At 40.0% G+C, this 57,671-nt stretch carries 47 protein-coding genes and 2 pseudogenes (1 of these 49 running past the window's edge); 35 read left to right on the top strand and 14 right to left on the bottom strand.

The annotated features are described in order from the left end of the window. Positions 1-110 precede the first annotated feature (110 nt). Positions 111-623, bottom strand: a complete 513-nt coding sequence (locus GNE10_RS00005; RefSeq protein WP_099066440.1) for a DUF2808 domain-containing protein — start codon at positions 621-623, stop codon at positions 111-113. A 762-nt stretch (positions 624-1,385) separates the two neighbouring features. Between GNE10_RS00005 and GNE10_RS00010 the strand changes: the two genes are divergently transcribed. From GNE10_RS00010 to GNE10_RS00025, 4 genes are all read left to right on the top strand, one after another. Beyond that, a complete protein-coding gene (locus tag GNE10_RS00010) occupies positions 1,386-2,561 on the top strand; it encodes a Re/Si-specific NAD(P)(+) transhydrogenase subunit alpha (protein ID WP_185563095.1) in 1,176 nt (391 codons plus the stop codon). 132 nt (positions 2,562-2,693) lie between these two features. Next, the gene (locus GNE10_RS00015) at positions 2,694-2,987 is read left to right on the top strand and encodes an NAD(P) transhydrogenase subunit alpha (RefSeq protein WP_096643021.1); all 294 of its coding nucleotides are present in this window, start codon (positions 2,694-2,696) and stop codon (positions 2,985-2,987) included. Beyond that, positions 2,984-4,387, top strand: coding sequence for an NAD(P)(+) transhydrogenase (Re/Si-specific) subunit beta (locus GNE10_RS00020; protein ID WP_185563096.1), 1,404 nt, complete (start codon positions 2,984-2,986; stop codon positions 4,385-4,387). Before GNE10_RS00015 ends, GNE10_RS00020 begins: the two co-directional genes overlap by 4 nt. 236 nt (positions 4,388-4,623) lie before the next feature. Then, complete coding sequence (locus tag GNE10_RS00025; RefSeq protein WP_185563097.1) at positions 4,624-5,373, top strand: hypothetical protein; 750 nt, start codon at positions 4,624-4,626, stop codon at positions 5,371-5,373. An 86-nt stretch (positions 5,374-5,459) separates the two neighbouring features. Here the strand turns inward: GNE10_RS00025 and GNE10_RS00030 are convergent, their stop codons facing one another. The 5 genes from GNE10_RS00030 to GNE10_RS00050 all read right to left on the bottom strand — a co-directional run bounded on the left by GNE10_RS00030 (position 5,460) and on the right by GNE10_RS00050 (position 7,786). After that, positions 5,460-5,813 (bottom strand): type II toxin-antitoxin system PemK/MazF family toxin, encoded by a 354-nt coding sequence (locus tag GNE10_RS00030; protein ID WP_185563098.1) that lies wholly within the window; start codon positions 5,811-5,813, stop codon positions 5,460-5,462. A 13-nt stretch (positions 5,814-5,826) separates the two neighbouring features. Beyond that, entirely contained in the window at positions 5,827-6,072 is a 246-nt protein-coding gene (locus tag GNE10_RS00035) for a hypothetical protein (RefSeq protein WP_099066434.1), read from the bottom strand. A gap of 178 nt (positions 6,073-6,250) precedes the next feature. Next, positions 6,251-6,700: a type II toxin-antitoxin system VapC family toxin gene (locus GNE10_RS00040; protein ID WP_185563099.1), complete on the bottom strand. Its 450-nt coding sequence runs from the start codon at positions 6,698-6,700 to the stop codon at positions 6,251-6,253. A 6-nt stretch (positions 6,701-6,706) separates the two neighbouring features. Continuing rightward, positions 6,707-7,033 carry a hypothetical protein gene (locus GNE10_RS00045; protein WP_199341925.1) on the bottom strand — a complete coding sequence of 109 codons (327 nt, stop codon included), beginning with the start codon at positions 7,031-7,033 and terminating at the stop codon, positions 6,707-6,709. A 201-nt stretch (positions 7,034-7,234) separates the two neighbouring features. Beyond that, on the bottom strand, positions 7,235-7,786 hold the full coding sequence (locus GNE10_RS00050; RefSeq protein WP_185563100.1) for a ferritin-like domain-containing protein: 552 nt from the start codon (positions 7,784-7,786) through the stop codon (positions 7,235-7,237). A gap of 270 nt (positions 7,787-8,056) precedes the next feature. Here GNE10_RS00050 and GNE10_RS00055 point away from each other — a divergent pair, with 270 nt between their 5' ends. After that, a complete protein-coding gene (locus GNE10_RS00055) occupies positions 8,057-8,737 on the top strand; it encodes a HEAT repeat domain-containing protein (protein ID WP_185563101.1) in 681 nt (226 codons plus the stop codon). Between the two features lie 75 nt (positions 8,738-8,812). Further along, positions 8,813-9,379 carry a phycobiliprotein lyase gene (locus tag GNE10_RS00060; protein ID WP_185563102.1) on the top strand — a complete coding sequence of 189 codons (567 nt, stop codon included), beginning with the start codon at positions 8,813-8,815 and terminating at the stop codon, positions 9,377-9,379. Between the two features lie 43 nt (positions 9,380-9,422). Here the strand turns inward: GNE10_RS00060 and GNE10_RS00065 are convergent, their stop codons facing one another. Next, positions 9,423-10,946, bottom strand: coding sequence for a site-2 protease family protein (locus GNE10_RS00065; protein ID WP_185563199.1), 1,524 nt, complete (start codon positions 10,944-10,946; stop codon positions 9,423-9,425). 193 nt (positions 10,947-11,139) lie between these two features. Here GNE10_RS00065 and GNE10_RS00070 point away from each other — a divergent pair, with 193 nt between their 5' ends. Both GNE10_RS00070 and GNE10_RS00075 read left to right on the top strand, forming a co-directional pair. Beyond that, positions 11,140-11,874 carry an MBL fold metallo-hydrolase gene (locus GNE10_RS00070; RefSeq protein WP_185563103.1) on the top strand — a complete coding sequence of 245 codons (735 nt, stop codon included), beginning with the start codon at positions 11,140-11,142 and terminating at the stop codon, positions 11,872-11,874. 254 nt (positions 11,875-12,128) lie between these two features. Continuing rightward, complete coding sequence (locus tag GNE10_RS00075) at positions 12,129-18,392, top strand: AAA family ATPase (RefSeq protein ID WP_185563104.1); 6,264 nt, start codon at positions 12,129-12,131, stop codon at positions 18,390-18,392. A gap of 232 nt (positions 18,393-18,624) precedes the next feature. Here the strand turns inward: GNE10_RS00075 and ctpA are convergent, their stop codons facing one another. Then, entirely contained in the window at positions 18,625-19,869 is a 1,245-nt protein-coding gene (gene ctpA, locus GNE10_RS00080) for a carboxyl-terminal processing protease CtpA (RefSeq protein WP_099066428.1), read from the bottom strand. A gap of 515 nt (positions 19,870-20,384) precedes the next feature. Between ctpA and petB the strand changes: the two genes are divergently transcribed. The 6 genes from petB (at position 20,385) to GNE10_RS00110 (ending at position 26,044) form a co-directional block, all read left to right on the top strand. Next, positions 20,385-21,032, top strand: coding sequence for a cytochrome b6 (gene petB / locus GNE10_RS00085; protein ID WP_096534690.1), 648 nt, complete (start codon positions 20,385-20,387; stop codon positions 21,030-21,032). 258 nt (positions 21,033-21,290) lie between these two features. Further along, positions 21,291-21,773 (top strand): cytochrome b6-f complex subunit IV, encoded by a 483-nt coding sequence (gene petD / locus GNE10_RS00090; protein WP_099066427.1) that lies wholly within the window; start codon positions 21,291-21,293, stop codon positions 21,771-21,773. Between the two features lie 714 nt (positions 21,774-22,487). Further along, the gene (locus tag GNE10_RS00095) at positions 22,488-22,937 is read left to right on the top strand and encodes an anti-sigma regulatory factor (protein ID WP_099066478.1); all 450 of its coding nucleotides are present in this window, start codon (positions 22,488-22,490) and stop codon (positions 22,935-22,937) included. Positions 22,938-23,426: 489 nt separating this feature from the next. Then, the gene (locus GNE10_RS00100) at positions 23,427-24,416 is read left to right on the top strand and encodes a GDP-mannose 4,6-dehydratase (protein ID WP_185563105.1); all 990 of its coding nucleotides are present in this window, start codon (positions 23,427-23,429) and stop codon (positions 24,414-24,416) included. A 10-nt stretch (positions 24,417-24,426) separates the two neighbouring features. Next, positions 24,427-25,683 (top strand): glycosyltransferase, encoded by a 1,257-nt coding sequence (locus GNE10_RS00105; RefSeq protein WP_185563106.1) that lies wholly within the window; start codon positions 24,427-24,429, stop codon positions 25,681-25,683. Next, the gene (locus GNE10_RS00110) at positions 25,673-26,044 is read left to right on the top strand and encodes a hypothetical protein (RefSeq protein ID WP_099066424.1); all 372 of its coding nucleotides are present in this window, start codon (positions 25,673-25,675) and stop codon (positions 26,042-26,044) included. The genes GNE10_RS00105 and GNE10_RS00110 overlap by 11 nt, the downstream gene beginning before the upstream one ends. A gap of 49 nt (positions 26,045-26,093) precedes the next feature. On the opposite strand, the gene GNE10_RS00115 is transcribed toward GNE10_RS00110, so the two are convergent. Further along, positions 26,094-26,525 (bottom strand): hypothetical protein, encoded by a 432-nt coding sequence (locus GNE10_RS00115; protein ID WP_185563107.1) that lies wholly within the window; start codon positions 26,523-26,525, stop codon positions 26,094-26,096. Positions 26,526-26,966: 441 nt separating this feature from the next. Here GNE10_RS00115 and GNE10_RS00120 point away from each other — a divergent pair, with 441 nt between their 5' ends. From GNE10_RS00120 to proB, 13 genes are all read left to right on the top strand, one after another. Beyond that, the gene (locus tag GNE10_RS00120) at positions 26,967-27,314 is read left to right on the top strand and encodes a hypothetical protein (protein ID WP_185563108.1); all 348 of its coding nucleotides are present in this window, start codon (positions 26,967-26,969) and stop codon (positions 27,312-27,314) included. Positions 27,315-27,369: 55 nt separating this feature from the next. Next, positions 27,370-29,526, top strand: a complete 2,157-nt coding sequence (locus GNE10_RS00125; RefSeq protein ID WP_185563109.1) for a pentapeptide repeat-containing protein — start codon at positions 27,370-27,372, stop codon at positions 29,524-29,526. Between the two features lie 166 nt (positions 29,527-29,692). Next, positions 29,693-30,181: a hypothetical protein gene (locus tag GNE10_RS00130; RefSeq protein ID WP_099066477.1), complete on the top strand. Its 489-nt coding sequence runs from the start codon at positions 29,693-29,695 to the stop codon at positions 30,179-30,181. A gap of 241 nt (positions 30,182-30,422) precedes the next feature. Next, on the top strand, positions 30,423-30,629 hold the full coding sequence (locus tag GNE10_RS00135) for a hypothetical protein (RefSeq protein ID WP_099066420.1): 207 nt from the start codon (positions 30,423-30,425) through the stop codon (positions 30,627-30,629). A gap of 204 nt (positions 30,630-30,833) precedes the next feature. Beyond that, the gene (locus GNE10_RS00140; RefSeq protein ID WP_099066419.1) at positions 30,834-32,090 is read left to right on the top strand and encodes a GNAT family N-acetyltransferase; all 1,257 of its coding nucleotides are present in this window, start codon (positions 30,834-30,836) and stop codon (positions 32,088-32,090) included. Continuing rightward, complete coding sequence (gene ruvX / locus GNE10_RS00145) at positions 32,071-32,568, top strand: Holliday junction resolvase RuvX (protein ID WP_221642680.1); 498 nt, start codon at positions 32,071-32,073, stop codon at positions 32,566-32,568. The genes GNE10_RS00140 and ruvX overlap by 20 nt, the downstream gene beginning before the upstream one ends. Positions 32,569-32,688: 120 nt before the next feature. Beyond that, positions 32,689-33,261 (top strand): DUF3727 domain-containing protein, encoded by a 573-nt coding sequence (locus tag GNE10_RS00150; RefSeq protein ID WP_099066417.1) that lies wholly within the window; start codon positions 32,689-32,691, stop codon positions 33,259-33,261. 169 nt (positions 33,262-33,430) lie between these two features. Next, on the top strand, positions 33,431-34,057 hold the full coding sequence (locus GNE10_RS00155; RefSeq protein ID WP_185563111.1) for a hypothetical protein: 627 nt from the start codon (positions 33,431-33,433) through the stop codon (positions 34,055-34,057). A 55-nt stretch (positions 34,058-34,112) separates the two neighbouring features. Then, the gene (locus tag GNE10_RS00160) at positions 34,113-34,652 is read left to right on the top strand and encodes a YqeG family HAD IIIA-type phosphatase (RefSeq protein WP_099066415.1); all 540 of its coding nucleotides are present in this window, start codon (positions 34,113-34,115) and stop codon (positions 34,650-34,652) included. Positions 34,653-35,097: 445 nt separating this feature from the next. Then, a complete protein-coding gene (locus tag GNE10_RS00165; RefSeq protein ID WP_185563112.1) occupies positions 35,098-36,393 on the top strand; it encodes an ATP-binding protein in 1,296 nt (431 codons plus the stop codon). Positions 36,394-36,407: 14 nt separating this feature from the next. Next, entirely contained in the window at positions 36,408-39,422 is a 3,015-nt protein-coding gene (locus GNE10_RS00170) for an ABC transporter substrate-binding protein (RefSeq protein WP_185563113.1), read from the top strand. A gap of 79 nt (positions 39,423-39,501) precedes the next feature. Beyond that, the gene (locus GNE10_RS00175) at positions 39,502-42,270 is read left to right on the top strand and encodes an ABC transporter substrate-binding protein (RefSeq protein ID WP_185563114.1); all 2,769 of its coding nucleotides are present in this window, start codon (positions 39,502-39,504) and stop codon (positions 42,268-42,270) included. An 86-nt stretch (positions 42,271-42,356) separates the two neighbouring features. Next, positions 42,357-43,466, top strand: coding sequence for a glutamate 5-kinase (proB, locus tag GNE10_RS00180; RefSeq protein WP_185563115.1), 1,110 nt, complete (start codon positions 42,357-42,359; stop codon positions 43,464-43,466). A 235-nt stretch (positions 43,467-43,701) separates the two neighbouring features. Here proB and GNE10_RS00185 read toward each other — a convergent pair. Further along, positions 43,702-44,802: pseudogene (locus GNE10_RS00185) on the bottom strand (nickel-dependent hydrogenase large subunit); the annotation flags it as partial. Positions 44,803-44,918: 116 nt separating this feature from the next. Between GNE10_RS00185 and GNE10_RS00190 the strand changes: the two are divergent. From GNE10_RS00190 to GNE10_RS00200, 3 genes are all read left to right on the top strand, one after another. Next, entirely contained in the window at positions 44,919-46,403 is a 1,485-nt protein-coding gene (locus GNE10_RS00190; protein ID WP_185563116.1) for a site-specific integrase, read from the top strand. A gap of 218 nt (positions 46,404-46,621) precedes the next feature. Further along, the gene (locus tag GNE10_RS00195) at positions 46,622-48,007 is read left to right on the top strand and encodes a hypothetical protein (RefSeq protein ID WP_185563117.1); all 1,386 of its coding nucleotides are present in this window, start codon (positions 46,622-46,624) and stop codon (positions 48,005-48,007) included. A 190-nt stretch (positions 48,008-48,197) separates the two neighbouring features. Beyond that, positions 48,198-48,503, top strand: a complete 306-nt coding sequence (locus GNE10_RS00200; protein WP_185563118.1) for a hypothetical protein — start codon at positions 48,198-48,200, stop codon at positions 48,501-48,503. 50 nt (positions 48,504-48,553) lie between these two features. On the opposite strand, the gene GNE10_RS00205 is transcribed toward GNE10_RS00200, so the two are convergent. From GNE10_RS00205 to GNE10_RS00220, 4 genes and pseudogenes are all read right to left on the bottom strand, one after another. Then, on the bottom strand, positions 48,554-50,113 hold the full coding sequence (locus tag GNE10_RS00205; RefSeq protein ID WP_185563119.1) for an ATP-binding protein: 1,560 nt from the start codon (positions 50,111-50,113) through the stop codon (positions 48,554-48,556). Between the two features lie 545 nt (positions 50,114-50,658). Next, positions 50,659-51,168: pseudogene (locus tag GNE10_RS00210) on the bottom strand (nickel-dependent hydrogenase large subunit); the annotation flags it as partial. A 124-nt stretch (positions 51,169-51,292) separates the two neighbouring features. After that, positions 51,293-52,255 carry a hydrogenase small subunit gene (locus tag GNE10_RS00215; RefSeq protein WP_185563121.1) on the bottom strand — a complete coding sequence of 321 codons (963 nt, stop codon included), beginning with the start codon at positions 52,253-52,255 and terminating at the stop codon, positions 51,293-51,295. Between the two features lie 609 nt (positions 52,256-52,864). Beyond that, the gene (locus GNE10_RS00220) at positions 52,865-53,251 is read right to left on the bottom strand and encodes an Rpn family recombination-promoting nuclease/putative transposase (protein WP_260446698.1); all 387 of its coding nucleotides are present in this window, start codon (positions 53,249-53,251) and stop codon (positions 52,865-52,867) included. Between the two features lie 527 nt (positions 53,252-53,778). Between GNE10_RS00220 and GNE10_RS00225 the strand changes: the two genes are divergently transcribed. The 5 genes from GNE10_RS00225 to GNE10_RS00245 all read left to right on the top strand — a co-directional run. After that, entirely contained in the window at positions 53,779-54,753 is a 975-nt protein-coding gene (locus tag GNE10_RS00225) for a hypothetical protein (protein ID WP_185563122.1), read from the top strand. 85 nt (positions 54,754-54,838) lie between these two features. Then, the gene (locus GNE10_RS00230; protein WP_185563123.1) at positions 54,839-55,105 is read left to right on the top strand and encodes a hypothetical protein; all 267 of its coding nucleotides are present in this window, start codon (positions 54,839-54,841) and stop codon (positions 55,103-55,105) included. Positions 55,106-55,113: 8 nt separating this feature from the next. Next, positions 55,114-55,338, top strand: coding sequence for a hypothetical protein (locus tag GNE10_RS00235; RefSeq protein ID WP_185563124.1), 225 nt, complete (start codon positions 55,114-55,116; stop codon positions 55,336-55,338). 62 nt (positions 55,339-55,400) lie between these two features. Next, positions 55,401-56,252, top strand: a complete 852-nt coding sequence (locus GNE10_RS00240) for a NifU family protein (protein ID WP_185563125.1) — start codon at positions 55,401-55,403, stop codon at positions 56,250-56,252. 367 nt (positions 56,253-56,619) lie between these two features. Further along, positions 56,620-57,671, top strand: the 5' portion of a protein-coding gene (locus GNE10_RS00245) for a hypothetical protein (protein ID WP_185563126.1). 160 nt of this gene lie beyond the right edge of the window; 1,052 of the gene's 1,212 nt are visible here — the first part of the coding sequence; it begins with the start codon at positions 56,620-56,622; its stop codon lies off the right edge, out of view.

The raw sequence follows: 57,671 nt of genomic DNA on the forward strand, positions 1-57,671 counted from the left end.
GGGAAAGGGAAAGGGGCAAGGGGAAAAGGGGAAAGATTAAATTTATTCCTTTTCCCTTTAACCTTTAACCTTTTCCCCTGCTCACCCTTACCAATCACCACTGCCCAAAATTAACTAATACTCAAAATCCATGTACCCATGTAACGCAGTAGGGGCACGTCGCCAGGGGAGAGAACTTGGCAGTTAAAATAATACATCCCTCCAAAGGAGGGGTTTTTAACATTAGAGAAAACTAACTCAACTCCACTACCTGCTGGTACAGGTTCTTCAGGAAAAATACTAATAAGCTTACCTTCTTTGTCCCACTTCACCTCAGACAGCTTAACTGATTTACCTTTGACTCTTACCTCAATTTTTTTTGGGTCAAAGATTCCTTCGTAATAATTAGGGTAGGTAATGGCAAATTGAGCAACTGCCAGTTTCATTCTTTGGCCTGGAATTCTCAATCTATAGCGATCCCAACCATTGGTTTGTCCACCAAAATCTAACCGGAAGGGCAATTGATTTTCGCCTTTAACACCGCTAAAGAGCGTAAATCCAGGTAAGCTTTGTGCTGAAGTCATGACTGGAAGTCCAGCCAGCAAAAAGCTAGTTACGGCTAAAGCAGAAAATAAACGTCGCATAGTTAGGCTCCCTCCACCAAAATATCAACTCTCTTATCTAAATAACTGTATGTTAGTATTCTTTACTAAACTTTACTACGGACTTCCTAACAATAGACGTTGATTAGCAAAAAAAGTGCCATTTTTGGTGACTTTTGGCTAAAAGTAATTTTGCTGAGTCAGATAATTAACTTGAAATCAATTCACTTCATTATCCTTACATAGTCTTGGTTTAATTGCTAGATTGGTCAAATTTGGAACTAAATGAAAACACAGTTGAGATGAGATTGTGTTTCTGAATATGTATAAGTGTATCTAAATTTAAGATTTTTGTTATAAAAATTGAGCCGTATGATTAGCGATCGCCAGTTAAATTGAGATAAATTGATTAAAATAAGCTTGATTGGAACTTGGAATTATTAAAATTTGATTTGAATAGTTATCAAGCTGGAAAAATTTGGTCAATATTACTCTATAAGAATGGATATAGACAATTTCTCAATCCCGAAAATAAGCTGAAGATAAAGATGCAAAATTTGGGAATTAACATAGCATGTGCAATACGTAACCCTTATTTGCAAATATCTGAAAATGTAACATCTGCAAGTCACAAAGTCAGGCTTTGTGCGGAGAACGAAAGAGTGGAGAGGAAAAATTCAAGGTTCAATCTACTAGTAAAAGTCATGACTGATGTTCCTGCCTCAGTATTAAAAGTGCGAAATATCTCTCATCTGAGCGATCGCCTACTTGGCAGAGATTAAGTATTTATCTTCAGGAGATTTCATGAGAATAGCAGTTGCTAAAGAAATTGAAGTTTGCGAACGTCGTGTGGCATTAATTCCTGACGTTGTTGCCCGATTAGTAAAGCAAGGTTTAGAAGTTTGGGTGGAATCGGGAGCAGGAGAGCGATCCTTTTTTAGCGATCCTGCTTATGAAGCAGCAGGAGCCACAATTATTAGTGATTCTGTCAAATTATGGAGCGAAGCAGACATTCTGCTGAAAGTTAGCCCACCCCAAGAACGAGAAGATGGACGTTCAGAAGTTGATTTATTAAAGGAAGGAGCTGTATTAATTAGCTTCCTAAATCCTTTAGGAAATCCGGTGGTGGCACAGCAATTAGCAAATCGCAAAGTCACGTCCTTGAGTATGGAATTGATTCCCCGTACCACCAGGGCGCAAAGTATGGATGCTTTGTCCTCGCAAGCTTCATTGGCAGGTTACAAGGCAGTATTGATTGCCGCAGCTGCATTACCAAAATATTTCCCGATGCTGACAACAGCCGCAGGCACAATCGCTCCAGCGAAAGTATTTATTATGGGTGCTGGGGTGGCTGGATTGCAAGCGATCGCCACCGCCAGACGCTTGGGAGCAGTGGTAGAAGCCTTTGATATTCGTCCGGCTGTGAAAGAAGAAGTGCAAAGCTTAGGGGCAAAATTCGTCGAAGTAAAACTCGAAGAAGAAACAACCGCAGCTGGTGGCTATGCTAAAGAAATTTCTGAAGCTAGCAAACAACGAACCCAAGAAGTTGTCACCGAACACGTGAAAAATGCTGATGTGGTGATTACCACCGCCCAAGTACCAGGTAAAAAAGCCCCACGACTGGTGACAGAAGAAATGGTGGCACAAATGAAACCCGGTTCAGTGATTGTAGATTTAGCCGCCGAACAAGGTGGTAACTGCGCCTGCACCGAACCCGGCAAAGATATTGTCTGGAATGGCGTCACAATTATCGGCCCCATCAATTTACCATCCTCGATGCCAGTCCACGCCAGCCAATTGTATTCCAAGAATTTGACATCGTTAATCCAATTATTGATTAACAAAGAAAAAGCTTTGCAAGTTGACTTTGGCGACGACATCGTTGATGCAGCTTGTGTTACCCACGCAGGTGAAATTCGCAATCAACGAGTGCGTGAGGCGCTACAGGCTTTGAATACTCAAGAACCGGCGGTTAGTTAGGGAATAGGGAATGGGGAGTAGGAATTTTAGATTTTAGATTTTGGATTTTAGATTGAAATTTAATCCAAAATCGTCAATCCAAAATCCAAAATTGAATTGCCCCATTCCCATTTACAAAAGGAGTTTTATTTCATGACAGAGGCATTACTCGCTGCTTTGTTTGTGTTTGTTTTGGCGTCTTTTATTGGCTTTGAAGTCATCAACAAAGTACCTCCGACGTTACACACCCCTTTAATGTCAGGCTCAAACGCAATTTCTGGCATTGCGGTACTGGGGGCAATTGTGGCCTCTGGTGCTAGAGAAACAAGTGTGTCAGTGATTCTCGGTTTAATTGCTGTGGTATTGGCAACTGTGAACGTTGTTGGTGGTTTCCTTGTCACAGACAGAATGCTCCAAATGTTCAAGAAAAAGGAGATTAAGGCGTGAGCGACTTTTTACCAACTGGCATTCAGCTGACATATTTAGTCGCTGCATCCTTATTCATTTTTGGTTTGAAAAAGCTGGGTTCGCCAGCCACAGCACGGAATGGTAACGTCATTGCAGCGGTGGGGATGTTGCTGGCAATTGTAGCCACAATGCTAGATCAACATGTGTTGAACTATGAAATGATTTTGTTAGGCTTGGCAATTGGATCTGGAATTGGTGCGATCGCTGCCTACAAAGTCCAAATGACGGAAATGCCCCAAATGGTGGGTTTGCTTAACGGTTTGGGCGGTGCGGCTTCAGCATTGGTGGCTGTTGCTGAATTCTGGCGCTTATTAGATTCTGGCGCACCCGTACCCCTAGATGTGAACATTTCCATGCTGTTGGATGTGTTAATCGGTGGCGTTACCTTCACAGGTAGTTTTCTCGCCTTTGCCAAATTGCAAGGTTTAATCAGTGGTTCCCCGATTACATTTCCCTTACAGCAACAATTTAACCTGGTGCTGCTAGCTGCTTACGTAACCGGCAGTATCTATTTAATCATGACACCGGATAGCCTACCCATCTTCTTGGGAGTAGTTGCTGTTTCCTTGGTATTGGGTGTGATGTTCGTCATCCCCATTGGTGGTGGCGATATGCCGGTGGTAATTTCGCTGTTGAACTCCTTGTCAGGTATAGCCGCCGCCGCCGCTGGGTTCGTGGTGATGAACAACATGTTGATCATCGCTGGCGCATTGGTGGGAGCATCTGGTATTATCTTGACCGAAATTATGTGTAAAGCAATGAACCGCTCCCTCTTCAGCGTGCTGTTCAGCGCTTTTGGTTCAGCTGGTACTGCTGGTGGTGGTGCTGGTGGTGCTGCAATAGATCAAACTGTCCGCAGTATCGATCCTGAAGAAGGGGCGATGATGTTGGGATATGCCCGTTCTGTGGTAATTGTACCTGGTTATGGGATGGCAGTTGCCCAAGCACAACATAGCGTCCGGGAATTGTCAGATCAATTAGAACGGATGGGCGTAGATGTCAAGTATGCTATTCACCCCGTAGCTGGAAGAATGCCAGGGCACATGAATGTGTTATTGGCTGAGGCGAATGTGCCTTATACGCAGTTGTACGACATGGATGATATTAATCCCCAATTTGAACAAGCTGATGTGGCTTTAGTAATTGGGGCAAATGACGTAGTAAATCCAGCGGCACGGAGTGATACAAATAGCCCGATTTATGGTATGCCGATTCTGGAAGTAGATCGGGCGAAGCAGACAATTGTGATTAAGCGCGGGATGAGTACGGGTTTTGCCGGTGTAGATAATGAGTTGTTCTACAAAGATAAAACTACGATGCTTTTTGGTAGCGCCAAAGATATGGTATCGAAGTTGGTTTCCGAAGTGAAGCAACTGTAAACGAAGTCCAAAGGGCACAATGTAAAGAAAGAATTTAGAGAGTTGGCTAGCCTTAGAAGTATCACACTTCCAAGGCTAGTTTTTTGTTGGGGAGCTACTCCACACAAAGGTACAAAGATGAGAAAATTTATTTCCGAAAATTGTGGATAAATTTTTATTCCTTTACTTGACATTCTGCGTATACTCAATTATTTTTGACTAGCCAAATTTCATTTCATAAATAAAATTGCAGATTTATGATATCTCAAGATTTTTTTGATGATAAAATTCTCGAAAAAATAGTTAATAGATTTTATGGATATGGTAATTATCAAGGAAATTATTGGTTTATTGGTATGGAAGAAGCAGGAGGAGATTTTCAAGAGATTAATAATAGAATAAATATATGGTCAGATAGAGGAGAACAGGAAATAGAAGATATTGCAGAATTCCATAAAGCTATCGGATATGGAGCAAGTTTTGAAGCAAATGCCAGATTGGATGTGCCAGTTTGGAATAAAGTTATTCGTATTTTATTAAGTGCTAAAGGACAAGAAAATATTGATATAGAAGATGTTCGGAACTATCAAATAAGCGAATTGGGTAGAAGAAATCAAGAGACTTGTTTGTTAGAACTATTGCCTTTACCGTCACCATCTCTTAAGCATTGGATATATAGTGAGCGTTCCCGGTTGTCTTATTTATGCAATAGGGAGACTTATGAAGAGCATTTTCTTGAAACTCGAATTAATCATATCAGCGAGAGAATAAAAGAATGTCATCAACTTAAAGCAGTTATTTACTACGGAATAGGATATGAATATTCTTGGAGAGAAATAACTAAAAAAATAGGGGATATTGATTTTTTATGGAGGTCAGAAGGTTTCTTCATTGGTAAAAATGCTCAAACTGTATTTGTGATAGCTAAACATCCAGCCACTAAAGGTTTAACAAATGAATATTTTCATAAAATTGGTATATCAATCGCTGAGAAATTAGCAGAGTAAAAATAATTATCGTTTTCTCTCTACGTCTCCTTGTTTGGTGCGTGAGATAAAAAGCGATCGCCTGCAAAATCTCTAAAGTGCGATCGCTAAGATATTGGGTGAGAAATATTTAAGACAACAGCTAATGCTTGAGAAACAAGTTGCATTTCTGAGTCCGAGAGTTGACCTAATTTTCTAACTAATCTTATTTCTGAAACTGAACGTATTTGAAAAGTATCGACACCAGAAACTTTGGCTAAACTGTTTTCTATGCTTGGTTCCAACCGCACCATCCAAGGTCTGATTGCATATCTTTCTTTCCAATCCGTAATTGGGACAATAACCTTCAAAGGTAAAATTCCAATAGCATCATCATTTACTATGATACAAGGACGTTTTTTGCTAATTTCCGTCCCGACAGTTGGATCTAAGTTAACTAGCCAGACTTCACCTCTGTACATAAGTCTCTGAATTCTAGAAGTCTTCATCTGGATAATCGGAAAAGTCTTCTCCCTCTAAGTCTGAGAATATATTTAATTCACCATCAGGCGCATAATCTTCAATAGCTGTCATTGCCGCTAGCGTTAATTGGTGTTTTTGATCATCTTTGGTAAGAGAGTGTTTTTCTTGAAGAACCAATTGCAGGGCTGATTCAGCTATCTTTAAGCGATCGCTTATGCTCAAACTTGGAAGTGCTTGGAGAATTTCTTTGATTTGCATATAAGTTTATAGAGCCAGTTTATTATTCATCCTAATCAAAATATGAAGTTTAGAGTGTACGTTAGCTTAGCTTACCACAAGTATTGCTTCTTCTCTCTTTCCTCTGGGTTCTCTGCGCCTCTGCGTGAGACAAAAAAGCGTAGGCAAAGCCCGCCGCAGGCATCGCTCACTTCACATTCTAAATTTCCTGCCACTCTCTAGCATCAATAAACATAGACAGATGCTTTTTATTACTTGTGGCGATAATAACCTCATGTCCATAATTAGCAACTAAAATAGATTGAGATGCCAAAATTACATCACCATCTAAAGCTTTATTATCTGCTGTAGATTTACCTTGATTTCTGACTTGCGCCCATAACTCTGCTGCTTTCAACATTACTTCTGTTGTAATCGGAAGATAGATAATTTCTGACTTAAGCTGATTAAGTTTTCTAATTCCTGATAATTTATTTGCCCTTAACAATTCCCGCCTAATTTCATAATCTATAATTTCTGGTAAAATTACTTCATATTCTCTTTCAAAGAGCGTATAAAACCATTCTTGACATTGCACAGCTAGAGGCGTTGCTTTTGGATTAGTAATTAATCCTACAGGTGCAGAATCTAGGATAATAACCTTACTCATCCTATTTTAAATAGAAATACCTTTCATAGATTCAATAATTTCTAAACTTTGTTGCTGTTCCTGCTGTTCCTCTAACTCATTCCATGAGTCAAATAACTTTTTAATACTCTTTTTTCTTTCTTTTTTTTTCAAAACATCGCTATGATTAATTTCATTCATAGCATTTTCCCAATTATTTAATGATGTCTGCTTCATTGTCACACTTTGACGAAATAGACGTACAATTTGTAGTAATTCTGGTAAATATTCCTCTGGAGTTTGTTCAATTTCTAATAATAAATCAGTGCGCGGTGTACTTAATGATTTTGGTGTAATAGATTGATTATTATTCATAATTAGTTTCTATATTAATTCATCAAGGCTATTATACTACTAATTTCCTTTTATATTTGAGTAGGTGCATTAAAAGCACTCTAAGATTGAACCAGACACTATCATCTTTCTTGACAGTGATGATATGACAATAATAAAAGCAAGGCACTTGTGACCTTGCTTTTGTTTTAGCTGACGTTATTACATTAATCCTGCAAAAGATTAGCGAGATTTATTGCCACTTGAACTTTGGGCAGATTTCGCTTCTTGAAGTAACTGCGGCATATGTTGTTCAATCTTTTGGGCTGTCTGTTCTTCTTGCTGCAAATTTTGTTGTAGCAGTTTGACAACTTCGTTTTGCCCAATTTCCTGGGCAACTTTAATCAAGCCGCGATAACAAGCAATTTCCAATTGTTCTACCTTAGCCTGCGCTCCTGCTACTCCTAGTTCCAGAATTTTAGGACTATCAGCAGTCAGTAGTGTTAATTTTTGGGCATCGCTAATCAAACCAGCAGCAGCATCACAAGTTACGCGCTGTGGTTGCTGTCCCAAGTTGCTGAATGCTTGTTCTATATTTCTAATTTGCTGCTCGGTTTCCCGAATATGAGTTTCCAGCAAGGACTTTAATTGATTGTGTTGACTACACTGCCACATTAGCTGCTGAGCTTCTAAAAAGCGATGTTCAGCATCGTAGATTCCACCAAGTTCGTAGACGAACTTATCACGCAAATTTGCAATTTTTTTAGTGCCTGGACGTTCGCTAAGTTGAACCATTGTGATTCTCCCAGAGGTTAATGGTGTATTTCACAGTCACACCCCTAACCTACGTCCCTGACAAAGTCTTCTCTTCATACCTCAGACACAGCTAAGTGTTAAATCTGACTGCTAAATTCCATACACAATCTCACAGGAATTAACATTTATTTATGTTTGACTCATAATTGAGTCATTTTGTAAAGTCGCCAAACTCCTACTTAATGACAGCGACAGCGTGATGAAGGGATCGGGTAAATTAAGATAAGTAAAGAAAATGTTTTGAAGAACATGACAGCTTTAAGCTTAGAAGAAATTTCTACTCAGTTAGAAAGTCCGGATTTGCGCGATCGCATGGTAGCCCTTGCGAATCTGCGTCACGTTTCCCCTGAGGATGCAGTGCCTTTGATTAAAAAAGTACTAGATGACGAATCTTTGCAACTGCGATCGATGGCTATATTTGCCCTTGGAGTTAAGTGTACCCCAGAATGTTATCCAATTTTGGTGAAGATTCTCGAAAATGACCCAGATTACGGCATTCGTGCTGATGCTGCTGGTGCTTTAGGGTATTTGGGCGATGTCAGAGCTTTTGAGGTACTCGCACGGGCGTTTTATGAAGATACTGATTGGTTAGTGCGCTTTAGTGCAGCCGTATCTCTCGGTAACCTAAAAGACCCTCGTGCCCGTCAAATTCTCCTGCAAGCTCTCGATAGCAAAGAAAAGGTCTTGCAAGAAGCTGCGATCTCTGCCCTGGGAGAAATTCGAGACATTGAGTCTGTCGATAGTATCTTGCGATTTGCCCAATCTGATGATTGGTTAGTTAGGCAACGTCTAGCAGAAGCTTTGGGCAATCTTCCCACTCCCAAGAGCGTCTCAGCCTTGAAATACCTAGAAAAGGACAATCATTACAACGTTGCTGAGGCAGCAAGAATTAGCCTCAAGAAACTTGAAGAAACAGGTAATCAAGCTTAATATTCAAGCCTGCTACTACCTTTTAATAATAATTAAGTGGGAATTTTTGCATTTTGATGCAGGGTAATTTCATTCATGAATATTGAAGAATTTTTTCAGTTAAGTGCTGGTAAATGGTTTTCTCATCGTACTATTCATCATTTAGCTTTGAATCAATCCGAACATGGCAAGTCAGACACCATTATTGAGACACTACCAGCAGACCATCCAGAAGTCAGCAAATTGTGTCAACAATACCAAATTAATCCTAGTTTGGCCTCCTGCGGTCTCAAAGTCACCTGGAACGGCACAATGGAACGGGAGCAAGTAAAACACAGTGGTTCAACCGTCTTAGTTTCAGTACCCGATACAGATAACCCCAGTCAGGGTAAGTTACTCAGGCAAATAGTTGATACCCAAAAACCTCCAGTTCCCGGACGCTATCAGCTAGATAGCGATGGTGCTTTAACTCTAACAACAGAAGATGAAACCATGAAATCTGAGGAACGTCTGTGGTTTGCTAGCCCCAATTTACGAATGCGGGTGAATGTCTTAAAGCGTTCTGGCGGGTTTAGTATTACTTCTTTTACTTCTGAGATTCGCCTGGGAGGCTTTCCACCTGCGGCGAAAGCTTCCGAGACGGCTACCTCAGTATCGAGTTAGTTTTAATGCAAAATCCTCCCCCTTCTTCTGGGGGATGAAATTTTTAAATTTGCAAAAAATTGGCCATAGCCTGCGGTAGTGGCAAAACAATAATAATCAACAAAGCCATTGATAATAATCCCCAAACGTCACGTTTATTATCCAATTCCGTGACATCATTCAAGGCAGGTTCATCAACTAATGGCATAAATAATAAAATAATTGCCCACAACAAAAATTCTTCTCGGACTAAAGAAAGTAGTAGTAACAAAATGCGGGCAATTTGACCTATGACAATTGCAGTTCTTTGTCCAAACATTGCATGGACAATGTGACCTCCATCTAATTGTCCCACGGGCATTAAATTTAAAGCGGTGACAACTAATCCCAGAAAACCTGCCACTGCTACTGGATGCAAGTCAAGAGCCGATTTTGCTGTTAATTGACTTCCCAAAGCTAACTTGGAGAGGAGTGCTAATAAAATAGAATACTTGGGATTGAGAGCATCAGGATTCAAAAGTCGGGTTTTTTCAGTCAGAGTAACCACATCAGAATGAGCCAATCCCCAAATTAGTATGGGCAATGTAACGACAAAACCCGCTAAGGGCCCAGCAATACTAATATCAAATAAAGCTTTGCGGTTAGGAATGGGACTACGCATTTGAATGAACGCACCAAAGGTTCCCAAGAAGAAAGGCACGGGAATAAAATAAGGCAACGTGGAGCGAATATTATAGAATCTTGCTGTTAAATAATGTCCAAGTTCGTGAGTGCCTAAAATTGCCATTAATCCTAAAGCGTAGGGCAAACCTTTGAGGAGAACATCAGCGCTAAATACAGTTTTCAGCAAAGATCCTATTTCCGATGTTCGTGGGATAGCAACACCAGCAATTTCCACTCCCACTAAAGTAGTAGTGACTAAAGTAGCCAGCAGTAAAAAAAGTGCTAAACCTGGTCTAGTTAACTGTTGTTGGTCGCCTTGTGGTGTATTTGCTTGTTTTGCAGCTTGAGTATTGGGAACTAGTACAAAGAAAGGTTTACCATTGAAACCTTCTTGAAAGATGAGCAAAAAGCGATCGCCAAATTGTGCTTCAATATTAGCCTTAATCTGTTGATAAGCATTGCTAGCTTTAGTTCGCAACTGACCGCGACAAATTACCGCTTGCGGCCGATACTCAATGTTTTGCACATAGTATACAGACCAGGGAAAACAATTTCGCAGTTGAGTTTCTTCTGTTGGTTCAATTGGACGGACTATTGTTTCTGGGGTAGGCTGTGTAATTGGTTGTGATTGTGAGGCTTGGGCTTGGGTTTCATCGGTTTGTATATCTGGTGGTACTCGACGCCCCCATTGAAATAATATCCAGTAAAACATTATGCAGATAAATAAAGACCACATGAACAACTCTAGTGGCAGAGGTTGTTTCGCTCCGTACATCAGCATCCATCCAATCAACAGCAATGCTGGTGTCATTAAAACCAACCACAACAACCATACTGGCGTCCGGGTGATCTGAGCGACGCTATGCTGCACCATTAGATAAGTAGCTAGCCCCAGCAGGAGGAGAAACAAAAACCAAAATTCCATATTGTTTTCAGTAATTTTGACAAAACGCCCCACCAGTAGCTTTAGCAGCATAGCCTTAACTACAAGGTAGACATTAAACCCCAATTTTTAACCAACGGTTAACAGTGCTAGTTAACGCTTAAGTTTCAATCCTTGAGAATTTTTACACTGTAACCAGATTATCTACAACTCCTCAGTTTCGGTTCTTTACATTATGTCCCCTTCACCTCAACAGCCGAGTCGCACAACCAACCCACCACGGGTTGTGTTCCCGAACGAAATTCCTAGCAAAGATTCTCCAAGAATGGACTTCGCCCAAGAGAGCATTTTTGCTTTCCCACCCAATCGGGACACATTAGGGGGAACTTCTTATCTTATTGTAAGAAATGAAAGCAATATCCTCATAGACTGCCCCAGCCTAGAGCAAACAAATCAAGATTTTATTGCAGCACATGGGGGCGTGGATTGGTTATTTCTCACCCATCGAGGCGCTATTGGCAAGACCGCTGAATTTCAGCAGATTTTTGGTTGCAAAATCCTGATTCAAGAACAAGAAGCTTATTTGTTACCAGGCTTAACCGTAACTACTTTTAGCCAAGAATTTACTCTCGATGGAGAAATACAACTGATTTGGACACCAGGTCATTCTCCCGGTTCATCTTGCCTATACTACAGTCAACTTGGAGGTATTTTGTTTTCTGGTCGCCATTTAGTCCCGAATCAGCAAGGTCAACCAGTACCATTACGGACAGCCAAAACCTTTCACTGGCCGCGACAAATTAATAGTCTGCGATTGTTATTAGAACGTTTTGCACCAGAAACTCTTCACTACATTTGCCCTGGGGCGAATATAGGTTTTTTGAGAGGAAACTTTACCATAGATGGAGCTTACCAACATCTGGCCTCTCTTGATTTACAAGCTTTGCTGCGATTACAGCCCCTACTGTAATAGACTATCTCTTTCCCTACTCCCGACTGCCTACTGACTTGTAAGTAGGGAACTCTTAACAGGGAACTCTTAACAGAGAACACATAATAACTACTTACATGCATGGTGATGAAAAATGTTTTCATCGGTACTGTCTTCGGTAAACCGTTAACAGTCAACAGCCAACATTCTCAATTGAAATTTTCTCATATTTGTTAACCAGGATACTGGCTGGGGAACTCTAAGCCTGAGACAAGGAATTCTGGTAAAAATTTATGAGCGGGAAAGTTGTTGAAACTGTAAAGATCGCTAGCTACGAGATTGTGGAACAACTTTATTCAGGTTCTCGCACCAAAGTATATCGGGCAATACGAGAATGCAATTGCCAGCCAGTTGTCATCAAGCTTTTAAAACGAGAATACCCGACTTTGGGCGAATTACTACAGTTTCGCAACCAATATGCGATCGCCAAAAATCTCGATATTCCTGGCATCATCAAACCCTACAGTCTCGAAGCCTATAATAATGGCTATGCCTTGGTAATGGAAGACTTTGGCGGTATTTCCCTACGGGAATTTACTTGTGGAAAACCACTGCCATTAGAAGAATTTCTACCCATTGCCCTGCAACTGCTAGACACTTTACACCAGTTGCACCAACACCGCGTCATTCATAAGGACATTAAGCCAGCCAACATTCTAATTCACCCTGACAGCAAACAAGTCAAACTAATTGACTTCAGTATTGCCTCGCTCTTACCAAGAGAAACTCAGGAAATTCAGAGCATCAATGGACTCCAGGGCACTCTAGCGTATTTATCCCCAGAGCAAACTGGGCGGATGAACCGAGGTATTGACTACCGCAGCGACTTTTATTCATTGGGTGTGACATTTTTTGAGTTACTGAGCGGACAACTGCCTTTTACATCCGATGAGCCAATGGAATTAGTGTATTTTCATATCGCTAAACAGCCCCCCTCCATCTGTGACCTCAACCCCAAAATGCCTTTAATGCTTGGAGAGATTCTTGGCAAGCTGATGGCCAAAAATGCTGAAGACCGCTATCAGAGTACATTGGGACTGAAATATGACTTAGAAAAATGTTGTCGGGAATGGCAAGCAACAGGCAAACATACCTGGTTTGATTTGGCACAGCACGATATTAGTTCTCGCTTTCTCATCAGAGAAAAACTCTACGGACGAGAGCAAGAAGTCCAAACTTTACTAGAAGCATTTGGGCGAATTGCCAATGGAGGAGCTGAGTTGATGTTGGTGGCTGGTTTCTCCGGTATTGGCAAAACTGCGGTGGTGAATGAAGTACATAAGCCAATTGTCCGTTGGAGTGGGTATTTCATCAAAGGTAAGTATGACCAATTCAACCGCAACATTCCCCTGTTTGCTTTTGTTCGAGCTTGCCGCGATTTGATGACACAATTACTCGGCCAGAGCGACAGTCAACTCGAACAATGGCGAACTAAAATTCTGTCTGCTTTGGGTGAAAGTGGACAGGTAATAATTGAGGTGATTCCGGAATTAGAACAGATTATTGGCAAACAACCGCCTATACCAGAACTATCAGGTAGTGCTACCCAAAACCGCTTCAATCTGCTGTTTATCAAGTTTATTCAGGTATTTGCCACAAGAGAACATCCGTTGGTTGTGTTCCTAGATGATTTGCAATGGGCAGATTCAGCATCACTGAATTTGCTGAAACTGCTGATGGATGAAACTGTAAACGGCTACTTATTTATTATTGGTGCGTACCGGGATCACGAAGTGTTTGCGGCTCATCCGTTACTGCTGATCTTGGAAGAGATTCGGAAGGTAGCAACGGTTAACACTCTGACGTTGATGAACTTGAGTCAAAGAGATGTCAACTATTTGATTGCAGATACATTGAGTTGTTCCACAGAAATTGCCCTACCATTGGCTGGACTAGTTTATCAAAAAACCAAAGGCAATCCGTTCTTTACAACTCAGTTTCTCAAGGCATTACACGAGGAGGGGCTAATTAACTTTAATTGGGATGCCGGTTTTTGGCAGTGTGACGTGGCACAAGTGCGATCGCTGGCTCTCACTGATGATGTTGTTGAGTTTATGGCAATTCAACTTTTAAAGTTGTCGCCCAAAACTCAGGAAGTTTTGCAACTAGCAGCTTGTATTGGGAATCAATTTGATTTAAATACATTGGCAATTATTTATCAAAAATCCCAGACAGAAACTGCGGCGGATTTATGGAAAGCGTTGCAAGAAGGATTTGTAATTCCCATCAATGAAGTTTACAAATTTTATCAAGATGCATCATTACCAACAAATCATGATAACGGACAAAAAACAGTTTATAAATTTTTGCACGATCGCATCCAACAAGCGGCTTATTCTCTGATACCTGAGGAGGAAAAACAAGCAACACACCTGCAAATTGGACAACTGTTGCTTAACAACACACCAATTACAGAACTAGATGCAAATTTGTTTGAGATTGTCAATCAACTCAACATTGGTAAATCCTTGATTATTGAGCGATTGCCACAAATCGAAATCGCTGCACTCAATTTACAAGCAGGAAAAAAAGCTAAAGCTGCCACAGCTTATGCAGCTGCTTATCAGTACTCAACTACAGGTCTTGCTTTACTCAATTTTTCTCCATCTCTAGATGATAACTGCTGGCAAACACACTACGACCTCGCCTTGGCACTGCACGAATTAGCAGCGGAAACTGCATACTTAAGCGGTGATTTTAGACAGATGGAGCAATGGGCAGATATTGTCATCCAACAGGCAAAAACCGCTGTTGACAAAATGAAAGTTTATGGTGTCAAAATCCAAGCTTCTATGGCCCAAGTTAAAAAGCTAGAAGCAGTCAAAATTGGATTAGAAGCTCTAAAACTTGTAGGAGTAACCATACCAGAATCACCGCAGCCTTCAGATATTCAACAAGCACTGAGTCAAGTTGCAAGTAATTTGGAGACGAAGAATATTGAAGAATTGACTAACTTACCATTAATGACAGATATCGAACATTTATCTGCTGCCAGAATGTTAGCCACTATCGGCCCTGCTACCTATCAAGCTGCACCGATACTATTTCCATTGGTGATATCTGAATTGGTAAACTTATCAATCACCTATGGCAATTCTCCTTTCTCAAGTTATGGCTACGCTTGTTACGGTATCCTTTTAAATGCAATATTTAAAAATATTAAATCAGCTTATCAAATTGGAAAATTAGCTTTAAATTTAGCAGAAAATTTCAATGTTCCAGATATCAAAGGCTCTACATTTTTTGTGGTGGGAGTTTGTATACTTCATGCCAAAGTCCATCTGAAAGAAACTTTACCAATTCTCTGGGATGCTTACCAAAGTGGTTTGGAAGGCGGGAATTTTGTATTCGCTACCCATGCTGCTATCCATAAATACCAGCACACTTACCTAATGGGACAAGAGCTAACAATAGTTGCCCAAGAAATGGCAACCATGAGTCATGTCCTAACTCGGCTCAAGCAAGAAAATGCTTTAAACTTTCATCAAATCTTTCAACAATCAGTCTTAAATTTACTGAATATCTCAGAAAATCCATGCATCTTGCAAGGTGAAGTTTACAACGAGGAAATAGGTTTACCAAAGCTTATAAATGCTCATGATAGAACAGGATTGCATCATTTTTATTTTAATAAATTGATTCTTTACTACTTGTTTGGAGACTATTCACAAGCACAGGCAAATGCACAACAAGCTGAACAATATATAGATGGAGTGCCAGGTCTTGTGGTTGTACCAGTGTCTTATTTTTATGATTCTTTGGCGCACTTAGCAATTTACCCATTCGTAGCAGATTTGCAAAGAGAAAACCTCCTGAATCGAGTTAGGAATAATCAGGAAAAAATGCAACAATGGGCTAGCGATGCACCAATGAATTTTCAACATAAATTTGATTTGGTTGCAGCAGAACAGCATCGGATTCTAGGCAACAAAGCTGACGCAATTGACTATTACGATCGCGCCATAACTCTAGCCAAAGAACACGGCTACATCCAAGAACAAGCACTAGCCAACGAACTAGCTGCTAAATTCTACCTAGATTGGGGTAAACAGCGCATCGCCCAAGAATACATCACCGAAGCTTATTATGGCTATGCTCATTGGGGTGCCAAAGCCAAAGTCGCCGACTTAGAAAAACGCTATCCCCAACTACTGGCCCCCATCCTCCAGCAAACCCACTCTCTCCTCTCCACGTCTGAAACCATCTTCAACTTAGGAACTGTCACCTCCACCAGTTCCGCCAGTTCCAGTAGTAGCAACGTCTCTGTGGCTTTAGATTTAGCTGCGGTTCTCAAAGCTTCTCAAATCCTTTCTGGCGAAATCGAACTGGAAAAATTGCTCTCAACATTGCTGGATATTTTGATTGAAAATTCTGGAGCCGAGAAATGCGTGTTGCTGCTATCCCACGAACAACAGTTGATGGTGCAATCCGTCACTGGTAGTGATTTTTGCCCGATGCTGCACAAACCACAATTTCTTGAAGACAGCGAGGATGTGCCCATAAGTTTGATTAATACCGTCAAACGCACCCTACAACCTGCGGTAATTATTGATGCTAGAGTAAATCGGCAATTAACTAATGACCCTTACATCCAGCGACAACAGCCCAAGAGTATCTTGTGCAGCCCGATTTTGCATCAGGGTCAATTGCTTGGTGTATTGTACCTAGAAAATAATCTTGTGACTGGAGCCTTTACCAGCGATCGCGTCAAGCTGCTCAACTTACTTTGCGCCCAAGCTGCCATTTCTCTGGAAAATGCCCGACTTTATGCTAATTCCCAGAACTACGCCCAACAATTGGCACAATCTTTAGCAAAATTGCAGGCTAGTGAAACCCGCTTTCAAAATTTGGCAAATAATATTCCTGGTATGGTGTATCAATTCCGTCTAGCTGCGGATGGTTCAAGTTCAACACCCTACGTCAGTTCTGGCTGTTTGGATTTGTATGGTTTAGAACCACAATCCGTGATGGCCGGGATACATAGTCTTTACGCTATGCATCATCCTGAAGACGACACAGCTATCGCCAAAGCAATGATCTACTCTGCCCAAACTTTGACACCTTTTAAACAAGAATGGCGGATTATCTTACCTTCAGGAAGCATCAAATGGATTCAATCTGCTGCTCGTCCAGAGCGACAAGCCGATGGTGCAATTGTATGGGATGGGGTAGTAATTGATATTAGCGATCGCAAACAAATCGAAGCATCCCTAGCCAAAGAACGAGAGTTTTTAAATGCCATAATTCACAATATTACTGATGGCATTGTTGTTTGTGATGCTACTGGTAACCTGACTTTATTTAATAAAGCAACTCGTGAATTTCATGGCTTACCAATACAGTCATTACCACCAGAAGCATGGGCAGAACATTTCGATCTCTATCAACCTGATGGTAAAACCCCTTTGTCTACCACAGAAATTCCTTTGGTTCGCGCCTTTCAAGGAGAAATTGTGGAAAATCTCGAAATAGTAATTGCACCGAAGCATGGTTTGAGGAGAATTTTATTATCTAGCGGACAAGCTATCTTTGATAGTCAGGGTAACAAACTTGGTGCAGTAGTTGTGATGCGAGATATTAGCGATCGCAAACTGACTGAAATTGCTTTGCAGCAAAAATCACAAGATTTAGAACAAGCTTTAATTAATTTGCAAAACGCCCAATTACAAATTATTCAAAGTGAGAAAATGTCTGCTTTGGGCAATTTAGTGGCTGGTGTCGCTCACGAAATGAATAATCCCCTTGGTTTTATTTCTGCCACTCTCAAACAAGCTAAACCCACTTTTGCTGATTTTGTTGAACATCTGAGACTATATCAAGAAAGTCTATCCCACAAGAGTGAAGAAATCCTTGACCATGCCCAAGAAATTGACTTGGATTACATCCTAGAAGACTTGCCTAAAGCAATTGATTCCATGACAATGGCCTGTGAGAGATTGAAAAATATTAGCACTAGTCTCTGCACATTTTCCCGTGGCGATCGAGATTACAAAGTTTCTTTTAATATCCACCAAGGCATTGACAGCACAATTTTAATTTTGAAACATCGTCTCAAAGCTAACGAACAACGTCCTGCCATTGAAGTATTGACTGAATATGGAAAAATACCACAAATTGAATGTTTTCCTGGTCAATTAAATCAAGTGTTTATGAATATTTTAGCCAATGCTATTGATGCCTTAGAAGATGCCAATCATGGACGTAGTTTTGAGGAAATTAAACTCAATCGTAATTTAATTCAAATTAAAACATTTCTAGAAAATAACTCCGTCAAAGTTATCATTAGTGATAATGGTAAGGGAATGACAGAAGAAGTCAAACACAAGATTTTTGATAATTTATTTACTACTAAAGGCGTTGGTAAAGGTACTGGTTTGGGATTAGCCATCGCCCGTCAAATTATTTTAGAAAAACACGGCGGCTCCATCAGTGTAAATTCTCAACTTGGTGAAGGAACTGAATTTATAATTGAGTTACCATGTGTGGGCAACAACTAGAAATCAACAATTTATGTTTCTGAGAAAAATAAATTGTTGTTGTTCTAAATTATGTTTTGAAGCAATAGGCAATAGATAAAATTATTCAGTTTAGGTGATTAACAGTTAACTGTTAACCATCAGATTTCAAATGTATAATTTTATCCCTAATTCAAATTAGGGCAAACAGTCCGAAGATTCTGGTAGTTTCTATTGCCTATTGCCTATTGCCTATTGCCTATTGCCCATATTTTTAAGTTTTTCCAGCCACAACAGAGTTTTCATTCAATATTTCCAGGGCTGCTTGATATTGCACATCGGCAGTTGTGCCAATTTGTTCGCGATTCAGGGGTGCTTGGGAAATTACTTTATCTGGCTTAATACCCAGTTTATTAATATCCCGATGTTGAGGAGTTTCATACTTAGCAATTGTCACTGCCAAACCAGAACCATCTGATAATTCAAACAAAGATTGAATTAAGCCTTTGCCAAAAGTTGTTTCTCCTACAAGTTTGGCACGCCCATTGTCTTGGAGGGCACCAGCAAGAATCTCACTAGCACTGGCAGTTCCTTGATTCACCAAAATCACCAAAGGATCGTCGGTTAGGGCTGGGCCATAGGCTTCAAAACTACCTTGAATGCCTTGTCGATTCACTGTGTAAACAATAGTGCCAGAGTCCAACCACAAACGGGCGATTTCAATTCCGGCTTGCAATAGTCCTCCAGGATTATTTCGCAAATCTAGAATGTAGGCAGCAGCTCCTTTTTTTTCTAGACTAGAAATAGCGTTTGCCAATTCCGTGGAGGCGTTGGCATTGAATTGAGTAAGACGAAGATAGCCAATGGGCGTACCCTGCTCTGAAACACGCAATTGGGAAATCACAGGATTAAGAGTAATGCGATCGCGCGTCAATCGAATTTCCGTTTCTGCTTCTCCGTCTCGTTCGATGAGGAGAGTCACAAGGCTGCCACTGGGCCCGCGCATTTTCGTCGCAGCTTCATCCAAAGTCAAATTTTCCGTGGGAATACCTTCAATTTTGAGAATGCGATCGCGTGGTCGAATCCCCGCTTTCTCCGCCGGTGAACCGGCTATGGGAGCCACGACTTCCAACTTCCCTGTTTCAGCATTGAGAGCAATTTGCAATCCCACCCCCGTCAATTCCCCAGAAGTGTTTACCTGTAAGCTGCGGTACTGTTCTGGGTCTAAAAAACGGGTAAAAGGATCGTCCAGGCTCTTGAGCATAGTCTGAATCGCACCATAAGCCGCATTAGAATCGCTCAGCGGCTTTTCGAGAACTTGTTGCCGGACTAACGCCCAATTTTGATGGTTAAACGTCTCATCTAGGTAAGTACGATTGACGATTCGCCAAACTTCAGAAACCAGCTTTTGTTGTGCTGTCAAAGCCATTGCAGGCTGAGTAATTATACTCAAAGCCAAGCAAAAGGCCATTAGCAGTGAAAATCCAACTCGAAAAAACTGTTTGTTCATGAACCCCATTATCAATTCCACCTCAACCCAAATTGCCTAGAAATGCCCTGTTGTCTCGTTGTTGATGAAATCTATCTCTCGATTATGTTACTTTTTTTATAGAAGTGGTGCATTCTTCTCATCAAGTTGTTTACTCAACTGATGCAGTTCATCCCACTCAGCAAACGATAAAATCTACTTTGTGTCCACCATTTTCCGTGTTGGAGCATAAAGGGATCGCAATACATTCCATCTTTACAGAGTGTAAAGTTTCTAAAAACTTTTAGCACTCTGAAAGCTGACAAACAAAAAAGTCCCCTTTACTAAAATCCCAAAATTGCTAATTGGGAGAGAAGTCACGACTCGGCGGCTTCTGGAAAGTCCACAAAGGGTTATGCTGCTACTCTAGACTGTGGCATGTGGTGGGGGAGAGCCTAAAGCTGAACTCGTAAAATGCCGAGGCTAGAAACCCTAAAAACTTTCGTCGCCGATTTAGAACTTCGGAATTTATCAAACGCAACCGATTCTTAGGAACTTGAGATTGTATGGCCAACGTTTACGACTGGTTTGAGGAACGCCTGGAGATTCAAGCGATCGCCGAAGACGTTACTAGCAAGTACGTCCCTCCCCACGTCAACATCTTTTACTGCCTGGGTGGAATTACCCTAACTTGCTTTTTAATCCAGTTTGCCACTGGATTTGCCATGACGTTTTACTACAAGCCAACAGTCGCTGAAGCTTTCTCCTCCGTTCAATACATCATGAATGAAGTGAATTTCGGTTGGCTAATTCGCTCCATCCATCGCTGGTCTGCCAGCATGATGGTATTGATGATGATTTTGCACGTCTTCCGGGTTTATCTGACTGGTGGCTTTAAAAAGCCCCGCGAATTGACCTGGGTAAGTGGTGTCATCCTGGCTGTAATCACTGTTTCCTTTGGAGTTACCGGCTACTCCCTACCTTGGGATCAAGTCGGCTACTGGGCTGTGAAAATCGTTAGTGGTGTACCAGAAGCAATTCCCGTGGTTGGTGTTTTAATCTCCGACCTATTGCGTGGTGGTTCTAGCGTTGGTCAAGCAACATTGACTCGTTACTACAGCGCACACACCTTTGTTTTGCCTTGGTTAATTGCAGTCTTCATGCTGTTTCACTTCTTGATGATCCGCAAACAAGGTATTTCTGGGCCTTTGTAATTCCAAAAATTAGCAAAAGGCAACATTTGTCAGTTTCCAGATGAAGTTGTTTGTTTTAAACTTATGGAACACAAAAAAATAATTCTACATAAGTTACAAAAAACAAACACTTGCATTGTTAGGCGAAAGCTTTAGACGCCCTGGAAGCGGCTGACCGCAAAAAGACACATCGCCGCCTACCGCTTGCTAGGGTTGTCTAGTAGCTCATAGCTTTCACAAATGCTTTAATTCAACTTAAGCAGGAGAGCACATTTAAAAATGGCAACACAGAAAAAACCTGACCTCAGCGATCCCAAGTTGAGAGCCAAACTAGCTAAAGGCATGGGTCACAACTACTATGGTGAACCAGCTTGGCCTAATGACCTACTTTACGTATTTCCCATCGTAATTATGGGTTCCTTCGCAGCAATTGTGGCTCTAGCTGTCCTCGACCCAGCAATGACGGGCGAACCAGCAAATCCTTTTGCCACTCCATTGGAAATTTTACCAGAGTGGTATTTATATCCAGTTTTCCAAATTTTGCGATCGCTTCCTAACAAACTTTTAGGAGTGTTAGCAATGGCAGCTGTACCCTTGGGACTAATCCTCGTTCCCTTTATTGAGAACGTCAATAAATTCCAAAACCCTTTCCGCCGTCCAGTTGCAACCACAGTGTTCCTCTTTGGCACCCTCGTTACCCTGTGGCTAGGTATTGGTGCTGCCTTCCCCTTGGATAAATCTTTGACCTTGGGACTATTCTAAAATTAGTCACCAGAAAGTGCTTTGACGCCTGTGAATTTTTAGAGCATATGCAGATGTGCTTTTCAAAAAATAAACAGGCGTCAATTTTAATAATCAGACTTGAATTTTGGATTTTACCTTTGAGGTGGAAAAGCGTCAAAATTAAATATAAAACAGTCAAAATTCCGAATTTATAAGGAATTTAGTATGATTGATATAGTCATTCATCACAATCTTCTTTTGATTCTGGAACTTCAAATGACTGCTCCTTTTGTCTACATTCCCTTTGAAGTTTTCAGCTAAAAAGCTGAGGTGGAACTTCCAAAATGTCAAATCACTAAAAATCAATCATTAAATTTAGGATTGCCTATTTTGGATTAACCCCAAGCACTCTGGATAGGGGCTTGGAAGTTTTAAATTTTGGATCGAAGGATTGGTTTAGCTGGCTAGTGGCATGGTATATAACCTGCTGATTTGCAGGACTACCAAAATAATTTTTAATCTAAAATCTAAAATCTAAAATCTAAAATTGGCATCGTCAACAATACAAATACTTTTCATTTAGCTCCAATGTTAAGTTGCCAGTTTAACCCTTGAATGCCAAAATTGTTCATGTTTTGTATTTTTTTACGCAGAATATGTCAATTTAGATTAATAGATGTCAGAAAAATTTTGCAAAAACTGCAAAATTTGATCGCTAGCAACTTGGGTTTACTTTCATTCAAGTCACAGTTAATGCTTACCGTAGTGCAGCAAGACCATCTGACGGTCAGGAGCGAACTCAGCCTCCTAGACGATGTGCAAGAATGGTTTGAGCAATTTTTTCTTCAACATTTGTCTCAACTTGGCTGGCCACAAACTCAACTCGAACGCCTGAATTTAGCATTAGCAGAAGGCTTTACCAACGCTGTTCGTCATGCCCATCATGCTTTGCCACCGGAAACAACCATTGACATTGACGTTTATCTGTGGGTCGATAGGCTAGAGATTAGAATTTGGGATCATGGAAAACCTTTCAATCCAGATGCTATCCCAGAGCCAAAGCCAGGTAGTCTGATCGTAGGCGGATATGGATGGTTTCTCCTCAGGCGCTTGGCTGACCGTGTGGTGTACGAACGCGGTACAGATGGTAGAAATTGTCTGCTAATTGTCAAATATTCTACAAAAGTACTAAAGTCAAAGTGAAGCTTTTTTAAGGGTAAGCTAAAGCAAAGATACTTATCGATGCCAATTTGAGATTTTGTGGAAAGTACGTAGTAATCGCTTAGCCTTCACGTGTTGCAAAAGTGAAGAACCAACCGCTGTTTTACTTTTTTCTTTTTACACAGCTATGAGCACCGTTGACGCCAAGATGCGTCTTTAACTTGATTATCATAGCCAATAATTGCTTAAGCAAATGCTTATTTGATTGACATAAATATACTACTTTTTCAAGAATATGTAAATCAACGTCATGTATTTTTTAGGTGAAATTGCCTAACTATTATGATTTTTTGATGAGAGAAAAAAGAGTATTCTTGTATAAAAAGAATTATTGAATGTAGTAAAGATAGCATTCGAGTTGTAGAAGCTCCCTTGTTAAGATTTGTCAGCAGTGTTGAGAGTCTTGTTTTTGTTCTCCAACAACTGCCATCTGGTGCTTAATAGAGAGATAGAATACATAGGGGAGAAAATATGACTAAGACAGCCCTAATTACAGGAATCACTGGTCAAGATGGCTACTATCTCAGCCATTTGCTCCTTAATCAGGGTTACCGAGTTGTAGGATTAGTACCCCCGCATCGACAGCCTAATTTGACAAAATTAGGAACCCTAGCAACTCAAGTAGAAATTTTTACAGTAGACTTGAGGGATAGTACGGCACTGTTAACGGCCGTTGAACAGCTGCGTCCCCAAGAGATTTATAATTTGGCAGCTCCGAGTTTCGTCCCAGATTCCTGGAACAATCCCTTGGGGACTTTAGATTTGATCACTGGTACTGCTACCAGACTTTTAGAAGCAGTGCGACACGTTGGTTTGTCTACCAGATTTTATCAAGCCAGTAGTTCAGAAATGTTTGGCGATGTTTTCTCTTCACCCCAAGATGAGGAAACTCCTTTCCGTCCCAAAAATCCCTATGCTGCGGCTAAGATGCACGCCCATTGGACAATGGTGCATCACAGACAACGCTATGGATTATTTGCCTGTAGCGGAATTTTATATAATCACGAGTCTCCCCTACGCGCGCCTCAGTTTGTCACACGCAAAGTTTCATTAGCAGTTGCATCAATTAAATTGGGTTTAACTGACACTTTAGAAATGGGTAACCTAGATGCCAAACGCGATTGGGGTTTCGCAGGCGATTACGTACAAGCAATGTGGCGGATGTTGCAAGTAGACGAACCAGAAGAATACGTGATTGGTACAGGTAAGCTACACAGTGTCAGAGACTTAGTGGCTACAGCTTTTGAGTCTGTGGGATTAGATTGGAAAAATCATGTAATTATAAATACTGATTTATTGCGGCAAGATGAGCATTTTCAACTAGTTGCCAATCCTAGTAAAGCGCAAAGAAACCTTGGCTGGGAACCGCAATTAAGCTTTGAAGAACTTTTAGAAACGATGGTGAAAACAGATTTAGAACGATTAAAAAGCGGTGCCATCGCCCCATTGCCAAGAGTGTAAATAACCAAACATGCTCATTACTACAGTGACAGAAAATCGAAAGTTAAGTAATAAAGTTAACACAAAAACTCACCACGTCTTCGTGTTCTTAGAAATTTTTGCTCGCGAAGGCGGTATTCAATCATATATAAAAGATATTTTTCGAGCTTATTTGAAATTAAATCCAGGCTATAAAGCAGAAGTGTTTTTGCTGCGGGATAGTCCCAATTGCCTCAATTCTTTTGAAGACGAAAATTTAAAATTTCATTACTTTCAAAATAAATCCCCCCAACTGGGGAGAGTCAAAATGGCAGTGGCTTTACTGAAGTGTCTGTTGCAAAATCGTCCGCAACAAGTTTTCTGCGGTCACATTAACTTAGCAGTATTAATCCAAACCCTTTGCCAGTCCTTGGGGATTCCCTACACGGTGCTAACTTATGGTAAAGAAGTTTGGGAACCACTGAAAAATCAAGAACGCCGTGCTTTAGCATCAGCGGCCGGAATTTGGGCAATTAGTCGCTATAGCCGCGATCGCGCTTGTCTTACCAATGGTCTAGACCCCAAAATCATCCAGATGATGCCTTGTGCCATTGATGGGGATAAATTCACCCCTGGCGACAAACAGCCAGAATTAGTCGAAAAGTATGGTTTAACTGGCGCTAAAGTTTTAATGACAGTGGCGCGGTTGTGGTCAGGGGATATTTACAAAGGCGTAGATGTCACGATTCGGGCTTTACCAAAAATTACCGAGGTTTTTCCACAAGTCAAATATTTGGTAATTGGTCGTGGTGACGACCAACCGCGATTAGCTCAACTTGCCCAAGATTTAGGTGTAAGCGATCGCGTTGTATTTGCTGGTTTCGTTGCCACAGAAGAATTAATGGAACATTATCGCCTTGCTGATGCCTATATTATGCCTTCCCAAGAAGGCTTCGGCATCGTTTATTTAGAGGCAATGGCTTGTCAAGTACCTGTATTATCTGGTGATGATGATGGGTCAGCTGACCCCTTGCAGGATGGTAAACTGGGATGGCGAGTACCACACCGCAATCCTGATGCTGTCGCAGCAGCTTGTATAGAAATGCTGCAAGGTAACGACCAGCGGTGTAATGGACAATGGCTAAGAGAACAAGCGATCGCTTTGTTTGGCTTGGATGCGTTCCAACAAAAGTTACAACACCTGCTTTCATCCCCAGTTCTCAGTCCCAGTGACAAATCACTAATGACTAATGGCCAAAATCGCTATCCTAGAGGGAGAGCAGGACGAAATTTCAAAAATGAGCTTTAAGTCATTTCAATTGAATCTTTTAAATCTCCGACCTTGGCTGACTCTACTAGCAGTTTTTTGGTTGTTAGCATCACTGGGCTTGGGTTGGTTGGTTAATTCGTTGCTAATTATTTTTGGGTTGCTGTTGGTAGCACCCGTTGTCGCTTTTTTTGGTTTTCGTTGGTGGTTGCAACGAAACTTGGTTGCTGACCAGTGTCCCGTCTGTAAATATGAATTTACAGGTTTAAACAACAGCCAAGTGCAGTGTCCTAACTGTGGTGAGTCGTTGTTAGTACAAAATAGTCATTTTCAGCGCTTCACACCAGCAGGTACTATTGATGTCAAAGCAGTGGAAGTACCAACTCAATCATTGGAAGATTAGTCATTGGTCATTGGTTATTAGTTGCTGTGAACTCACAAAGGACAAATGACTATTTCTTTTGTTGCGAAATTGAAAGGATGTAGTTATACTGTTGCCCAGAGAGTTCGCCTACATACAGTGAATACCTTCCTGCCTGCCAGTAACCAGAAAGTTCTGGCTTGCCCCCAGAGTAACTATCTGGTTGTACGCAAAACTTTCCTCCAGGGCCATCAATCAACAGTGTTGGCTGACCTTGGCTCTCCACTGATAATCGTAAGTAAGGCAGAGACTCGGTAACTTGGATAATTTGATTGGGTGCAGTGGTAATATTACCACAATTACTTTTGACAGACCCCCCAGATTTTCCGTTCAAAATTACCGGATCTGGTTGCAGATTCCGATTAATTTCTATCTTGGGTGTCTGTGCTAAATTCACCTCAGCGAGCGTTAAACTCATCACTAAAGCTATAGGAATAATTGTCAATAGACTAAAAGTCTTCATTTTAATCAATGCTCCAGATTTTTCTAGAGCAATATAGTTATATATACGCTGACATAATAGACAACAATAATTTCTATTTTGTTCCCTAAGCTATAGTATCTTTTAATACTCCCAAATAAAGGATTATTTATAGAATTGAGAAAAATTTGGAGTATAAACGTATAGTTAATGAATTGATTTAATCAATCACTATTAATAATATGGAAAATTAGGACTCCATCGTTGACATCATGTTTAATAAGTAATGTTTATTACATTTTAATAGTAATAATACTGTGTGCAGAAAGCAGGCTGAAAAATAAGAAGAAAAAAACATAATTTCTCCCCACTGATAAAGGTCTTGCAGGCACAGACATTAGCTAAAATCACTAACACAAGCACCAAAATAAAATTTGGTTGGTATGTTGTTGAATAAGTGTCCTAGCTGGGGTAGAAAAATTTATGAATCCTCAAAGAGAAGAAGACTTGCAACGTCGCCTCGATAAGCTAGAGGCAGAAATTAATGCTTCACCACAGGTGGTTCCTCAATCACCAGAAGAGCAAAAACAAACATTTGAGTTTAGCTTTGCTAACTTCAACTTGCAACTGGAGCGATTTCGCATTTGGTTTAGCGGTTTATCAGCTACAAAAAAGCTGGTATTTTCGGGTGTAGCAGTGCTGTTGGGCTTGGCCATAGTGCAAGCGGTATTTAAACTGGTTGCATCTGTAATCAGTCTGGCACTTTTAGCAGTGTTAGTGTATCTTGGATACAAATTTTTTGTATCTAGTAGCTTTCAACGTAAGCAATAGTCTATTTTAATTTTGCCAATCCAGACCTAGAAATAATGTCAAAGGGAATTATGCAATGACGACACCAACTGTGAGGAGAAGTAATCAATCTGGTCAGTCACAAGAACCGGAAAAAGCCAATTCGCTAATGCTAGCTAGCAGGCGTTTTGCTGCTTGGGCGGCTGAAATCACACTAGTGGTTACCAGTGGGTTGATTCCCTTTGGCATTGGTGTCTATCTCAATTCGAGGAGTGATTTCAATCGAGTGCCGCTCAATCCTGTGCTGGTAACAACAGAAAGAGCGATCGCCAGACCATTGGCTTTACCTGTTAGCTATGGTATTCGTAACGTAGCCTGGCCGACTAATTTTTTGTGGACAATAGCCTTATTAGCGCCTGTAACCCTTTCCTGGTGGCAATTGTATTTACTGGCTAAGACTGGTAGCACAATTCCCAAACGTTGGTTAGGAATACGGGTTGTCAACGAGCAAGGAGCGCCTCCTGGTTTGGGAGCGGTTGTGATTAGAGAAGGAATTGGTCGTTGGACTGTACCCGTTTCCATTGCTTATCTGTTGTGGCGTTACAGTTTCGCTTTTCCGAATTTAGGACTATTCACTTTTTTGGCTGTGTTGATGGTGCTAGGTGAAGGAATAGCTTTACCGTCCCGTCGGGGAAGGCGTCGCGCCCTGCACAATCGACTAGCAGGTACTTATACCATAGATGCAACTCGCCCTTCTCCATTGTTAACTAACAGACAAGCCCAGTCTGTTGGAGATAGCGACCAACAAGCACAGGAATGGCCACAGGGAAATGAAGAACTAGCCTCCGCCGCACCAACTCAGATATCTCGTTTATGGCGACGGATACAGCAAAATCCCAATCTGACTTTGTTTGGGGTAGGGCTAACAAGTATGACTGCTGTGTTAGCAACTTTAATAGGTACTCAAGTCTATATCCAAATCCAACAATCCCAGCGAACAACCAAACAAATCAACGGTCAACAGTTCCTAGAACTTGTCAAACAACTGAGTCCCGACTCTGGAGCTACCACTGAGCAACGTCAAAGTGCAATTTTGGCATTGGGTGGTCTCAAAGACCCACAATCAATTCAATTTCTTGCGGATCTTTTGGTGAAGGAAACCAATCCCAGTTTGGTGGATACCATTCAACAAGCCTTGACAAGTGTCGGCCCGAAAGCCATTCCCGAATTAAAAAATAAGAATCAGTTTCTAGTGAGTGAATTAGAGTCTTTGAACAGCAGCGCAACTCAAGAACGAGAACTGCGCCAAGGACGGCTACAAAGAAATCAGCGGACAATCAATAAAATACTATCTGTTTACACTGGAAAAATCGAGGGCGTTGACCTGAGTCGCATCCAATTAGGTCAAAGCGGTACTCCAGGTACTTCCTTATTCAACTTGGCTCTAGATGGTATTGATTTGTCAGGAGTGAAATTAAAATCTGCAAATTTGAACCAAGCCAATCTCAAGGGTGCCCGTTTTCGGGGTATGGGAGAGGATGGCCGGTGGGATACCTTCGACGATGTGATGGCTGATTTAAGTCAAGCTCAGTTGCAGCAAGCTAATCTCACTGATGCCAACCTCAGCCGGGTGATGATGAACCGTACTGATTTAAGCCGCGCTACCCTCAACAGAGCTAATTTATCCAATGCCCGTTTATATGAAGCGAGGCTCAACAGCACCCAATTAGTGGGAGCCGATTTGCGAAATGCAGTTTTGGAACAAGCCAGCTTAACCGGAGCAGATTTAGGTGACGCCAAGTTGAACGAAGCAAATTTGTACGCTGCGCGCTTAGGTCGCGTCAGTGCCATAGGAACACAATTATCCTTTGCTAATTTAACTAACACCGATTGGGAAGGGGCAGATTTATCAGGGGCATATTTGGATCGAGCTAATCTTAGCAATGCAAACCTGAGTGCTACTCGTTTGACTGGTGCTGTTTTGCGTTCTGCCCAGATGGAAAACGCTAACTTGCAAAATGCCGACCTCAGTCTTGCAGATTTACGGGGAGCGAATGTAGCAGGAGCTAATTTTCAAGGAACAATTCTCGCTCCCACCAAACAAGATCCAGCCGATCAATTTGTCCAAACCCCAGACTTAGGCTCGGTATCCGCCGTAGTCCAAGGCGTTGATTTTTCTCAAGCCAAAAATTTAGATTCCAAACAGCTAGCGTATATTTGTACACAAGGTGGCATTCATCCCCGTTGCCCGTAGAATGGAATGAGGAGTGGGGAGATGAGGGAGACAAGGAGACAAGGAGACAAGTAGACAAGTAGACAAATTGCAACAATTTTTTACCCTTGTTCCCTTGTCCTCTTCCCATGCTCTATGCCCTATGCCCGACGACAAATTACAAAAAAATGGTGTGAGGAATTGGGCTATGAAATATGTTCCATATTCGCTTTCTGTTTTGGGAGCTGGTTTGGTGTTGAGTTTAGCTTTGAGTGCTAAACCAGCACAGGCTCAAGTAGCGTATGGCAGTTATATTGGTATCGGCCCAAGCATCGGTATTACTGATGGTGTCCAAATTGGGGGGGTGATAGCTGGGCGTTACAAGCTTTTGGAAGCGCCAATTTCTCTGCGTGCCCAAGTTTTAATTGGTAATGGTACGGCAGTTGTACCAACGGTTTCTTATGATGTACCCCTGAATTGGCAAGCTGATGCCTATTTGGGTGCTGGGTTGGTGTTAGCTGGTGATGATTCTCCTGTGGGCGACAAGATTAGTTTTGCTTTACAGCCGGGAATTGATTATGTGATTCCCAATAGCAATACTGTGCTTTTTGGCAACGCGATCATCGCTTTTGATGCTTACCGTGATAGTGGTGGTACAGCTATTTCTGTGCAAGGTGGCATTGGTTTAAGATTTTGATGGGTTGGCGTTGGCGTAGCTGGTTGTAGTGAAAAGTCGAGTCGGTGTGATGCTGTTGCCTTGCGTCGGAATCTTCTGGCTTGGTAACGGCGGCGCAGCTGTGAACTTTTCAAGCTAGACATCGGTATCTCTAAAGAAGCGTTAAAGTTCATTGCAAATTAAAAAGTTAGTCCACGCAACGTGATAATTTTTGATGGTGTCCAGAGACAGCAAAGGATTAACACAGGAGAACACAGTGGCAATGGAATCAAACTTGTTAACAGATGCGATCGCAGATGAAATGAATCAAGATTTCAGTGAATATGTCGCTAATCTACAACTACACATGACTCTGCAAGCTCGTAATCTTGTTCCACCCCTGAAACAAACACTCTTCGATAGCCGCCAGCAACTACTCCTTCAAAGCCAAGCTAACTATGAAAAGCTAGTTTCTCGACAAGGCTTATAAATATACACATACTTTAATCAAATTTCAAATAAAATAAAGGCAGATGTTGTGGAGTTAACGTCATTGGCGTTCTCACAAAATCTGCTTTTTCTGCTTTTTTAAGTATTAAGTTACTGAAATCACCCTTTTGACGCAATAGTCAAGAGCAGAAAGTAGTTAAGATGATTGCAGCAGTTCTGACAAAGAGCAGTTAGTTAAGGCTAAATGGCGGCTCGAATTAAAATGACTTCATTACTTCCCCGAAATCTCAGCGTTGTTATCCGACCACTCCAATACCGGGATCTGGACGGAGTTGAGCGCATAACTCAAGAGTCATTCGCAGCCCTGACTCCCAAGGGAGCAAATTTTGCCATCAGCCAGATGCAGTGGTTACGTCGCTGGTATGGATTACTCAAATTTTTGAGTTGGTTTCCTAACCCGCTACAGTATCGCCTCTGTGCTTATGTAGCAGAGCAAGGGCGTATGCTTCTAGGGATGATTCAAGTGTCACCTTTTAACCGCACGCGCAGCACTTGGCGCATCGACCGAGTGCTACTAGAAGGTGGTGCTGATAAACAAGGAATTGGCTCACAGCTTTTACGTCATTGCTTTGAATCGATTTTGGAAGCTCGCACTTGGCTATTGGAAGTTAATATCAATGACATAGAAGCGCTGGCACTGTATCGGCAAAATGGATTTCAGCGTTTGGCTGAAATGACATACTGGGAAATCGAGCCGGAATTACTGGTTGAATTGGCGCAAGCAGAGCCAGATTTGCCCAACCTGTTACCAGTAAGCAATGCTGATGCTCAGTTGTTATATCAATTAGATACGGCATCGATGCCACCTTTGGTGCGTCAAGTTTTTGACCGGAATACCCGCGACTTTAAAACCAGTTTGTTCGGTGCTTTAATGGATGCCGTCAAACAATGGGTAACTAAAACAGAAGTAGTCAGCGGTTACGTGTTTGAACCGCAACGCAAAGCGGCCATCGGCTATTTTCAGGTGCAACTTGACCGCAAAGGGGAAGTTCCCCACGTTGCTACACTAACCGTTCACCCAGCCTATACTTGGCTGTATCCAGAATTACTATCTCAACTAGCTCGTATTGCCCAAGATTTTCCTCAGCAAGGCTTACAATTAGCTTCCTCAGATTATCAGGCAGAGCGAGAAGAATATTTGGAGCGAATTGGGGCAAAACGCGTAGAACATACACTAATCATGTCTCGCTCTGTGTGGCACAAGCTACGGGAGTCAAAATTCGTCTCCTTAGAAGGAATTCAGTGGACTGATATGCTACAAGGTCTACAACCGGCTCGAAAACCCATACCAGGGGGAATGTCTTGGATACAGCCAGGAAAATCACCATCCCCAGATAGACCACAGCCAAGCAAGTCAGAACCGATTAATTTTTCGGTAAAAAACAATAACATGGAAGCATCACCGATTTCCGAATCAGCAGATGCACAGCAGGAGAAGTAGTGTGATACCCCAAGAGCAAGCAAAACCGTTTATTTCAGCTTTGGGATTAGATTGTGGTGGCAAACGCATTGGTGTTGCAGGATGCGATGGCACTGGTTTAATTGCTACGGGTCTCACTACAATTGAACGTACATTTTTTGAACAAGATGTAGAGCAAATCCGGCAAATAATTAATGAACGCCGGGTGCAAGTCCTGGTTATAGGTTTACCTTATTCAATGGATGGCTCGTTAGGATTTCAAGCGCGTCAAGTCCAAAAATTTGCCAAAAGACTTGCCAAAGCGCTGAATTTGCCTGTGGAATACGTAGATGAACGGTTAACGTCATTTCAAGCAGAACAACTGCTAATAGCTGAGAATCGCTCTCCATCACGCCACAAAGGTTTAATTGACCGCAAGGCAGCTTCTTTAATTTTGCAACAATGGCTGGATATGAAGCGTGCTAATTCTCACACTTCAGTGGCAACTATCGAGTATTGATACCTTTTAACATGATATTCTGAAAACTATTAGCCAGCATTTGGATTTACGTGTAAAGCTATTTGATAGCTTAACGATTTACAAAGTTGCTGGTATTTATTGAGTTTGTAAATTTTGACCATGTTTTCCTCTGAATTTCCTGAAGAAAATGATAACGCTCATGCCGGTTCCATCACTTTGACTGATGAAAAAGGGCGATCGCTCGAATGTTACATAGAGCATACCTTGGAAGTAGATGGGCAAGAATATGTTTTACTGCTTCCTGTAGACTCACCTGTAGAAATCTTCTCTTGGCAAGGTGAAGACGAGGAAGAAGAAGCAGTTCTCGTAGAAGATGACGCCATTATTGAGCAAATTTTTAGCACTGCTCAGGCTGTATTATCTGAGCAAAACTTAACACTGAAAAATACAGCTTATGCTCTGACAGTTGCAGGTGATTTACCACCAGTTGAAGAATCAGAACTTTTTACTTTAGAAATTGAAGACGAGGAAGCAGATTTAGAACCAGAGCAATTACAGCTATTGGCTAGCTTCTATGATGAACATCAAGAATATGCAATCTATACACCTTTAGATCCGCTATTATTTTTTGCACGCATATCGAAAACAGGCGAACCGGAATTACTTTCTCCAGAAGAGTTTCGTCAAGTACAACCGCTCCTTGAAGAACATCTTTTTAATGAAGTAGAGTAAAATCCAATTTTCAACCTGTCTGAAAAATAAGGTTGGATGTTGACTGATGACTAATGACTGGGAAAGAAATATTTTTCTGTCTTTTGTGTGTGATTTGTCATATCACCGTCTAGCTTTAAAATAGGACATTGGGCGATTTATAATCCCAAATTGCTATGAGGTACTGAAAATGGCTTATAGCGATTTTGCATTAAGTAAATTTAAAAAGTCATTTCCCATCAGTATTGATGAAGAAGCTGATTTGTGTGCGGATAGAGAACCTCTACAGCCTAGTGAAAAACTCACAAATACTTTAGAAGTAACTACGGAACTGGCTTTATCAATTAACACTGAAAAAGCTCGCTCAGAAATGATTATTACACCGATATTATTGGAGGTAAGACGTAGGCATAATTATCCAATTAGTTTATTTTCAGGTGTAGATTTTAATGTAGATGAAGCAAGAAGTCTGAATGGTTATTGTGATTTTATTATCAGTCGTTCTAAAGAAAAACTAACGGTTAATGCGCCTGTGGTGATTATTATTGAAGCAAAAAATGAAAATATTAAAGGTGGATTAGGCCAATGTGCAGCAGCAATTTTAGCAGCACAATTGTTTAATCAACAAGAGAAAAATGAAATTCAAAAAATTTTTGGTGCGGTGACCACTGGAGATATTTGGAAGTTTTTGAAGTTAGAAGCAAACGAGATATTTATTGATTTGAATAATTATTACATTAAAGTGATCGATAAAATTTTAGGGATTTTATCTCAAAGTGTTCGTGGAGATATTCCAGGATGGAGTTCGACTAACTAAACTGTATTGGGTTACGCTCTTTTGTCTGGAGCTATTTATATTTTGCCTGTTGACTATGACCTGGAACAATCTTTTGCAGCCTGATTTAATTTTAGAAGGTTCAGTATTAAATCTGACACCGGATATCATCCAACAGTATGGTCTCAAGGGGCTGGTGTTGGATGTAGACGAAACTTTAGTACCCTTTAGTGTGGGGATGGCTTCCCCAGAACTACAAAGTTGGGTAGAGGAAATTCGTACTTGTACTGCATTGTGGTTGGTGAGCAATAACTTGAGTGAAGCGCGAATTGGTGGAATTGCGCGATCGCTCAATTTACCTTATTATTTGGGTGCAGCTAAGCCTTCCCGACGTAAAATTAGAGCCGCATTGCAAGCAATGAATTTACCAGTGCATCAAGTAGGAATGGTAGGCGATCGCTTATTTACTGATGTTTTAGCAGGTAATCGCTTAGGAATGTTTACCATTTTAGTGGAACCGATTATTCATCCAGACGCTGCTTTGCGCTCTCATCCAGTGCGAAATTTTGAAGTTTGGGTATCTGAAATCCTTGGAGCCTCCATCACCCCAAAGAAAACTAAAATTCACAAAACTTGAGAAATCATCAGGAAACTAAATCTAAAGAAATGATTAAGGAATCTTGCTGGAGTCTAAAAATCGGGGATCATAAGTATTAATAACATGGAGTCAGCTAAAAAAGACTCTAGCGCATAGTAAATAAATATAAACTCGTAAAGCGTCAGCGTTCACCTATAGGATGTCTGGCGCTTTACATATTGCAACACTTATGAATTAGTGAGTATAAATACTACTATTAACTATTGACAGTTCATAGTCAACAGTCAACGACTTGAAACGAAATCATTGATTTTTGCAGTTCCCTAAATCGTAACTTTCTGTTTGCACAAAGTAGGAAGCGGCTAAAGACGTAATGAACTTTGTCTATACACAAGCATATTACATCAAACACCGCAATTATTTCATTATGCTACATAAGAGTGATAGTATAATTACTAGATTTTACTGAAATTTTTATTGAATAATGTTACAACAAAATCCTTTTATTATAGGAAAACCAGTACGTCCAGAGCATTTCGCAGGCCGAGCATCAGAAATTGCCGCAGCTTTCGATCAAATTTATAACCGCAGCCATCTAGCGATTTGGGGAGGGCCAGGGATGGGAAAAACCTCATTTTTGCAGAAACTAGAATCATCGCAAGCTTGGGAAGAACATGGAATGGACTCATCCCAAGCTGTAATTGTTCGTTTCAGTTGCGAGAATATTACTCCTTTCACTCCCTCAGATTTTTGGCAAGAAATACTCACTCTGGTGAAAGAAAAAGTAGCAGGTCAATCTGCACTGGAAGCTGAAATTAATACAATTCTGCAAGCAGGAAAGCCTACTAAAGATAGTTTGCGACAGATATTACGAAAACTGAAAGTACAAGATAAATATCTAGTGTTACTAATAGATGACTTTCATGTAGCACTAAACACGACCCAAGAATATGATGAAGATGCAATGCAAAAATTTTTGAGTGAGTGCCGTAATTTGGCTGTTCACTCTGCGGAAGGGCAACATATGTCAATGATTGTTACTTCCCTAAAGCGTCTCAACGAACTAGGCCCTAAGCTCAATCCCAACGCTTCACCGTGGTACAATCATTATTTATTTTTACGGCTGAAAACATTTAATAATACGGAAATTGACGACATATTTAAAAGTTTAAGAATACCAGATTTACGGGAAGCAATTAAAGAAATCACAGGCGGACATCCATCTTTGTTGCAAATATCTGGCTTTCTTCTACATAGAGATTTAATTACTGCTAATGCGCCAAATGCAGATAAATTTGTTAGTGATTTTGAAAGTGTGACCCAACAAATTTTTCAAAATATTTGGGAAAGATGTAGTGAAGTCGAACAAACTTTATTGATGCTCATGGCTCTTTCTAGTTTAAAGGGTCGCCTACACAAACAAAAACAATTTGATGTGAGTGGTATTGAATTAATTTTTAGTCAAAGAGAAGCGGAATTAATCAAACTGGAAGAACAAGGTGTAGTAACTCATACTGTTCATGAAGAGAAAAATATATATTCTTTCACTTCATCGACAATGGAGCGTTGGGTAATTCAACAACTTTGGCAAACAGATGAAAAGTGGTTGCAAGCACGAGAAAAAGTTTTTCTCAATTTAATGAGTAGGCAACAAATGGATAAATTCATTACAGCCGTGAAGTGGCTATGGAAAAACAAAGACAAAATTCCACAGATTATGGAGTGGTTTGGAAAGTTAATGGCTGCTTTACCCAAAGGACTTATTTTACCAAGTAATTAATATGGGTAAATAAAATGACAAATGCTAAAAGAAATCCTTACATTATTGGTCGTGCAATACATGAGCGCAATAAATTTTTTGGTCGTGACAGTCTATTCCATTTTATTGAAGATAATCTCAGCCAAGGTGTAAAAGTTATTTTATTGCATGGTCAAAGAAGGATTGGTAAGTCTTCTGTACTGAAACAAGTTTCAAATTTTATTCAATCTAATGACTTTATTTTTGTTCAATTTGACCTGCAACACCAAAGTCAGTCAAGTCTCAGTAATATTATCTATGACTTGGCTATGACGATTATCGATAAACTTGGCATAGATGCAGATAATTTACAAACACCAACAAATACACAATTGGAAGAAAATATCAATTTATTTTCTGAAGTTTTTTTAATCAATGTTTATCAAGAAATACAGGATCGAAAAATAGTATTACTACTTGATGAATTCGATGTTGCAAGTAATGATGACGGTGAGATAAATATTGTTGAACAACAAACATTATTCCCCTACTTAAAAAAACTTTTAAAAGATCAAGATAAATTATTTATTATTCCAGTAATTGGAAGGTATCTTAACGACTTACCAAGTTTATTGAATTTATTTAAGGATGCACCACACCAAAATATTGGTTTGCTAGATGAGAGTAGTGCTGAACGAATGATCGTTGAACCTGCTAAAAATATTTTAACATATCGAAATGAAGCAATAAAAGAAATTTTGCAATTCTCAGCAGGGCATCCATGTTTTACTCAAGTTATTTGCTTTACTATTTTTGAACAAGCAAGAGAAAATGAAAAGTGGATTGTTGAACGTGGTGATGTAGAAGACATTTTAAAAAAAGCAATTGAAAAAGCTGATTCTTTCTTACTAAGTTTTTGGCAGGTACTTACAGTAGAAGAAAGAATCATTATGTCAGCTGTAGCTGAGGCTCAAAAGATAGCTATTGAGCAAGGAAAAAGATTTCCAGAAGAACCATTAGATTTGCTTGGTAGAAATGGTATAAATCAGACAGAGGAGTTATCTCAGTCTTGGGAGAGGTTAATAGAAAACCATTATTTATCTGATGACGGACGTAAAATCACCGTAGAATTAATTCGTCAATGGTTGTTAGAATATCATTCCCTACAAAATGAAATACAAAATTTAACAACACAGCAATTAAAAACCCAAGAAAATGAAACCGTTGAAGAGATTGTTAAATACCTGATTGAAGTAGCAAATTTTTGGTCTCAACAAGGAAAATACGACCTGGCAATACAGCACTATGAGCAAGCTTTAGAAAGAGATTCCAGTAATTTTAATATTGCAACATCTTTGGCTAAAGAATATTTGAAAGCAAAAGATTTTGAGAAATCTCTAGAACTGCACAAGGAACTTTTTCAAGCGGATGAGAATTCTTATAAAGAAGGATATTTAGATGCTTTGTCAGAATACGGGCATAATTTAATTATTCAACGTGAATACTCACTAGCCAAGGAAAAATATAACAAAATTTTAGAAATTGAACCTAACACAAAAGCAGCAATACAGAAAATTTTAGAAATTGAAACTTATGAAAATCAAATTACGACTCCAGAAGTAAATGATTCTCTTAGTAATCAGAGAAAAAGAAATCCAAAAAATTCAAATTTAAAAAAAATACTAGCAGTAATTACATCTTTGCTTGTGGTAAGTGTAGGTTATGGTGCTTACCGCTTTTCATCTGAGTGTCCTTCAGGGAAACAGAAACAGTTTGGAGTTTTGTGTATAGATGATGACACTAAAATTAGTAATGGCGATCGCACTTTATTTCCTACTATTAAAAATAGCTACCGCGACCAAGGAATTCAAGCCTTTAAACAACAAAAATATCAAGAAGCCAGCAACCTATTTGCAGAAGCTGTAAAAATCGATCGCAAAGATCCAGAAGTATTAATTTACCATAACAACGCTCGTGCTAAACAACAAGGAAATCCTTTCACCTTAGCAGTAGCTGTTCCAGCAAATAATGATAATTTAGCTCAAGAAATATTGCGTGGCGTAGCACAAGCGCAGCACGAATTCAATCAAAATAATGGTTTAAGCGGTCGGTTGCTGGAAATGAAAATTGCCAACGATGCAAATCAACCACAACAAGCCACAGAAGTAGCTGCACAGTTGGTGAAAGATTCTTCGATTTTAGGAATTATTGGTCACAATAGCTCTGACTCTACCAAAGCAGCCTTGCAAGAATATAGCAAAACAGAAATACCTGTGATTTCTCCCACTAGCACCAGCACACAATTATTGGGTAAAAAGAATTTTTTTAGAAGTTTACCTTCTGATGCTGCTGGGGGTAAGAAATTAGCGGAATATGCCTTCAATATCTTGAAGGTAAAAACAGTAGCTATTTTTTCTAATCCTGAGAGTTCATACAGCGACAGCATGAGAGAGGAATTTACCAAGACATTTGAAAATCTGGGAGGTAAAGTGCTTAAACCAGAAATTAACTTAGCAGATAAATCACTGGATATGGATGCACAAGTTTCTAGAAGTCTTTTTAGACACAAAGCACAAGCAGCGGTATTAATTCCAGATAGAGAACGCATTAATACTGCTCTGGAAATTGCTAAGTTTAACTACGATGTAGTTAGTAGAATCAGAAATCAAAACAGAAACATATCAGGAATGAAGCTTTTAGGCGGAGATACGCTTTACAGCTATGAAACTTTAAGTAAAGGTGTAACTGTAGAAGGACTAACTGTAGTCGTTCCTTGGTTTCGTGAAGCTCAGCAAGCAAAGGACTTTGGCAAAAAAGCAAAAGAGCAATGGCGAGGAGAAGTGAGTTGGCGAACTGCAACCAGCTACGACGCTACCCAAGCACTTATTCATGCTTTATCTGCGAATTCTACAAGGACAACAGTTATCGATAATTTAAGAAATAATAATTTTGTTGTAAATAATACAAAAACTTCTGGAGATCCACTCCAATTTAATTCTCAGGGGGAACGGCAAACAGAGCCAGTTTTAGTTCAAATACAAGGTGGAAACTGGGTTATGCCACCCCAGTAATTGAGTTGACTGACAACGAATGATTTAATTACGTTGCTTGTCAAATTAGATACAATAATAAGTAATATACCCTAAGGTTATGGCAAAGTTAGTATCTCGGATAAACCCTTATATAATCGGTCGTCCAATCGATGATCCAAAACTACTTTTTGGACGGCAAGATTTGTTTCATGTTCTGAAAGATAATCTCAGCCAACATATAAAAGTTACTTTGTTGCATGGTCAAAGACGTATCGGTAAGTCGTCAATCATTCGTAACATTATAAAATCTTTTGAATTAGAAGACTTTGTTTTTATTGCTTTCAATTTAGAAGATTACACTCGTGAGAATCTTTGTAAGATATTAGCCGACTTGGCTCAAGAAATTATTGAACAACTAGAAATAGATGACCAAAAAATTAAGCCGCCTAGTATTCAAGATTTAGATAATGAACCATATATTTTTTATAGTCAATTTTTGGCGAAAGTTATCAACCAATTAGATGGTAAAAAATTAGTTTTTTTATTAGATGAATTTGAAGCATTAAGCGATCAATATTCTGCTTCACTGTTGGAGAATTTTTTCATTTACTTACATTCTTTAATTGAAGTAGAACAAAAGCTATTTTTAATTATATTTACTGGTAGGCAATCAGCAAACATACCAAATTTACTCAATTCTTTTCAAGATGCTTATATTCATGAAATTGATTTTTTAGATGAATATAGTGCAACACAGTTAATTACTCAGCCTGCTCAGGGAATTTTAGAGTATAGCCAGGAAGCGATTACAGCCATTATTGAGCTATCAGCAGGACATCCTTATTTTATCCAAGTCATCTGTTTTGCTATTTTTGTCAGAGCTAGAGAATTGGATGAATCACATATTGGTCGTGAAGATATAGATAATATTGTTGATAAAGCAATTGAAAATGCAGAAGCAGGACTAGCATGGTTTTGGGATGGTTTGAGTTTTACAGAAAAAATTGTATTTTCTGCAATTGCAGAGTCTCAGAAAATAGGTACAGTTGGAGAAACTCCATTTCAAATATTGCAAAAATATGGTGTATTTAAGAGGGAAGTTATAGAAAAAGCTATCAAAGAACTTGTTGACCATAAGTTTTTAGATGCAGAAGGTAATAAAATAAAAATTCAATTAGTAGGTCGTTGGTTACTGCAACGTCATCCATTGCGACAAGAAATTAAAGAATTACAAAAATTCAAGGAAGCCGAAAATTATTTCACTGATGAAGATAGAAAAAAGTTTTTATTAGAGGAAAAAAAACACAATAGTATAGCTAACGATCAAAAGCCTAGTTTGACTTTAACTGTAACTGAAAAATCTTTGCCTTTACAGAGATTTTCCAGACCAAAAAAGACAGAAGAAATTGAAATTATACAAGAATCAAAAAAAGCTGTAAGTATCTCGAAGATAGAAATAGTCTCTCCAGCTAAATCGAGGTTATCTAAAGGTATTCGTTACCTTGTAATAGCAGGAGGAATGACATTTTCTGCGGCCGTAATAGGTACATTCATTGGTATGTCAACACGATGTTTGGCAAGCGGAAGCGAAAATAAAATATTAGGTGTTTTTTGTGTAGACAATCCCAGCAGTAATTTCAGTAGTGGCGATCGCACTTTTTTTCCTATTAAAAATAACAGCTATCGCGACCAAGCAATTGAAAGTTTTAGACTCGCTAATTATGCAACTGCTACTGAATTATTTGCAGAAGCAACAAAAAGCGATCGCACAGATCCAGAAGTATTAATATACTATAATAATGCTCTCGCTAAGCAAAGAAAAAATTATTTTACCTTAGCAGTAGTTGTACCAGCAGATAATACTAACTTTGCTGAAGAAATATTGCGCGGTGTGGCACACGCACAACAAGAGTTTAATCAAAAAAACGGCTTAAATGGTAGGCTACTTTCTATTATTATTGCTAACGATGGTGATGGTAAGCAACGAGAAAAAGCAAAACAAATTGCTGCTGAATTAGTCAAAACTAAATCTATATTAGGAGTGATTGGACATAATTTTAGCGAAGCAACACAAGCAGCTTTAACAGAATATAAAAAGGGAAGAATACCGCTTATTTCTCCTGCTAGTAGTACTACTTCATTGCAGGAGAATAAGAATTTCTTTAGGACTATACCTTCAAATGCAGCAATGGGAGAAAAATTAGCTAAATATGCTATCAATAATTTGCATTTAACAAGAGTAGTTATCTTTAAATCTACAAGTTTATTTAGTCAAAGTATGACAGAAGAATTTCAAAATAAATTTCAAAAGCTAGGAGGCAAAATTATTCGTCAGGTAGACTTAACAAAAAGCACGCTAAATGCCCAAAAGGAAGTTAATCTAAGTTTAGATAAGCAAGCACAGGGAGCAGTTTTAATTACAGATCAACAATATAGTAATGTTGCTTTAGACATTGCTAAAGCAAATAATAATACAATTCATAATTATCAAAATCAAAAACAACGCAAACTAAAATTATTAAGTACTAATCCTCTTTATAGCGACGAAACCTTAACCCAAGGTGGAAAGGCAGTAGAAGGTTTAATTACAGTGGTTCCTTGGTTTAGAGACGCCGAAAAAGCAAAAAAGTACGCTCAAACAGCTAAAAAATTATGGACAATTGATGTCAGTTGGCGTACTGCTAGTAGCTATGATGCTACACAAGCTTTGATTCAAGATTTGTCTGTTGATTCCAGTCGCAAAACAATCCTCGCCAGTTTAGAAAATGCCAATTTTTTGGTCAAACAAACTTCAGGCTATCCACTCAAATTTAGTTCTGAAGGAGAACGGGAGATTGAGCCAGTTTTATTAGAGGTAAAAGAAGGGAAGTATATTGCAGTACCATAATGAGTTATGATGACAACTTTGGATTTGGGATTAAAGAAAAAATCTCACATCTAAAATTCAATGCCTCGTAACTCCTAACTTTTTTGATGTCACTAACGATTGTTGTCAAAATTGGCACTTCTAGCCTCACCCAACCAGAAACGGCACAATTAGCACTTTCTACCATCGCCACCTTGGCGGAGACACTCTGTCATTTAAGACGCCAGGGACATCGGGTAATTTTAGTTTCTTCTGGTGCTGTTGGGGTGGGTTGTGCGCGGTTAGGGTTAACAGAACGTCCTAAAGCCATCGCCCTCAAACAGGCTGTAGCAGCTGTTGGTCAAGGGCGATTAATCCGTGTATATGATGATTTATTTAATACGTTACAACAGCCGATCGCTCAAGTATTATTGACTCGCAGTGATTTAGTACAACGTAGCCGCTATCTCAATGTTTATAATACTTTTAAAGAATTATTGGGATTGGGAGTGATTCCCATAGTCAATGAAAATGATACCGTAGCAGTAGAAGAATTAAAATTTGGTGACAACGATACTCTTTCGGCCTTGGTTGCAAGTTTAGTAGAAGCCGATTGGTTATTTTTACTCACTGATGTCGATCGCCTCTACTCAGCCGACCCCCGTTCCGTACCAGATGCACGGCCCATCGCTTTAGTTAGTAACATTCAAGAACTAGTTAAATCACAAATCCAAACAAGTTCCCAAGGTTCTCAATGGGGTACTGGCGGTATGGTAACAAAAATTTCCGCTGCGAGAATTGCCATTGCAGCTGGAGTCCGCACTGTAATTACCCAAGGACGATTTCCCCAGAATATAGAAAAAATTATCCAAGGTGAATTGATTGGCACGCATTTTGAACCGCAACCAGAACCAACTTCTGCGCGTAAACGTTGGATAGCTTACGGACTTGTACCAACAGGAAAATTATATTTAGATGAAGGTGCGATCGCTGCAATTTCTTTGGCCGGAAAATCGTTATTAGCGGCTGGAATTAAAGCAATAGAAGGAGAATTTGATACACAAGATGCAGTGCAATTGTGTGACAGCAACGGTAACGAAATTGCCAGAGGACTTGTGAATTACAACAGCAATGAACTGCAAAAAATTCGTGGCTATCATTCACGGGAAATTGCTACAATTTTAGGCTACGCAGGTGCGGAAACTGTGATTCATCGGGATAATTTGGTTTTGACTTAGGATAGAAATTTAGTGGCTACTAACTTAAGATGATAATTGCCTAAGCTAGAGTGTTAATTTCTGATATCAAGTTCGGAAAATCACTTACGATTAAAAATTCTCCGCGTCATTCTTATCGTAAGTATTTAGGCGAACCTGATATGACACGCTCATTTGGGTATTAGTGGTTTTTCCCGTTAGGTGCAAGATATGAGGTGCGTTACCCTACGACTAACGCACCTGATAAATAACTAAATTAAGCAGTCCGAAAACGCGCCAACTCTTCACCCGTCTTCGCATCATGGGCGTGGACTGTACACACCAAACAAGAATCAAACGATCGCGCCACATGACCAACTTCCACCGGGTCGCTAGAATCGTAAATGGGTGTGCCAATTAAAGCTTCTTCAATGGGGCCGCGCTTTCCTTCACCGTCACGAGGGCCGATATTCCAAGTACCAGGGGCAATTACTTGGTAATTCTTAATTTTACCGCCTTCTATTTCCACCCAGTGACACAAAGAACCGCGCGCTGCTTCCGTTGCACCCCAACCCTTGCCATCTTTTTCTTTGGGTTTGATATACCAAGGATCGTTTAATTTAAATTCGCGCAAACAATGTTCGGCTTGGCGATATAACTTGACAATTTCGTGAAGTCGTGCTAATTGACGCACATGAATACTAGGGCCACCCATGCGTTTGAAGACATCGAGGATGAAGGGGTCATAGTGTTGCCAAGATTCGCCATGTTTGCCACCTGCGACTAATTGCCGTGCTAGGGGGCCGGCTTCTAAACGTCCGAAATCTTTGTGCAGCACGGCACTTGCCCAAGAATAGGCGTTATCGAAGTCTTTGGTATTATTGGCGATGGGTTTAGTGGTGCGATCGCCTGGATGAATATCCGCAGTTCCTTCATCGTACCAGGAGTGAGTTGTATTCTCGCGGGTAAAGGACTGATCCATTAAGACGTGAGTATCAGTGAAGCTGTCATAAACTCCACTTTTCATAATCATCGCTGCGTTTCGTCCTTCGATGGTAGGCTTTTGGTATTTATCCTCGTGGGCTAAATATCCCCAAGTAACATATTTACCAACACCAGCGCCATATCTATCTAAACCGATGTCTAAACCCATGCGCCAATAAAAACCCAAATCGGATTCTCGATGATTGCGGTTTTCATCTAACCAATCCAAAAAGTCATCATAACTTTGGATTTGTTCGTAACGTTCTAAAGAACAACCCAACCAAACTGGTTCTAACCAATTGGTGCGGAAATATTCCAGAATCGCCCAAGCGCGGGTAATATCCGTCAGAGTGGGGGCGCACATCACGCCACCAGGCACCATATAACTGCTGTGGCAACTGGTGATATGCTCAAAATGTTCCTGAGTAACTTATTACATAAAGTGATTTTGCTCGGTAATAACATTTTATTTTCACAATTTCAGCTTATAAATAAGGGAATATTTAGGGAATGAGCGAGCAAAATCAAAACCAGGGTAATTGCAATCGCCAAAATTTAATATCAAAGACATATCCCCTATCTACAGATGATGATGCAAACGCAGACTCAAGGGATTTGTTCGCCGATATGTTTGCAGATTTTGAGCCGCACAACACCACAGACGGTAGCTACAGGGGAACAATGGCGAAAATTAAAGCTACAGAACTACAGTATCAAGCGGTTTTTGAGCAGAAGTTAGTCGAAGCTAATAGTAATTTAAAAAGGGATAGAGTTAGAGTTAGCATTAAACAAACTGGCAATTCTCTCCAGTTAAGGGCTACCCTACCGTTAAAACCAGGTGATAGCAGCTTAGGTAAGGAAAAAAAGCAATATGACTTGTCTCTAGGGATACCAGCAAATTTAGAAGGATTAAAAACTGCGATCGAGGAAAGTTACGAGTTAGGTAAATTAATCGCTCGTCATACTTTCCAGTGGAATGAGAAGTATTTAGGAATTAAGTCTAGAGATAAGCAAGAGATAAAAACCATTGGGGAATTATTAGATATATTTGCCCAAAAATATTATCAAAACCGTCAGCAGACTATAACTAGTCAAAACACTTTTGCTAACTATCAATCTGTTATTAAAAGAAACTTTCCTTTAAGCACTTTGGCTACAAAAAATAACTTTGAGGAAATTATTAATTCATTTCAGGGAAATAAAAAAAATGAACTGATTGCCGTAACTTCTGTTTTTATTAAAACCTTTCAGTTGGGATTTACACTCGATGTCACACGGGATAATGTCACGCCAGCCCATCGAGAAATCCCCGAAGATGAGAAAATAGTATCTTCTTTTGACATATTTGAAAAATTCGCCCTCAACCGCAAAAATACAAACATCAGTGATGAAATCGACACCTGGGAAATGTGGCGTTGGGTATATGGAATGTTAGCAACCTTTGGGTTAAGACCAAGGGAATTATTTGTACAACCAGATATTAATTGGTGGATATCTTCCCAAAATATAGACCATACTTGGAAAGTCAATAAAAATACAAAAACTGGGTATCGAGAAGTTATACCTTTTGTACCTGAATGGATAGAATTATTTGATTTACAAAATCCCAAACCATTAAATATTTTAGAAAAAAAGGTGACAAGAATTACATCTGTGCAAAATATTAATTGGATGCGGAGAGATATATCCAGATGGTTTAGAAAAGTGGGAATTGAGTTTCAACCCTACGATTTGCGTCATGCTTGCGCGATTCGAGCGCATCTTCAGGGAATACCCATCAAAGCCGCAGCAGACAATTTAGGTCATACCGTTGATGAACATACAAAAACCTATCAGCGTTGGTTTGGGATTGAAAACCGTAAAAAAGCCTTTGGTGAGGTAATTAGTCAAAAGTCATTAATTGAGTTGCAAAAGAATGAAATATTGGCGCTTAGGATGGAGAATGAAAGGTTAAAGTTGGAAGTTGAAAAGTTAAAATTCTTGGAGAATATCTAAATAAACCGAACTATAACTTTTTTTATATCGTTGGTGAATAATTAAAAAAACTTTATCTTTCGTTAAAACAGTTGGCAAATATTTAGAGGATGTTTGTATACCAAGGTTATTTGTAAGACGCTCAGATAAATGAGGTGCGTTAGAATTCTGTTCTAGTACAGCAGAGTTATGACAAGGACTGAGGCAGGGTTTTAATGAAGACGGAGAAGTATGTAAAGTTGAACGAACAAGCTGAACTTTCGGAACCAGAGCTTGAAAGCCTAAAACATAGTTTGTGGGAAATTGATTGCCCAAAAGTAACTGTTAAAAGTCGCTCGCCTCAGAATCCATACACGTTTGACGGTTCTGGTTTCCTCAAACAAGTAGCTAGCCATCAACTCACTTTCAAATTCTATGCAAGCGCCCAGAGCCAAAGCCATATAAACAGAAATCTTCAGCTAGGAGAAACAATTCCAAACGAGGCTTACTACGATCTGACCGCCGTGGACTACAAGGGTAGACTATGGAGCTGTGAACGAATACTTATTGATATTAACAAGTCTGTTTCAGGAGAATTGATTGTTCAAGGAAGTATCCCAAAGATTATTTGTGAAGGAGAAATTCCACAGTATGTAGAGTGCAGAGGAAGTAGTCTGGAAATAAGAGTTTTTGATGACATAAATATTCCTTGCAACGAAATAACATTAACTAAAAAGTCGATTGGAAGAGGAGCGCAATCCTCTAAATCTATGTCTCGCAATATTTGGAAGTTTAAGTGCTGCAAACTTAATTTTGTCTTGGTTAAAGAGGATAAGAAGCTTCTGATTATTAATGTGATGTCTAATGAAGAGAACATTTCAAAGTATCTTAGGGAGCGTATTCTTGAAACATTGCAGTTTATCTTAGGGTATCCAATTAATTGGGCGGTTTCTTACAAACTGGTTGGTCATACAACAGAAGTGACTTTGTGTAGCCCTAGACAACGTTCAGTTACTTCTCGTTTTCAGCCTCCCTTTATACTTGGTGGCTATTTTATTAACGAAGCTCAGGTTTTTCGTCGTCTCTTTGCAAAGTATCTTCAACATATTATTAACTACGAGCAACCTCTGCATCCACTCTGGGCGCAACTCAATGCTATATACGAGGCTAGTAGTGGAATGTTTATTGATGCTCATGCATTAACTTTAACAGTTGCGATCGAGAGTATTGTTTCAAGTGAATTCTCTCAGCTTGGAAAGTTAAATAATAAAGAGGAAGAAGCTGTTCAAAAAGCTTTGGAATACATAGATGGCTGGAACGATAGTACAGGAATTAAAGAGCGTATTAAAGGCTCCATTAATGCAATGCGTCAGCCTCGTGTTGGGGACAAAATGAAAGCTTTAGAGAAAGCTGGTGCGATAACGAACACACAAGCAAAGGCTTGGCAAAATCTTCGTAACACAAGCGCTCATTCCTATCAAGCGCATAATTCAAAAAACTCTAAGTTTGTTAAATCTATTTTTCAGATAAATGTTCTTTTTTATCATCTCATTTTCTACGCGATCGGCTATCAGGGGCCGTACATGGATGTTAGTGAAATTGGTTTTCCAATTAAGCAGTACCCATCTTGTAACAACACAGAATAGTTGCGGCAGCAGCCCAACGACCCCATTGCATCGGAAATACAGGCTCTTCGCGCTGTGTTTCGGTCATATCTGTCGCCACTTAACAACAACGTTAAACATATTTGAGAAAAGCGATCGCTCAATTGTTCAGGGTAAAATTAGGAAGTGCATTAACTGGCAATTTTCTACAAAACCGCTACATCAAGCATTTATGAATCTCAATGAGTTGCCAGGAGCCGAGATCATCTTGCCTGGACTCAGGGATCTTCACAATGGTGAGTCCAATACAATTGGGGCATTGCTAGTTGCGATCGCGGCAGGGCGCTTAACTGAAGCCGGTTTAGATATCCCAAAAGATCGCCTAGTCCCAGAGCCAGAGCTAACTTTATATGACCGTCTCCAAGATGAACGAGACGATGCTTACCTTTACTATAATGCTTTGCTAAATCTCCTCAATAGCTTTTGCAATGCACTCGAACTCAGTTATAAATATAAGCCGTCCGTTAAACATATTTGAGAAAAGCGATCGCTCAATTTTCAAACCAACAAATCAATCATTCAAAATACTCACGCCCGAATCACAGTAATCGCACGTTGATTTTCCGTCAGGACAACCTCAGTTGATAAACGTTCTTCCATTGGTAGAGCATTTTTACGCCTGTCAAACACAAATAACCAACCAAAATCCAACCCCAAACGCCCTAAATAGGATTCTAATTGCTCAATACCTTCAGTTAGGGGGTCACGCTTTTTCTCCCGCCATACCTTTAACTCAATACCTAAGGTTACATCTCTGTAACGCAAACATAAATCCATTCTGTCACTACCAATTGCATATTCCCTCTCCAGGGTTCCACCACCGTTAACAACACGATGCAAGAAAGCCATTAATACAATGTGGGGGGCGATTTCATGATAGCCAGTACTACCTAATAACGGTTCACCATGCTGTCGCCAAAACTTGAGAAATGCTGCTAGTAATGCATCTATATTTAACTCTCCTTCTGGGGTTAACCAAGTCGGTGCAATCATTGGTAGAGAAGCCATTGGTGTCACCGTTAACACCCTGGGTAAAACTTCCCGATAAATGGGATTAGCAATGGTTAAACCACCTTGGGGATGCATTTTACATAAACCCAAATCAATCACAAATTGAATATCATCATTGGGTATATCCCCCAATTCCAAACCTGCTAACATCGGCTCGATAATCGCTTTTATTCTTGGTTCCCGTAAGCGTTCGGCTAAACTATCGAGATGAGTATCTTGACGGGCAATTAATATTTCCTTTCCTTGTAAAATATGTTCTTTAGTAATAGCAATACTTCTATCTTTAACCATTTTTTCCACAATTTCTTTCGCTAGAGCATTCACTAACCAAGGTTGTCCTTGAGTTAAGTCAAAAGCTGTTGCTGTGGCTTCTGGTGTGAAAATTTGTCCTGTCTCTTCTGTATGTTGTTGATATAGTTCTTGCACCTCTGCTGCATTAAAATTTCTGAGGGTAATCGAAGCGACTTTAATATTAAAAGGACTCGATGTGTTTAATCGCTCACTACCACCGGATGCAACTTTATAATCTCGCACATCCCGTAAACCGATTAATCCTACAGAAGAGGGAAAATTTTTTGGACGATTGGGAAAACCATCCCGCAACTGTCGTAAAACTGAAATTAGTGTTTGGTCTTGTAGAGAGTCAATTTCATCAATAAATAATACCAAAGGTCGGGGCGAAGACTGTGCCCAAGCCTGTAAAAAAGCCCTAATTCTCCGTCCTGGTTCTTCTTTTTGCCCTTGTTTGAGAACAGGTGGTTGCAATTCATTGGGTAATCGGATCGAAATTGTATCGTACCAAGTTCCCAATATCGCCAATTCTGCTGCACCTGGGTCATGATTAAATGCACTTCCTACCTCCGCAGATACCACTACTGCTGCATAACGTCCAGTGGCGGTAAGTTCCTGCGCTAGAGCTAACATTGCTGTGGTTTTCCCCGTTTGTCGCGGTGCATGAACGACAAAATAACTTTCTTGTTCAATCAGCATTTCCCAGTCGGGGAGACGACTGGTAGGGGGTAGGATATAGTGTTTGTCGGCTTGACATGGGCCTGCAATGTTGAACCAGCGAGACATGGGACTTTAGCAGTTGGCGGACACTTTGAGTTTAGACGATTTTGGAGTTGGGGCGAGGCAAGAAGGGCTAACTGATTTCTGTATAATTCTCAAAGGAAATGGTTATGATGCTTGATATATTGCGATTTGAGAAAGCGATCGCTCAATTTCCAAACAAGGAAATTAATATTTACATATCCAATTTTAATGTGATTATTTAAACAAAGATAATACTATTTGCGTATTTATATTGATAAAAATAGGGCTTTATATTTCAAAGTTAAGAAAATAATTATACTTAACTACTTACCTTGGATTTCTTTAACTGCGTAGACCCAGAGCGGCTTGTCGCTAGACATCGCTAATCTAGGTTAGGGAAAAATTAGGTAATACCTGAAAAAATCAAATAACTTTTAGCAGAGAAAAATAAATGGATTTGCTGCTTGCTATCTTTGCTTATGGCGTAGTTGACGGTGGGTTTATCGCCTAATTTAAGGAAAAGCCAGGGAATCATTAAAGCTATGCTGGCAAATCCTTACTATATAAGCAATTCCCCAATTTATTTCCATATAACTGCTGTGGGGCCATTGGCCGCCTAATAGCGCATAAATTTCTACAGGTTTAGCGGAAATTGTCACGCCTAATTCGTAAGATTTACCAGTGAAAGCGGCAAAGCGTCTGATAGCTTCGTCATAAAACCGACTATTGCGGTATTTTTTATTAGTCAAATCAATGGCAAACAATCCATAAAAATAACGGGGAATACTTTGGATTGTTTCCACAATTTGACCGAGATTTCTCGCCAAAATTGCATTGCGTGGAACTTCTGTTTCCCAAGCTGTATCTAATGCCCAAGATGCAGAAGTTAAGTGAGAACCACCGCAAATTCCGCAAATTCGAGGCGTAACAATTAATCCAGCTTGGGGGTCTTTACCGCGTAAGATAATTTCAAATCCGCGAAACAGTTCCGCATGAGTCCAGGCGTTGACTACCCGCCCATTTTCAATATCGACTCTGACATCTAAATCGCCTTCAACTCTACCAACGGGCGATATATCTAATGTTTGAATTCCCATTCTCTTCTCCTTTAATAATTGGTAAGGGGAGTAGGGAGATGGGGAGATAGGGAAACGCGGGGAATAACCAATGCCCCATGCCCAATGCCCCATGCCCAATGCCCCATGCCCAATGCCCCATTCCCTAAACTGTAAAAAAGTCTTCTTCCGCCCAAGGTGGTGCTGCGTCTTTTGCCACCATTGTGAGTATGGCGTAGTCTTTTTTGTTGACTCCTGGCGGTAATTCTTTGGGAACCCCCATAACTGTTTGGGTTTTAAATACGGTTCCTGGTTTGAGGTCAAAGAAGGGAAATTCTGGTTCGGTGCAACCCAAACAAGGCATTCCGGCGCGGGTTTTGGAGGAGACACGATTCCATAGGATGCGGTTGCAGGAGGAATGGGTCATGGGGCCGCGACAACCCAAGTCATAAAATAGGCATCCTTTACGCTGACCGAATTCGGCGGTTGATGCTTTGTAGGCAAAGTGGACGTTACGAGTACAACCTGTTTGGGTATAGGTGTTGAAGAACGTTTGCGGACGATGCAATTCATCGAGGGCGATGTCTGCTATGCGTCCAGTAGCGATCGCCACTAATATCTGCGTAATCCAATCGGGATGTGCGGGACATCCGGGAATATTAATTACAGGTAATCCGGCTTGGGAAACGAAATCTTTACCTAAAAAGCCACCTTCTTGACGCTTGAGAAATTGCAAACCTTCCGATTCGCTTGGGTTGGGCGACATGGCGGGAATTCCTCCCCAAGTGGCACAATCTCCCACAGCGACGATAAATTTGGCAGCTTTGGCCAAATCTGTTAACCAATCTTTCATGGGGCGATCGGCAAACCGATTCCATTCCCCAGTACCGTTGGGAGCGTTGACAACACTGCCTTCAAAGACCAAAATGTCTAGGGGAATTATGCCAGAAATACAATCCCGTAGCAGTGTTTGTAAATTATCACCTAGTTCTAATCCTAAGGATGGATGCCAAAGTACCTTGATGCCAAAGTCAGCAATTAAATCGCAGACTGTCGGTTCTTCGGCGTTGAGAAATGACATGGTGTTACCGGAACAAGCACCACCTTGTAGCCACAGTACGTTAGTCATCGGCTATGTCTTTTTCTAATTTTTACCATGCACGATTTAGGCGATAAAGCTTGTAGAGTATCACCTATTTTAGGGACTTCCAAGTAAAAAAATATTCCATTGCTATTGTTGACGGTTGATAGTTGACAGTCAACAATTTGAAGCTGAATAATTTATTTTTGGGAGTTTCCTTATTGCTGTTTATTTTTAAACATAAAGTATTTTTCGATTCAACTCTGTTTTATTAAAAAAAAATTAATTATTAGCAATCAGCTATTCTAAGTACAACGGTGTAAATTAAAGGTTTGTAGTGAAAACTTTAGTCCTCTAATAAGGACTAAAGTCCTTACTACGAACTAAATATCAATGAATACCATGAGTAGTTATCTAATTTAGATGTGCATCAGCTTAATTAATAGTCTAATACCGCTACGCGAAAATTAAAAAGTTCACCAATCAAGACTTGTGATTGTTTAAAAGGTAGCTTTATTTACACCGCAGTGTAATAATTCTAAGAATGTAAAAATTATGAATAAATACTTAATTTAAGTGTATTGTGCAATCAGTAAATTGAACACAGCAAAATGTAGGGGCACAACAAATTGCGCCCCAACCTACCACCTGATTATTTTAAGATTTTCGTTGTGTAATTTCCCTAACAAATTGTTCATCCAAACCTAAAGCTTGAGCTATCTGCTCAATACTTAAACCCAATGCTAATAACTGAGGTATGGTTTCTAACTTAGCTTCTTGTCTCCCTTCTTCTTTACCTTGTTGTCTACCTTCTTCTTTACCTTCAGCAAAAACATCTTGGTAAAATCTAGTTTGCCTTAACTCATTTAATCCAAACATTTTTCCTATGTCCTCCTGACTCAATCTCGGCAACTTATATATTAATATCGTCTCTATTAATTGTATAATTTCACTAACAGCAGTGACATCTAAAATTTGCTCTCTAGCACTGTTGACTATTTCTAGAGCTTTTGTTGTCGCGGTTGATTCGGGTTCAACGATCAGCTTTTACACTGCGGTGTTCATCGAGAAGGGGAAGGGGGAAAGGTAAAAAGCGAGTGGAATTGTGGGCGACCTGTTCAGGCAGTTTGCCCTTTTCCCTTTAACCTTTTCCCTTCTGGTTTATTTGGGTAGACTTAGGCTGACTGCAATTTTTGATATCTTTTCAACGCTATTTTGTGTACTAGTGATACAAACAATATTTTCTAAATCTCAGGTGTTTAAAACAGACATTAATATTGGCAATTCCCCCCTAGAATTTGAGAAATAGGGTGTTTTATATTTTAGAGATTGGGCATTGGGCAAAGAGGGCATTGGGCATTGGGTATGAGGAAGAATGAAAAATTACCTCTTTCCCTCCATCTCCCTATCTCCCCATCTCCCCAGTCCATAATCTGAAGGGGAATTCCGCCAAAAGGACTCGAAGCCTGCGTAAATCAGTATGGCCCGTGATGAGATGCGATTCATAGTGTCTTCATCATTCGTGGGTGTCAAGAAACTCAAATTTCAATTGGCTAGAGTATGGCAGAGTTATGACCCCTAGCATTACAGATTCAGCAGTGAAGGCTGCGATCGCAGCTGTTGTATCAGAGTCAGCTTCAGCAGATGAAAAAATTCAAATGCTGATTGAAATAGCCCAAGGCTTTCAAAAAAAGCCCAAAACAGCCCAAGATTTACGGAATGCAGTTAGCTTATATTACCAGGCTTACCAGATGTGTGGTGAGGAGTTTCCCCTGTTGAAAGCTAGGGCACAAGTGGGGATGTCAGGCACGTTACAGGCAATACCGGATGTTAGCACGCAACTGCTAATACAAGCAAAAGTCGGTTATGAAGAAGCACTACCAACTTTACAACGATTAGCTTCGCCCTCTGAAGTGGCAGAAGCACAAATGAATTTTGGGCTGGTGTTACAGTCGCTTGTGCCGTATAATTTAGCGCGGATAACTGATAGTATCCAAGCTTATCATGAGGCTTTGCGGGTATTTATTTGGCAGGATTACCCACAAGAATATGCAATTTTATACAATAATATTGCGATCGCTTATCTTTCCATGCCTTTAGCATCGGAACGGGAATACTTGCGTCAAGGATTAGCAGTGCAATCATTTGAAACGGCGCTAAAGCATATTAATTTAATTGAGCATCCCAGAGAATATGCAATGTTGCAAAATAATTTGGGTAATGCTTTGCAATATTTAGTGAGTTCTCATCCTGTGGAGAATAACTTGAGAGCGATCGTCGCTTATGACGAAGCTCTCAAAGTGCGTAATTCCAAAGATACACCCCTAGAGTATGCTAACACAATTTCAAACAAAGCTAACGCTTTATTCAACTTACCCGATGACCCAGAAAACCCAGAAAATGGTAATCTTAAAAATCTTTTACAAGCACGTGCATACTATCAACAAGCTTTAGAAATATTTACCAAACATCAACAGATGGAACAAGCAGAAATAGTAGCTAAAGCGTTACAAGACGTACAATTAGAAATAGGGCATAGGGCATAGGGCATAGGGCATTGATTATTTTATCAGTGCTTGCCGTGACCGCTACCTCTCCGTATTTCCATCTCAATTAAGGAGAAAACAGAGAATGCAACACATTTTACTAACCCTAGTTACGGGAGATTTTCTCACCAATTTAGCAGCAGGCGAACTCAATATTACGACAGAATTTATCTGGCTAATCACAGGTATAGTTTTATCTATGATTGGCGGTGCTATTGGCGGGATGCTATTAGCAGGAAAAAAAATAGGGTATGAATTTTTAGCAATACTTGGTGGTTTTTTTTCTCCTGCTGGTGTAATTTCCGCCATTATTCTAGGTCTAGTCATACTAAATTTCTTAACTAATTATTAGGAGCAAAAATGTTAGAACTTGGCTGGTATTCTGTTAAATTATTTTTCAAAGGAAAGTTACTGCGCGACCCCATATATTTTATTCAGCGAACTGCTATTGCTACTACTGTAGGTTCTTTACTATTAGTGTTATTTGCCCAGGCTGAAATTCCTTTCTGTTTACCAGTAACAATATCTAGTTTCGTAACAGGTATGATGATGCCATTTCTTCTTAAAGATTTCAAAACCAAATAAATTGTTATTTGTTATTGGTCATTAGACATTTGTAAATAATCAATGCTCCATGCCCATATTCTATGTCTAACCTTGAAGAATTAGTTCAGGAAATTAACCGCTTTGAGGCAATTATATCCGAGTGGGATGAAAGCCAAAGGTGTGTAGCAGTAGGCTTAAAAAGAGCAATTGAAGCTTTGCACAAAGTAGCATTGACTAATTTGATTAAAAGTTTAAAAGAAGAGTCAATGCCGGCTTTACGTCATGCTGCTTGCGATGAAGTAGTATATGCAGTGTTGCTTTATCACGAATTAGTTAAACCACCAAAAGCATCACTAGAACAACGCATTCAAGCTGCCTTTGAAGAAGTTCGCCCAGGTTTAAAAAGTCACAACGGAGACATAGAATTAGTGGCAATTAAACCACCAGATACAGTAGAACTTAAGTTAATAGGAACTTGCAGCAGTTGTCCGGCTTCTACTCTAACCTTATCTCAGGGAGTAGAACAAGCAATTAAAAACCATTGTCCTGAAATTACCAATGTTATTGCTGTCAATAAAAACTCTAGTGTTAACACTAAAGTTTCTAGTTTTATCAGTCCATTTTCTTCGCAGTTAACTTCTAGTTGGGTAAAAGTAGCAACTATCGAACAAGTTCCCGAATTGGGTGTGTTAGCAGTACAACTTGCTGGTACTTCGCTAATTTTATATCGCCAAGGTGTTACGTTTAAATGCTACCGTAATGCTTGCGCTCATCTAGGAAATCCTTTAGAAGATGGTAAAGTTGAAAATGGTGTTATTACTTGCCCTTTCCACGGATTTGAGTATAATTTAGAGACAGGGAAATGTTTGATTGTACCGGATATTTCACTTCAGTCATATCCAGTGAAAATTAAAGGTGATAATCTTTTTGTAAGATTGCAAAAATTTGAATAAAAATTTATCAGTTACAATACAATACGGTTAAGATAAGCAGTATAAACTTTCCTTGTGGTCTGGGAAAAGTTTAAGGGGTAAACGATGTATTTGAAACCTTTCTCCTTTAACCGAACCGTATTAGGCTACAATATTTTTTGTCTCACGCAGAGGCGCAGTGAAAAGTATGAGTAAAGGTTTCCTCCATTGGCGCAGCCCGCCGCAATCATAACTTTTCAAGATAAAGGCCCAGAGAAGAGGAGGGAAAGAACAAATTGGACAATAAGTTTGTTGATTATTTTATATCAGAAATATCAAAATGTTACTGTTGTTACATGCTGTTAAACATTAATGTTTTTAAATATTTATCAGCCTTTATTTGCGGTTCATGGATATCCCAATTATAATTCATCCCATATCACAACTACCGCCAGAAGCAACAAAAATTCTTCAAAATTTACCTTTTTCTTCTCAGGGTGCAGAGGTAATTTTAGGGAATATTATTCAAGCAGAACAATTAGTAATACCTGTAGCGCCAAGTCCGACTACAATGTTTGGGCCTCGTGGCGCTTGTTTGTTTGCAAATGGAACATTATGGGTGTCAGATACAGGACATCATCGATTATTGGGATGGCGGAATTTACCGACTAAAGATAGTCAACCAGCTGATTGGGTAATTGGGCAACATGACTTTTATCATGAAGGACAAAATGCTAAAGGTGCAATTGGAAGAACTACTTTAAACGTACCAACTGGAATTTGTAGTTGCGGCAAAGGTTTAGCTGTAGCAGATGCTTGGAACCATCGAATTTTAATTTGGAAAAATTTACCAGAAGATAGCAATGTACCAGCAGATTTAGTATTAGGACAAGGTAATTTTATCGACAACGAACCAAATAGAGGAAGTCAACAAGCATCTGCGAATACAATGCACTGGCCTTATGGTGTTTTCTATCATCAAGGGTGGTTATTTGTTGCTGACACAGGAAATCGCAGGATATTAATTTGGCAGCAATTACCCACAGAAAACGGCCAACCTGCTGATATAGTTTTGGGACAGCCAGATATGATATCTCGCAATGAAAACAACGGCGGTTCTCCCACCGCAGCGAGTATGCGTTGGTGTCATGATATTACTTTTTGGGGAGAAAATTTAGTTGTCAGCGATGCGGGAAATAACCGCGTTATGATTTGGCAAGGAATACCAACAGAAAATAATACTCCTTGTGCAGTGGTTTTAGGGCAAAAAAACTTTGATTGTGTGGAAATGAATCAAGGGGTTTATTATCCTAATGCTAGTAGTTTGAGTATGCCTTATGGTGTGGGTGTAGCTGGAGAGTGGTTAGTAGTTGCGGATACTGCAAATTCTCGCTTGTTAGGATGGAGAAAGCCAGAGTCAATTTTATCACTGCAAGGTGCAACAGCAGATGCCATTACCGG

Source organism: Nostoc sp. 2RC (genome assembly GCF_014222165.1).
Taxonomy (GTDB): domain Bacteria; phylum Cyanobacteriota; class Cyanobacteriia; order Cyanobacteriales; family Nostocaceae; genus Nostoc; species Nostoc linckia.

Coding starts and splice junctions, on each gene's coding strand:
- GNE10_RS00005 (WP_099066440.1), bottom strand. CDS start 623: ATGCGACGTTTATTTTCTGCTTTAGCCGTAACTAGCTTTTTGCTGGCT.
- GNE10_RS00010 (WP_185563095.1), top strand. CDS start 1,386: ATGAGAATAGCAGTTGCTAAAGAAATTGAAGTTTGCGAACGTCGTGTG.
- GNE10_RS00015 (WP_096643021.1), top strand. CDS start 2,694: ATGACAGAGGCATTACTCGCTGCTTTGTTTGTGTTTGTTTTGGCGTCT.
- GNE10_RS00025 (WP_185563097.1), top strand. CDS start 4,624: ATGATATCTCAAGATTTTTTTGATGATAAAATTCTCGAAAAAATAGTT.
- GNE10_RS00030 (WP_185563098.1), bottom strand. CDS start 5,813: ATGTACAGAGGTGAAGTCTGGCTAGTTAACTTAGATCCAACTGTCGGG.
- GNE10_RS00035 (WP_099066434.1), bottom strand. CDS start 6,072: ATGCAAATCAAAGAAATTCTCCAAGCACTTCCAAGTTTGAGCATAAGC.
- GNE10_RS00040 (WP_185563099.1), bottom strand. CDS start 6,700: ATGAGTAAGGTTATTATCCTAGATTCTGCACCTGTAGGATTAATTACT.
- GNE10_RS00045 (WP_199341925.1), bottom strand. CDS start 7,033: ATGAATAATAATCAATCTATTACACCAAAATCATTAAGTACACCGCGC.
- GNE10_RS00050 (WP_185563100.1), bottom strand. CDS start 7,786: ATGGTTCAACTTAGCGAACGTCCAGGCACTAAAAAAATTGCAAATTTG.
- GNE10_RS00055 (WP_185563101.1), top strand. CDS start 8,057: ATGACAGCTTTAAGCTTAGAAGAAATTTCTACTCAGTTAGAAAGTCCG.
- GNE10_RS00060 (WP_185563102.1), top strand. CDS start 8,813: ATGAATATTGAAGAATTTTTTCAGTTAAGTGCTGGTAAATGGTTTTCT.
- GNE10_RS00065 (WP_185563199.1), bottom strand. CDS start 10,946: ATGGAATTTTGGTTTTTGTTTCTCCTCCTGCTGGGGCTAGCTACTTAT.
- GNE10_RS00070 (WP_185563103.1), top strand. CDS start 11,140: ATGTCCCCTTCACCTCAACAGCCGAGTCGCACAACCAACCCACCACGG.
- GNE10_RS00075 (WP_185563104.1), top strand. CDS start 12,129: ATGAGCGGGAAAGTTGTTGAAACTGTAAAGATCGCTAGCTACGAGATT.
- ctpA (WP_099066428.1), bottom strand. CDS start 19,869: ATGGGGTTCATGAACAAACAGTTTTTTCGAGTTGGATTTTCACTGCTA.
- petB (WP_096534690.1), top strand. CDS start 20,385: ATGGCCAACGTTTACGACTGGTTTGAGGAACGCCTGGAGATTCAAGCG.
- petD (WP_099066427.1), top strand. CDS start 21,291: ATGGCAACACAGAAAAAACCTGACCTCAGCGATCCCAAGTTGAGAGCC.
- GNE10_RS00095 (WP_099066478.1), top strand. CDS start 22,488: ATGCTTACCGTAGTGCAGCAAGACCATCTGACGGTCAGGAGCGAACTC.
- GNE10_RS00100 (WP_185563105.1), top strand. CDS start 23,427: ATGACTAAGACAGCCCTAATTACAGGAATCACTGGTCAAGATGGCTAC.
- GNE10_RS00105 (WP_185563106.1), top strand. CDS start 24,427: ATGCTCATTACTACAGTGACAGAAAATCGAAAGTTAAGTAATAAAGTT.
- GNE10_RS00110 (WP_099066424.1), top strand. CDS start 25,673: ATGAGCTTTAAGTCATTTCAATTGAATCTTTTAAATCTCCGACCTTGG.
- GNE10_RS00115 (WP_185563107.1), bottom strand. CDS start 26,525: ATGAAGACTTTTAGTCTATTGACAATTATTCCTATAGCTTTAGTGATG.
- GNE10_RS00120 (WP_185563108.1), top strand. CDS start 26,967: ATGAATCCTCAAAGAGAAGAAGACTTGCAACGTCGCCTCGATAAGCTA.
- GNE10_RS00125 (WP_185563109.1), top strand. CDS start 27,370: ATGACGACACCAACTGTGAGGAGAAGTAATCAATCTGGTCAGTCACAA.
- GNE10_RS00130 (WP_099066477.1), top strand. CDS start 29,693: ATGAAATATGTTCCATATTCGCTTTCTGTTTTGGGAGCTGGTTTGGTG.
- GNE10_RS00135 (WP_099066420.1), top strand. CDS start 30,423: ATGGAATCAAACTTGTTAACAGATGCGATCGCAGATGAAATGAATCAA.
- GNE10_RS00140 (WP_099066419.1), top strand. CDS start 30,834: ATGGCGGCTCGAATTAAAATGACTTCATTACTTCCCCGAAATCTCAGC.
- ruvX (WP_221642680.1), top strand. CDS start 32,071: ATGCACAGCAGGAGAAGTAGTGTGATACCCCAAGAGCAAGCAAAACCG.
- GNE10_RS00150 (WP_099066417.1), top strand. CDS start 32,689: ATGTTTTCCTCTGAATTTCCTGAAGAAAATGATAACGCTCATGCCGGT.
- GNE10_RS00155 (WP_185563111.1), top strand. CDS start 33,431: ATGGCTTATAGCGATTTTGCATTAAGTAAATTTAAAAAGTCATTTCCC.
- GNE10_RS00160 (WP_099066415.1), top strand. CDS start 34,113: ATGACCTGGAACAATCTTTTGCAGCCTGATTTAATTTTAGAAGGTTCA.
- GNE10_RS00165 (WP_185563112.1), top strand. CDS start 35,098: ATGTTACAACAAAATCCTTTTATTATAGGAAAACCAGTACGTCCAGAG.
- GNE10_RS00170 (WP_185563113.1), top strand. CDS start 36,408: ATGACAAATGCTAAAAGAAATCCTTACATTATTGGTCGTGCAATACAT.
- GNE10_RS00175 (WP_185563114.1), top strand. CDS start 39,502: ATGGCAAAGTTAGTATCTCGGATAAACCCTTATATAATCGGTCGTCCA.
- proB (WP_185563115.1), top strand. CDS start 42,357: ATGTCACTAACGATTGTTGTCAAAATTGGCACTTCTAGCCTCACCCAA.
- GNE10_RS00190 (WP_185563116.1), top strand. CDS start 44,919: ATGAGCGAGCAAAATCAAAACCAGGGTAATTGCAATCGCCAAAATTTA.
- GNE10_RS00200 (WP_185563118.1), top strand. CDS start 48,198: ATGAATCTCAATGAGTTGCCAGGAGCCGAGATCATCTTGCCTGGACTC.
- GNE10_RS00205 (WP_185563119.1), bottom strand. CDS start 50,113: ATGTCTCGCTGGTTCAACATTGCAGGCCCATGTCAAGCCGACAAACAC.
- GNE10_RS00215 (WP_185563121.1), bottom strand. CDS start 52,255: ATGACTAACGTACTGTGGCTACAAGGTGGTGCTTGTTCCGGTAACACC.
- GNE10_RS00225 (WP_185563122.1), top strand. CDS start 53,779: ATGACCCCTAGCATTACAGATTCAGCAGTGAAGGCTGCGATCGCAGCT.
- GNE10_RS00230 (WP_185563123.1), top strand. CDS start 54,839: ATGCAACACATTTTACTAACCCTAGTTACGGGAGATTTTCTCACCAAT.
- GNE10_RS00235 (WP_185563124.1), top strand. CDS start 55,114: ATGTTAGAACTTGGCTGGTATTCTGTTAAATTATTTTTCAAAGGAAAG.
- GNE10_RS00240 (WP_185563125.1), top strand. CDS start 55,401: ATGTCTAACCTTGAAGAATTAGTTCAGGAAATTAACCGCTTTGAGGCA.